47 protein-coding genes and 2 tRNA genes (1 of these 49 running past the window's edge) are annotated in these 57,671 nt (G+C 37.7%); 19 read left to right on the top strand and 30 right to left on the bottom strand.

The window, feature by feature from the left end:
* The 16 genes from ACFSQJ_RS10995 to ACFSQJ_RS10920 all read right to left on the bottom strand — a co-directional run.
* On the bottom strand, positions 1 to 237 hold the 5' portion of the coding sequence (locus ACFSQJ_RS10995; RefSeq protein WP_377766996.1) for a hypothetical protein. 222 nt of this gene lie to the left of the window's left edge; only the first 237 of its 459 coding nucleotides appear in the window; the start codon lies at positions 235 to 237; its stop codon lies off the left edge, out of view.
* Between the two features lie 49 nt (positions 238 to 286).
* Positions 287 to 1,999, bottom strand: coding sequence for a serine hydrolase domain-containing protein (locus ACFSQJ_RS10990; protein WP_377766995.1), 1,713 nt, complete (start codon positions 1,997 to 1,999; stop codon positions 287 to 289).
* A complete protein-coding gene (locus tag ACFSQJ_RS10985) occupies positions 1,996 to 3,129 on the bottom strand; it encodes a nuclear transport factor 2 family protein (RefSeq protein ID WP_377766994.1) in 1,134 nt (377 codons plus the stop codon). Before ACFSQJ_RS10985 ends, ACFSQJ_RS10990 begins: the two co-directional genes overlap by 4 nt.
* A 96-nt stretch (positions 3,130 to 3,225) precedes the next feature.
* Positions 3,226 to 4,008 (bottom strand): helix-turn-helix domain-containing protein, encoded by a 783-nt coding sequence (locus ACFSQJ_RS10980; RefSeq protein WP_377766993.1) that lies wholly within the window; start codon positions 4,006 to 4,008, stop codon positions 3,226 to 3,228.
* A 749-nt stretch (positions 4,009 to 4,757) separates the two neighbouring features.
* Positions 4,758 to 5,405 carry a hypothetical protein gene (locus ACFSQJ_RS10975; protein WP_377766992.1) on the bottom strand — a complete coding sequence of 216 codons (648 nt, stop codon included), beginning with the start codon at positions 5,403 to 5,405 and terminating at the stop codon, positions 4,758 to 4,760.
* Between the two features lie 31 nt (positions 5,406 to 5,436).
* Positions 5,437 to 5,955, bottom strand: a complete 519-nt coding sequence (locus ACFSQJ_RS10970) for a hypothetical protein (RefSeq protein ID WP_377766991.1) — start codon at positions 5,953 to 5,955, stop codon at positions 5,437 to 5,439.
* Positions 5,952 to 6,770 carry a CPBP family intramembrane glutamic endopeptidase gene (locus tag ACFSQJ_RS10965; protein WP_377766990.1) on the bottom strand — a complete coding sequence of 273 codons (819 nt, stop codon included), beginning with the start codon at positions 6,768 to 6,770 and terminating at the stop codon, positions 5,952 to 5,954. Before ACFSQJ_RS10965 ends, ACFSQJ_RS10970 begins: the two co-directional genes overlap by 4 nt.
* A gap of 2 nt (positions 6,771 to 6,772) precedes the next feature.
* On the bottom strand, positions 6,773 to 9,322 hold the full coding sequence (locus tag ACFSQJ_RS10960) for a M1 family aminopeptidase (RefSeq protein WP_377766989.1): 2,550 nt from the start codon (positions 9,320 to 9,322) through the stop codon (positions 6,773 to 6,775).
* A 35-nt stretch (positions 9,323 to 9,357) separates the two neighbouring features.
* On the bottom strand, positions 9,358 to 9,813 hold the full coding sequence (locus ACFSQJ_RS10955) for a GNAT family N-acetyltransferase (RefSeq protein WP_377766988.1): 456 nt from the start codon (positions 9,811 to 9,813) through the stop codon (positions 9,358 to 9,360).
* Positions 9,814 to 9,816: 3 nt separating this feature from the next.
* Positions 9,817 to 12,450, bottom strand: a complete 2,634-nt coding sequence (locus tag ACFSQJ_RS10950) for a DUF5916 domain-containing protein (RefSeq protein ID WP_377766987.1) — start codon at positions 12,448 to 12,450, stop codon at positions 9,817 to 9,819.
* 47 nt (positions 12,451 to 12,497) lie between these two features.
* Entirely contained in the window at positions 12,498 to 12,854 is a 357-nt protein-coding gene (locus tag ACFSQJ_RS10945) for a nuclear transport factor 2 family protein (RefSeq protein WP_377766986.1), read from the bottom strand.
* A complete protein-coding gene (locus ACFSQJ_RS10940; protein ID WP_377766985.1) occupies positions 12,851 to 13,327 on the bottom strand; it encodes a hypothetical protein in 477 nt (158 codons plus the stop codon). Before ACFSQJ_RS10940 ends, ACFSQJ_RS10945 begins: the two co-directional genes overlap by 4 nt.
* Positions 13,324 to 13,611 (bottom strand): DUF1272 domain-containing protein, encoded by a 288-nt coding sequence (locus ACFSQJ_RS10935; RefSeq protein WP_377766984.1) that lies wholly within the window; start codon positions 13,609 to 13,611, stop codon positions 13,324 to 13,326. The genes ACFSQJ_RS10940 and ACFSQJ_RS10935 overlap by 4 nt, the downstream gene beginning before the upstream one ends.
* Positions 13,598 to 15,400 (bottom strand): S41 family peptidase, encoded by a 1,803-nt coding sequence (locus ACFSQJ_RS10930; RefSeq protein WP_377766983.1) that lies wholly within the window; start codon positions 15,398 to 15,400, stop codon positions 13,598 to 13,600. The genes ACFSQJ_RS10935 and ACFSQJ_RS10930 overlap by 14 nt, the downstream gene beginning before the upstream one ends.
* A 30-nt stretch (positions 15,401 to 15,430) precedes the next feature.
* Positions 15,431 to 16,228: a hypothetical protein gene (locus tag ACFSQJ_RS10925; protein WP_377766982.1), complete on the bottom strand. Its 798-nt coding sequence runs from the start codon at positions 16,226 to 16,228 to the stop codon at positions 15,431 to 15,433.
* Positions 16,225 to 16,743, bottom strand: coding sequence for a DinB family protein (locus tag ACFSQJ_RS10920; protein ID WP_377766981.1), 519 nt, complete (start codon positions 16,741 to 16,743; stop codon positions 16,225 to 16,227). Before ACFSQJ_RS10920 ends, ACFSQJ_RS10925 begins: the two co-directional genes overlap by 4 nt.
* Before the next feature lie 117 nt (positions 16,744 to 16,860).
* On the opposite strand from ACFSQJ_RS10920, the gene ACFSQJ_RS10915 reads away from it, so the two are divergent.
* Complete coding sequence (locus ACFSQJ_RS10915) at positions 16,861 to 17,304, top strand: Lrp/AsnC family transcriptional regulator (protein ID WP_377766980.1); 444 nt, start codon at positions 16,861 to 16,863, stop codon at positions 17,302 to 17,304.
* A 277-nt stretch (positions 17,305 to 17,581) separates the two neighbouring features.
* Here the strand turns inward: ACFSQJ_RS10915 and ACFSQJ_RS10910 are convergent, their stop codons facing one another.
* The 3 genes from ACFSQJ_RS10910 to mce all read right to left on the bottom strand — a co-directional run bounded on the left by ACFSQJ_RS10910 (position 17,582) and on the right by mce (position 18,556).
* The gene (locus ACFSQJ_RS10910) at positions 17,582 to 17,860 is read right to left on the bottom strand and encodes a hypothetical protein (protein ID WP_377766979.1); all 279 of its coding nucleotides are present in this window, start codon (positions 17,858 to 17,860) and stop codon (positions 17,582 to 17,584) included.
* A gap of 155 nt (positions 17,861 to 18,015) precedes the next feature.
* A tRNA-Ile gene (locus ACFSQJ_RS10905) sits at positions 18,016 to 18,089 on the bottom strand.
* Positions 18,090 to 18,142: 53 nt separating this feature from the next.
* Complete coding sequence (gene mce, locus ACFSQJ_RS10900; protein ID WP_377766978.1) at positions 18,143 to 18,556, bottom strand: methylmalonyl-CoA epimerase; 414 nt, start codon at positions 18,554 to 18,556, stop codon at positions 18,143 to 18,145.
* Between the two features lie 40 nt (positions 18,557 to 18,596).
* Between mce and rbfA the strand changes: the two genes are divergently transcribed.
* The gene (gene rbfA, locus ACFSQJ_RS10895; RefSeq protein WP_377766977.1) at positions 18,597 to 18,989 is read left to right on the top strand and encodes a 30S ribosome-binding factor RbfA; all 393 of its coding nucleotides are present in this window, start codon (positions 18,597 to 18,599) and stop codon (positions 18,987 to 18,989) included.
* A 3-nt stretch (positions 18,990 to 18,992) separates the two neighbouring features.
* A complete protein-coding gene (locus ACFSQJ_RS10890; RefSeq protein WP_377766976.1) occupies positions 18,993 to 20,201 on the top strand; it encodes an ABC transporter permease in 1,209 nt (402 codons plus the stop codon).
* Between the two features lie 71 nt (positions 20,202 to 20,272).
* Here the strand turns inward: ACFSQJ_RS10890 and dusB are convergent, their stop codons facing one another.
* Both dusB and ACFSQJ_RS10880 read right to left on the bottom strand, forming a co-directional pair.
* Positions 20,273 to 21,271 carry a tRNA dihydrouridine synthase DusB gene (gene dusB / locus ACFSQJ_RS10885; RefSeq protein WP_377766975.1) on the bottom strand — a complete coding sequence of 333 codons (999 nt, stop codon included), beginning with the start codon at positions 21,269 to 21,271 and terminating at the stop codon, positions 20,273 to 20,275.
* 41 nt (positions 21,272 to 21,312) lie between these two features.
* Positions 21,313 to 22,533 carry a M28 family peptidase gene (locus ACFSQJ_RS10880; RefSeq protein WP_377766974.1) on the bottom strand — a complete coding sequence of 407 codons (1,221 nt, stop codon included), beginning with the start codon at positions 22,531 to 22,533 and terminating at the stop codon, positions 21,313 to 21,315.
* A gap of 124 nt (positions 22,534 to 22,657) precedes the next feature.
* Here ACFSQJ_RS10880 and ACFSQJ_RS10875 point away from each other — a divergent pair, with 124 nt between their 5' ends.
* Genes ACFSQJ_RS10875 through ACFSQJ_RS10855 form a run of 5 tightly spaced genes read left to right on the top strand, consistent with a single transcriptional unit; the run spans position 22,658 to position 26,330 of the window.
* Complete coding sequence (locus tag ACFSQJ_RS10875) at positions 22,658 to 23,779, top strand: TolB family protein (RefSeq protein ID WP_377766973.1); 1,122 nt, start codon at positions 22,658 to 22,660, stop codon at positions 23,777 to 23,779.
* Positions 23,767 to 24,537, top strand: coding sequence for a prolipoprotein diacylglyceryl transferase family protein (locus ACFSQJ_RS10870; protein WP_377766972.1), 771 nt, complete (start codon positions 23,767 to 23,769; stop codon positions 24,535 to 24,537). Before ACFSQJ_RS10875 ends, ACFSQJ_RS10870 begins: the two co-directional genes overlap by 13 nt.
* Entirely contained in the window at positions 24,509 to 25,903 is a 1,395-nt protein-coding gene (locus tag ACFSQJ_RS10865; protein WP_377766971.1) for a radical SAM protein, read from the top strand. Before ACFSQJ_RS10870 ends, ACFSQJ_RS10865 begins: the two co-directional genes overlap by 29 nt.
* On the top strand, positions 25,900 to 26,103 hold the full coding sequence (locus tag ACFSQJ_RS10860; protein ID WP_377766970.1) for a hypothetical protein: 204 nt from the start codon (positions 25,900 to 25,902) through the stop codon (positions 26,101 to 26,103). The genes ACFSQJ_RS10865 and ACFSQJ_RS10860 overlap by 4 nt, the downstream gene beginning before the upstream one ends.
* An 11-nt stretch (positions 26,104 to 26,114) precedes the next feature.
* Entirely contained in the window at positions 26,115 to 26,330 is a 216-nt protein-coding gene (locus ACFSQJ_RS10855; RefSeq protein WP_377766969.1) for a hypothetical protein, read from the top strand.
* Positions 26,331 to 26,340: 10 nt separating this feature from the next.
* Here the strand turns inward: ACFSQJ_RS10855 and ACFSQJ_RS10850 are convergent, their stop codons facing one another.
* Positions 26,341 to 28,758: an outer membrane beta-barrel protein gene (locus ACFSQJ_RS10850; protein WP_377766968.1), complete on the bottom strand. Its 2,418-nt coding sequence runs from the start codon at positions 28,756 to 28,758 to the stop codon at positions 26,341 to 26,343.
* 99 nt (positions 28,759 to 28,857) lie between these two features.
* Here ACFSQJ_RS10850 and lepA point away from each other — a divergent pair, with 99 nt between their 5' ends.
* Positions 28,858 to 30,654, top strand: a complete 1,797-nt coding sequence (gene lepA, locus ACFSQJ_RS10845; RefSeq protein ID WP_377766967.1) for a translation elongation factor 4 — start codon at positions 28,858 to 28,860, stop codon at positions 30,652 to 30,654.
* 6 nt (positions 30,655 to 30,660) lie between these two features.
* Here the strand turns inward: lepA and ACFSQJ_RS10840 are convergent, their stop codons facing one another.
* Entirely contained in the window at positions 30,661 to 32,496 is a 1,836-nt protein-coding gene (locus tag ACFSQJ_RS10840; protein ID WP_377766966.1) for a cation:proton antiporter, read from the bottom strand.
* Between the two features lie 48 nt (positions 32,497 to 32,544).
* Positions 32,545 to 34,749 carry an amino acid permease gene (locus tag ACFSQJ_RS10835; RefSeq protein WP_377766965.1) on the bottom strand — a complete coding sequence of 735 codons (2,205 nt, stop codon included), beginning with the start codon at positions 34,747 to 34,749 and terminating at the stop codon, positions 32,545 to 32,547.
* Positions 34,750 to 34,882: 133 nt separating this feature from the next.
* Between ACFSQJ_RS10835 and ACFSQJ_RS10830 the strand changes: the two genes are divergently transcribed.
* The 7 genes from ACFSQJ_RS10830 (at position 34,883) to ACFSQJ_RS10800 (ending at position 43,797) form a co-directional block, all read left to right on the top strand.
* On the top strand, positions 34,883 to 35,743 hold the full coding sequence (locus tag ACFSQJ_RS10830; protein WP_377766964.1) for an MBL fold metallo-hydrolase: 861 nt from the start codon (positions 34,883 to 34,885) through the stop codon (positions 35,741 to 35,743).
* A 23-nt stretch (positions 35,744 to 35,766) separates the two neighbouring features.
* Positions 35,767 to 37,416, top strand: a complete 1,650-nt coding sequence (locus ACFSQJ_RS10825) for a S8 family peptidase (protein ID WP_377766963.1) — start codon at positions 35,767 to 35,769, stop codon at positions 37,414 to 37,416.
* A gap of 1 nt (position 37,417) precedes the next feature.
* Positions 37,418 to 39,274 (top strand): M1 family metallopeptidase, encoded by a 1,857-nt coding sequence (locus ACFSQJ_RS10820; RefSeq protein WP_377766962.1) that lies wholly within the window; start codon positions 37,418 to 37,420, stop codon positions 39,272 to 39,274.
* A 120-nt stretch (positions 39,275 to 39,394) separates the two neighbouring features.
* Positions 39,395 to 40,192 (top strand): ribonuclease P protein component, encoded by a 798-nt coding sequence (rnpA, locus tag ACFSQJ_RS10815; RefSeq protein WP_377766961.1) that lies wholly within the window; start codon positions 39,395 to 39,397, stop codon positions 40,190 to 40,192.
* A complete protein-coding gene (locus tag ACFSQJ_RS10810; protein WP_377766960.1) occupies positions 40,176 to 41,804 on the top strand; it encodes a S41 family peptidase in 1,629 nt (542 codons plus the stop codon). Before rnpA ends, ACFSQJ_RS10810 begins: the two co-directional genes overlap by 17 nt.
* A gap of 151 nt (positions 41,805 to 41,955) precedes the next feature.
* The gene (gene dcm, locus ACFSQJ_RS10805) at positions 41,956 to 43,182 is read left to right on the top strand and encodes a DNA (cytosine-5-)-methyltransferase (RefSeq protein ID WP_377766959.1); all 1,227 of its coding nucleotides are present in this window, start codon (positions 41,956 to 41,958) and stop codon (positions 43,180 to 43,182) included.
* Complete coding sequence (locus ACFSQJ_RS10800) at positions 43,183 to 43,797, top strand: hypothetical protein (RefSeq protein ID WP_377766958.1); 615 nt, start codon at positions 43,183 to 43,185, stop codon at positions 43,795 to 43,797.
* Positions 43,798 to 43,802: 5 nt separating this feature from the next.
* Here ACFSQJ_RS10800 and ACFSQJ_RS10795 read toward each other — a convergent pair whose 3' ends face one another.
* Together ACFSQJ_RS10795 and rpiB are read right to left on the bottom strand one after the other, a co-directional pair.
* Complete coding sequence (locus ACFSQJ_RS10795) at positions 43,803 to 44,243, bottom strand: GNAT family N-acetyltransferase (RefSeq protein ID WP_377766957.1); 441 nt, start codon at positions 44,241 to 44,243, stop codon at positions 43,803 to 43,805.
* Between the two features lie 16 nt (positions 44,244 to 44,259).
* Positions 44,260 to 44,691, bottom strand: coding sequence for a ribose 5-phosphate isomerase B (gene rpiB, locus ACFSQJ_RS10790; RefSeq protein ID WP_377766956.1), 432 nt, complete (start codon positions 44,689 to 44,691; stop codon positions 44,260 to 44,262).
* 594 nt (positions 44,692 to 45,285) lie between these two features.
* On the opposite strand from rpiB, the gene rnr reads away from it, so the two are divergent.
* Genes rnr through ACFSQJ_RS10775 form a run of 3 tightly spaced genes read left to right on the top strand, consistent with a single transcriptional unit; the run spans position 45,286 to position 48,899 of the window.
* Complete coding sequence (rnr, locus tag ACFSQJ_RS10785; protein WP_377766955.1) at positions 45,286 to 47,475, top strand: ribonuclease R; 2,190 nt, start codon at positions 45,286 to 45,288, stop codon at positions 47,473 to 47,475.
* Between the two features lie 54 nt (positions 47,476 to 47,529).
* Positions 47,530 to 48,219, top strand: a complete 690-nt coding sequence (locus ACFSQJ_RS10780; RefSeq protein ID WP_377766954.1) for a head GIN domain-containing protein — start codon at positions 47,530 to 47,532, stop codon at positions 48,217 to 48,219.
* An 8-nt stretch (positions 48,220 to 48,227) separates the two neighbouring features.
* Positions 48,228 to 48,899: a LysE family translocator gene (locus tag ACFSQJ_RS10775; protein WP_377766953.1), complete on the top strand. Its 672-nt coding sequence runs from the start codon at positions 48,228 to 48,230 to the stop codon at positions 48,897 to 48,899.
* A 20-nt stretch (positions 48,900 to 48,919) separates the two neighbouring features.
* Here the strand turns inward: ACFSQJ_RS10775 and ACFSQJ_RS10770 are convergent.
* The 4 genes from ACFSQJ_RS10770 to ACFSQJ_RS10755 all read right to left on the bottom strand — a co-directional run.
* Positions 48,920 to 48,990, bottom strand: a tRNA-Cys gene (locus ACFSQJ_RS10770).
* A 236-nt stretch (positions 48,991 to 49,226) separates the two neighbouring features.
* The gene (gene folB, locus ACFSQJ_RS10765; RefSeq protein ID WP_377766952.1) at positions 49,227 to 49,583 is read right to left on the bottom strand and encodes a dihydroneopterin aldolase; all 357 of its coding nucleotides are present in this window, start codon (positions 49,581 to 49,583) and stop codon (positions 49,227 to 49,229) included.
* 38 nt (positions 49,584 to 49,621) lie between these two features.
* Complete coding sequence (locus ACFSQJ_RS10760; protein ID WP_377766951.1) at positions 49,622 to 50,587, bottom strand: PorP/SprF family type IX secretion system membrane protein; 966 nt, start codon at positions 50,585 to 50,587, stop codon at positions 49,622 to 49,624.
* A 17-nt stretch (positions 50,588 to 50,604) separates the two neighbouring features.
* Positions 50,605 to 57,671 (bottom strand): T9SS type B sorting domain-containing protein (locus ACFSQJ_RS10755; RefSeq protein WP_377766950.1); only part of this gene is annotated, 7,067 nt, incomplete at its 5' end.

Genomic DNA, 57,671 nt, shown 5'->3' with positions numbered 1-57,671 from the left:
ATTTAAAATCGCTAACCATATTGGTGAACTTAAATGTTCAATTTTTCTTGTTTTTCCCACAGATTGCCAACCAATTTTAATATCCGCACCTTCTCTAATTGCCTTAATAACATTTTCCTTGGAACCTAAAAGGGTTTCTCCATTTTTAGCATTCTTATAAAGCAGCTGTACTTCAAGAGAGCGACTTTCTTTTTTACAAGAAGTACAGATTGAGAAGGCTATGCAAACCCAAAGCAAGCAAGTTTGAAAATTACTAGGTGACCGATTGGCTTTCATTTTCTTAAACTCAACTACTTGTAGGTTTTACTATAGTGTGTTTCAAATTATACAAATGGTCATCATATCTGGTAAAACCTGTTATTGTATTATTTTGATTCCTTTCAAAATGAATATATCCTGAATGTTCTGAGGTAAATATATCTTCCGCAATGCCCTGCAAACGGAAAATTTCCGCTCCTTTTACCAATACTTGTAATTCGTTCTCTACAGCAACAATTTGAAAAAATTCGTCCACATCTTCATTATAATAGTTGTTTTCAAACTGTTTCAAATCGGACTGTTTGTATGTATGCTCAATATATTTTTGATAGGGCATTGGTTCTTGGTCATTAATGGTCACTACAAATGAATTGAACGAATTCTTGTCGAATAAAAACTTCACCCGTGCTGTATGCTCATAGATTAACACATTCGGAGCTATAGCAACTAATGGAACTGGATTGGCCCCGGGGCGCTTATAAACCAAACGATTATCTTCTAATGAAATCTCCCTTAAATAACCATTTAAAGTACTATAATACTTACTAATGAACTTTTTCTTTTGATTGTTCGTGAGTGTTAATGGCTCCATTTCATGACCGCTGTTGGCACTTATGCCCTGCCTTGCCTGAGTAATCTCTTCATTTAAAAAAAGAGGCACTATTTGATCTAGTAATTGCCAGACATTGGTATTCGCATTATTACTAAGTAAGATTATAGAGGTGTCATGATTTAAAAATTTATAGAATAGTGACCGAAATCCCGCCCAACTTCCGCTATGAGCAACTCTTGGCAAACCGTCAATGTCATAATGATTTTCGTAAAACAGTCCGCCTGCATAACTTATCTCTTCTCCATTATTTAATTTGCCAGGAGTAATCATTCTTTTTATAAATTGTTCACCACCAACTTTTCCAGTTTTTAAATTATCGCTCCAACGCACAAAATCCTGCAAGTTGGTATGCAATCCCCCGTCGCCGACAACAGTAGCATTATAGTTATGATTTTCTGTAAAAGATTCTCCATTTAACTCATAGCCGATAGCAACATTTTTGATGATGGTATCTCTCTTTTCCTTAAAAAATGTATGCTCCATGCCTAAAGGCTTAAACAGATGATTTTTAGCATATTCTGCAAGCGATTGGCCGCTTACTTTTTCTACTATGCTGGCTAAAAGTGCATAGTTTGTATTGCTATAATAATAGCGTGTTCCAGTAGGAAAGTTTAATCCTTTATGTCTTGCCAATATTTTAATAGCATCTTCATTGTTAAAGCTATCGCCCCAGAAGGTATTTTTAGAATGTAAGGTTGCTAAATAACTGCGAACACCGCTGGTATGATGAATTAAATTTTTAATGGTGATATCCCCTTGAGGATAATTAGGGATTTCTGGTAAATACTTCTGAATTGGATCATTGATCTCTAACTTACCCTCTTGCTCAAGCAGAAAGATACATGCTGCCGTAAACTGTTTGGAGTTAGAAGCAACATCAAATATCGTTTCTGTAGTAACCGGAATGTTATACGACATATTTGCCAAGCCATATCCTTTTTGAAATAGTGTCTTGCCATTTTTTGCAACAGCTATCGCACAACCCGGTTGTTCTTTAAAAGTGCTAAAAATAGAATCGATTTGTTGCTCAAGTTCTTGACTAACTTTTGTTTGTCCATAAATCATCATCGGTGAAACCATAATGATTGCTATGATGCTGATGTATCTTTTAAAATTTTTTTTCATCATTTTATCAATTTCGAAGCGATTAATTTTTTACTGATTTCGATACTTTTTCTGGTAACCATCTCTGAAGAGAGTGAATTCTGCCCTGTTACCAAACGACCATCGACTTCCATATGCGGAGTGCCAATTTTTGAGTGATAAAAATTCCCTCCCCTTTCTTTTAAAAGTGTTTCTATAATAAAAGGGTATTGGGCGTAGTGCGGCAATTGTTTGCTCTCGTGGGAGTCGGGCACACCGTTTACCCTTTTGTTTTTAATAAGATATTGTCCATCTTTAGTTTTTAAGTTTACAATACCCGCCGTGCCATGGCAAACCGCAGCGATTACGCCGTTATTTTCATAGATTTTCATAGCGATATCTTGGAGTTCAATATTTTGGGGAATATCAAATATAGGGGCACTACCTCCGGTAAATTGAAGAACAACATAGTCATCAGGGCTTATTTCTTCTGGTTTTTGGGTATGTGAAATGGCATATATAAAATCAGTGTCATACAAATATTGTAGCTGCAGGCTATCTGCGGGATTTATATAAGCCAGTGGGATTTTTCCGCCTTTAGGGCTAACTACATCTACATGGTACCCTGCCTTTTTATATTCATCGTAAGCCACAACCACTTCTGAAAAACTATTACCTGCCGGCAGTTCAGAATCTCCTTGTTTTGATACGTTCGAAACAACTAAAAGCACCTTTTCACCATTCTTATCGGTATTTTCGCTGCCCGCGGTCTTGCTAATGATTTTCCAGCCGTCATCCAGTTTTTTTAATAATAAATAGTCGATAAATCTAAGGTTTGCTTCGGGTAGTAACACCTCCAATTTGGCTGTTGCAATGCCTCCAAATCGGTCAATATTTAAAATATTGGTTATCCTTCCGTTGAATTGACCCGCTTTTGACCCATCAATGCGATTCGCATATTCTTCAACTTTCATTATGAATAAAGGCTTGTCTTTATGGTCTAAAAACATGTTGGCCCCAGGTAAAAATGCAGATAAAACTTTTTCGGATTGGTTGTATGCAGTGCCTAGGACATAACTGTCAATTACGTTATGTATTGCTACTTCTTCGGTTTGAGAGAATATGCAACTAACGTATCCAAAAAACACAAGATAGCGTAGTTTCTTTGTAATCATATAATTTGATGATTTCAATTCATTAATTTCTGGTCAAAAAAAGAAAACAGCAAAGGATAATCCTACCAGAATCATGATTCTGGTAATCAATTAGCATTAATTTAAGGATTCACGGTATTCTTTGGCAGTAAGACCAACAAACGCTTTGAAGCTGGCATTAAAAGAAGACGTACTATTGAAACCGCTATCGTATGCAATGGCCGAAATTTTGTGGTGATTCTTATCTGTAGAAGCGAGCATGATTTTGGCCTCCTCAACCCTGAGACAGGCGATATACTTAGAATAATTATACCCTTTTATCTGATTGATGGACTGAGAAAGTGATTTTCTTTTAACCTCTAACCGTTCACTAAGTTTTGATAAGGTAAGTTTCGGGTCAAGATATAGCTTTTCGCTTTCCATAATGGTGTCGAGCTTTTCAATCAACCTTGAGGCCTCAGCTTCCGAAATGCTTGAATTTGCATATTTAATAGGTAAATCGGCAGCAATTGCTTTCTTATTTCGGCGAAACACCCAGAGTAAAATGGTAATATAAAAAACGAATGAAAAAGTTAATGCCCCAACAATATATGATGTATACTCTCCAAAGTCGTAAGCTAAATACACCAAGAAAACACCTACGGAAATATTCAATAACCAAATTTCTTCATCTGCGATTTCCCGGCTATTGTTAAAAAACTTTTTAACAATAGGAATCATATGAACACTTGCGGCGATAATACAGAAAAACCACAGTTTGTAAAAAAGATTTATAAAAGGGGCCCAAATATTATGATATTCATAGTACGGATAGCGAATGCCCAAGAATAGAATCAGCACAAGAAACGGCAATATATACCACCACCATGTTTTTTTCAGCCGATGCTCTTTTTTAGTCATCGAAACTACATAGAGATAATAAAAAGGACCAATAAAAATACATGCAGATAGACCAATTTGGACGAAAAGCTGAAAAAGATGGGGGTTAAAATATAGAAATACAGATTTTATGGTGCGTATACTAAGCATCAAAATCAGTGCTCCCAAAAAGTAATCGCTAAGTCGTTTTTCTTTTTTAAAATAAAGAAAGTATAAACTCAAAAGAAGTCCATTAAAAGCGCCAAGGGCACTAAAAATTAAAATACTTTGCTGTTCAAGATTCACGACTTAAATATAAACAATAATGACGTTGATGTATCTTTCAATTGTGTAGCTGACCATTAGCAGGTGTTTTTCCAAAATAGTTCAAAATACGCGCAATTCAATACAACCGTGCTGAAAGCGATGGCGATAAAGTTTCTATTGGAAGGAGGGATGGAGATTCGTTAAAAGAGAAATGTATTTTGGCATCTGTGTAACTGGACCAATAAAAATGAAAAAGCCTGAAAACGGTTTATTTTTAGGTATTTGTAAATCAATAAATTTGATTGCTCACCAAAATTACATTGGATTTTAAATGAACTTATTAGTAATTATAGATTATTGTAGCAACCATATTGCAAAATATCCTAATTGTATCTAAATATACATTTGAAATTAACTTTTTATTGAGTTTATCTACCTTTCGGCAAGGTTTAATAATTATAATTTTCGAAATTTAGAACGCCATTTGAACTTTTCAATTTCTCTGGACTATTCACTAATAGGTTTTATATACAATCATCTGAGGTATCGTATACTTCGCTATTTATTACTGTGACTTCAGCATCTGTAGTTATTTGCAAATGGAACCTATCAATTCTTAGCGGGTTGCAGGTGTTGATTAGCTTTGTAACTAAAAGCTCATAGCCAAATTGAGTTTCACGAATTCCACCGATTTCTACATTTTCAGTGCTAAATTTATACCCTTTTGAAAATGCTATAAGAATCGCATCGGCGTTTGAGTCTACCGACCCTAAGAATCTAATAATTTCATCAGTTTTTGTTGCTACTGTCGTAGTCTCTTCAAGAGTGTACTTCACAAAATAGAAACAAAAATCAGGTAAGCAATCAATGGCGAAGCCATCACTTGGGTTAGTAAATTTATCAAATCGAATAATACATTCTTCCTGTTCAAGAGCTCCTTGACATTTTACCCCTGAACTAAGTAAAACTTCTGCACGATTGTCAATAAAATATATCAGTTCCCAGTAATCTACAGAACTATCGGGCTTTAAATCTTCAAACGGAAAACGATTAGAGATTGCTTCAAAATCATCGAGATTTAAATCTATCCTGTTAATATTATTTTCTTTATCACAGAAAATAAATGACAAACCAACTATAATTGCAAACAATAAAGAATTCAATCTTTTCATATTAATCTGTGCCAAGAATTGAGTATAAGATTTATTGAACAACCCATCTTGTCCTAAGTTTCATTATCTCCATTTTTTTTAATTCTTCTTTCACTTGTTCGTCTGTAAATCCCGAGTTCTTTAAAGCTTCTACCATCTTTTCATTTTGAGTGAATTTTTGTCTCATTACACCAGTAGTACCAAGTATTGCTACCCACGAGTCGGGTTTGTCTGACGCCAAAAAGACAGAGGGAGGGTTTTCAAACCCAGGTCCTTGCTGAAAAATACCATGTATTTGGGCAAACACATGACCATTCAATACCGTTATAAAACCAGCATCTGTCCAATGCCACATATCGGTTCTCTCATTTGTTTTTGGGTTCATAATTGGGAGCATCCAACCAACTCTAACGGACCTCCCATTTTGTACATGTTCAAGTAATTTTTTCAAATTCCCTTTTAATACTTTGCCATTTTTATCAGCTTCATAAACAATTGATGAATTATGTTGCGCTAAACATAAAGTAGACACCAATAGCATTATTACAAATAATAGTTTCTTTGCTTTCATATGTTTTTGATTTTGCAAGTTTCTTTTTTAAGATTGCGATTCAGAACAATTATGATAGTCACCAGTATAAATAGGTTTAGTAATGTATATGGCAAAGTTTCTTCCAACCCAAAAATAGAGTAGACATTATCCCAGGAAATCATTTCAGGATTTCGGCTTAAGTACACTCGAGTAAGATATCCAAATAGGTTGCAGATAAAATGTACCAGAATTGATAATAGTAAATTCTTTGTTCTATAATACAGCCATCCTGAAAAAATTCCAATAAAAAATGCGCCTATAAATTGCCAAGGATTAAGGTGCGCCATACCAAATAGAATACTAGAAATTATAATTGCCAAAATTGGTTTCATTCTAAATAAAAGTCCTCTTAATATAACCCCTCGAAAAATATACTCTTCTAAGAAAGGAGCACATATGACCATTAATAGAAATGACCAGATACTATATTCGTCCATCATTTCTAGTATTTGATTTTTAACACTATCTGGCATTGGTACAACAGTGCTAAGCTGAGAAGTGATTAGCATCGTTAAAAAAGCACCTATAGAAACCAATGGAACCGACCAAAAATTAAATTTTAGATTTTCAAAGTTCGAGACACCAATGTTTAATTTCTTCCAAATAATAAAACACAATAATGCAACAGGTATTAGTGCTATTATATAAGTTAAAAGTCTTAAAAGCTCTCTATCTATTTTTAAATATGGTTTTATCATTGTTTGCATGATTACCGCAATAATAACCAGCACACTCATAACTATTGTTATAATAATGGAATGCCATAGATTTGGAAATTTAACTTTCGTTTTCATAATCAATTTTTAATAGTGCTCTCAAATGCTTTCTTTAATTGTTCAATTGCGGTCAATGCGTTTTCATCACCCTTAAATCTTTGGTTTAGTTCGTCAAACACTTTTATTCCTCTTGAGTCGCCCAGAACCGATATCAATTGAGTGTTATAAAAAATATCGTTGATATTATTATTAGCTAATGCATCTTTGTAGTTTTTGTACACTAAATCATATCCCTGCTCAACTCTTTCCAAGGCGACTAAGGTATTTGCAGCTGCCAACCTATGGTCCCAAATCGGAGTGCCTAAATTCCAATGAGGTTTTTCGGAATCTACTAAAGTACTTAGTACAAAATCATAGGCACGGTGATCTTGTAGTTCTTTAAGACCATACATTGAGCTAATAAGACTTTGATTTTTCCAAGAGGGTTTTTGGGGCAATTGCATTAAGGCATCATATGCTCGAGCATCTTTGCTTTTTCCCAAGGCAATAGCAGACATAAACACTACTCTGTCGCTATAATCTGAAAGCCCCTTTAGATATATGGGCACATATTTCTTATCTCTGGTATTGCCAAGAAAATTAATAGTCCAGGCTTTTGCCCATGATTCTTCTCTTTCAACTAATTGTAATAAGACCTTTTCAGTTTCACTATCCAAAGAAATCATTCCATTAACATCTGATGGAAAAAGTCGTGCAAGTTGACCTGTAGTTATTACCCGCATTCTCCAATACTTTTCATTAACAGCCCTATCTAATAGTGCATTTTTGATTTTTGATTGGGTTTGTTGCCCGGTACTATCTTTTAATGCCATATTGGCCAACCTTCGCATGACCGTAACTCTATGTAATCCATCTTTGCTGTTTATGAGTTCAGCCAGAAGTTGATCCGTACTCTTTTTCAAGGGTTCAATTTCCTTTATCCAAGTATCTTCAAAATCAATATTGATAAGTTTTGGTGCTTGACTTAGTGAAAAGACATATGAGTTTTTTGATTTGGGCTCTATCAGAATATCTTTAATCCCATCATCAATTTCAACAAGCATTTTACCTTTAAAAAATGGTATTTTTCTACCATGAACAATAGAATCAACTTTTTGATTCTGGTGAATGTTAAGCGTAAATTCTTGGCTCGCCTCATCGTAATCATAGTCTATTTTAAATTTCGGATGACCTACTTCAAAAACCCATTGTTTGAAGAACCAATCCATAGGCTTATTGGAAACCTTGTTCACAGATTCAATTAGCTTTGCTGTTGTTACTAGTTTATTGCCATGGTCTTTGACATAGGTCTTGATGACCTCTTTCCATTTCTCCTCTCCCAGTTCTTTCCGCAACATGTGCAATACTCTTGCCCCTTTTGCATAAGGAGCATTGCTATTTACAAAACTGTCTAAATCTGGTATAGAATCCTGAACAACGCGAGTGTTGGTTCCAGAATTCCAATCACCTAAATAAGCAAACAAGTCAGGAGAAAGTAGATAGGTAAGAAATTCCGTTTCCCCATTAGCATGTTTGGTATAAAGGCCAGAGAAGTATCTTGAAAATCCTTTGCTCAACCAAATGTCATTCCAAGTTTTTGGTTTTAAGTAATTGCCGAACCATTGTGCTGCCAGAGCCTCACCTTGGGTCAAATCCCATCCATATAAAAAGTCTTCATGTGTCGTTTTATCATCTACCATGTTTTCGGTGATGATTGAAGTTGCCAAAGCTGGTTTCCAGCCCGCAAAATCCTGAACAAATATCTGAGAGTATGTTTCATAAGGGTATTTTGTGCCTGTATATTCAGAAAAGTATTTCATCATATCTGGCAGACTAATAACACTTTCTTTTGTACCAGTCTTTTCATCAGGATAACCATAATTGTTCAGTATTACATCTTCATAGGATTGTTGATAATTATGGTAATCACCAACTACAAAAAAAGTTTGATAAGCGGCATATGGTATATCCTCTTTGTAGGTTACTTCAACACCATCAGGATGTTTTATTGTGTTCACTAAACGCCCATTCGAAAGCACTCCAGAAAAGCCTTTTATGGTTATCTCGGTTGTTCTTAAATCTGAAGGGTCATTATTACAAGGAAACCAATATTTACTGGATTCTGCTTCACCAAAAGCCCAAGCCTGATTACGCCGTTCTTTCTCGGTCTTAGTTGGTTTAAAGTAACGAACTCCTTTGCCAAAACTTCCCCAAATATTGGCTGGGTCTGATTGATTTTTATGATAGGCTTTATAAGTAATTTTTACGACTGCTTCTTTACCTGCTTCTAATGGTCTATCTGGTTTTATTTGTAATTTGTACTCTTTTCTATCAAGTTCATGTTTAACTGTATTTTCATTTAACTCTACTGAGAGAATATCCATTTCTGCAGCGCTTAAACTAAATTCAGATAAATCAGAGTTAATAGAAAGAAATAAAGTAGTTTCTCCTGTTACATATTGTTCTGGATGAACTTCGATATTTAAAATCTGGTGTGTGACATCTATCTTTCCAGAATCATTATCTCCGTCATATGTTTGACCACAGGATAATAATAAAAGAAAGCTCAAAACAATAAATAACTGTTTCATAATAGTGAGAATTTTCGTTTTTACAGATTTAGATATCATATCTTCAAGAAAAATCGTTCTTTGGACTTGGAAGTCGCTCCAATTCTTCGGTAAAATTTTATGGCTCTTGTATTAAAATCTGGAGTTTGCCATTGTATCATTTCACAACCTGCTTTTGCTCCTTCCTGTTTTATTCTTTTAACCAGTTTTTCTCCGAATCTCAAACCCCTTGCAAGTTCCTTGATAAAAAGACAATCCATGTAGATGTATTCGCAAGCATCCCAAGTGGCATATTGTTTCATATAGGTGGCATACCCCAAGAGTTTCTTTTCATTTTCAACCACAAGGCAATACAGTTTGGGACTTGATCCAAACAAGTCTTTCTCTAGTTTCGCTGATTTTCCTTGTTTTTGATATTCCGAATTTTCAAAAATTGCGTGAAGGTTACAGAGCTCTACTAGTTGGGGCATATCTTGACTGCTTGCAAATCGTATTTTGCCTTTTATTTTCATGTTTTATCTTATAAATCTATAAGTGAGTTTTACTAAAAAAATATTGTTGACATCCCTTATGTTATTTCTCAAATTTGTTGTTAAGGCATTACTGAAATCCCCAAAATTCGATGCATCCTGGCTCCAGACCAAGTAGAGCTCAGAACCTGGAATATATTCCCAACGCAATACCATATTTGACCGCCATTGGATAAAAGCAAAGTCTGGTTGAAAAAAACTATAATCTGTAGTACCATCAGTATTTTCATCTATGAGGTAAGCACCGGAGTCAAATTCAATTTGCTCTTGGGTAAAAGCAGCTACCGTTTCATTTAAATTGTTGCCAAGTGGGTCATTGACAAACTTAAAATCATTATAGGTGCCCTGTGAGATGAACGGTTGCCCCCAATATTGTATACTTAAAGTAGGCGTTAATATATAATCTATACGTAAGGGAAAATTGAGCGTCTCCTGATTTACGGTTCCTAAAACATATCTGTTATCATCCGAAAAACTTGCTGTAATTACATACTGCAACTTATCCCTGGATTTTGTGTACGAGGGAAACAGCGAAACCGTTAAGGCATTGGTGGGCTGGTAAGTGATTGACCCTCCCAGTGAAAAACGGTTTAGGGCACTTTCATCCATTCGTCGAATAGAAAAATTAGCGCCAAAACGAAGCTTCTTCCGGCTATCCGACGCTAAACTTCCTCCCAAGGCAAATTCAAAAGGCAATCTGAATCGAGGGCCACCGCGTAACAAGAAATTATTGTAATTGACAGGCTTAAAATCCACAAAACCATTCAGCCAAGTGTTGTCCTTAAGATTCAACCAGGTATTGCTATTAAAAATCAATTCATTAAGATTACCTCCAAAATCAAATGCAGCAAAGTGACTGTAATTTGCCCTCCAAGAACGCATGGACTTCAGTGGTTTTGTGGTTCGATAACCCAACCAGCCATAATATCGAAAATCATCTGCTCTCAACTGAAACCCAATGTCATTGAGCTCCAATTCAGGAGAACGCCACGTAATACCTGTTTGAAAAAGCAGATTCCCTGCTCCTTTACCAATTTGAACATTTCCACCAGTTCCTATTAGTGAAGTGGCATCGGGATCTATATTTATGTGGTCAGTACCTTCTCGTTGAAACAAGTGGGTAATAGACCGTTGCGTTCGATTTATGGCATTTTCAGTTCCTAATACAGAGCTAAAGATTAAATTCCCTTTCATATAATACGTTCTGTTTTTCCAGTTATGCGTAATGTCAATGCCTCCGGTATAGGCTGACTTATGCAGAAAATCAAGGTTGTCGGTCAGACTGCGATTGGTTGCCGTGAAGATTCCTCCGATAAAGGTGTTGTTGTTATTAAAATCTTTCTGCACTCGGGTAACCAGATAGTTCGTAAATGGTTCAACAGTTTCTTCCCTTTCTGAAGTACCGTCTGTAATTATTGCGACTTCCTTGGTAGTGGCCGCTTCCAAAACTCCTAGAGACCATCCATCCCTAGTTTTACCACTGAATTTTGCCGCACCAAGTATTGTCGAAATATTGGGCTGTTTGCTAAACTCACCATCTTGTAAGCTGGGAAATCCTTGGGGTGCCCTCCCAATTCGCCTAGAATAAAAAAGATTATCAAAACCAAAAGTACGCCCTCCGTTTACAGAACTCGAAAACGCATAATCAAAGATATTTTTGTTCTCAATAAAGAATGGACGACGTTCTAGGAAGAAAATTTGGAAACCATCCAACGCTATGGCCGATGGGTCTGCCTCTACTTGTCCAAAATCGGGATTTATAGTAAAGTCCAAAGTCAAGTCGTTTGTCACCCCTAATTTACCGTCAAGACCAGCATTTAATTTTGTTTCGCTGTCTTTTATTAGTGGATTGTTACTTTTTCTTCCCAACTCATTTTGAGAAACCACAGCATAAGGCTGAATCTCTAACTGTCTCTGGGGTTTTAGATTTTTTAATCCATGGAGCTCTCCAAAACTACTGACCCATCCGGGTGCATTCTGAGGTGTTCGCTGCCAAACGGAACGCTCTTCTTTTCTGAAAAACCTTCTTGTAGATTGGATTCCCCAAATTTGTTCTTCGGCTTTTCCAAAACGTATTTGACTAAGGGGTATTCGAATCTCGGCTGTCCATCCCTCATCATCTATGTTTGTCTTTGCATACCAAATGGGGTTCCAGGTATTGTCCCAATTCTGACCATCGTTGGTTATATATTCATCTCCCTGGACACCAGAAACGGACAAAGTAAAAGAGTAGGCCGTTCGCAAGTCTCCTAAGCTTCCAACATTTATCTCAACCCAATCCCCATCAAAACCATCTCTCCTCGAAAGCCTACTAACTATTTTACCGGGTTCCTCATCATAGCATCGAAACGCAACGTAAAGGCTTTTGTCATCATATAGAATTTTTAGTTTGGTTGGGTGCGATGGGGGCGTGTTCTCATCTGGACTCCATTCTACATAATTCCCACTCCAATCTACCAGATTCCAGGCTAAATCATTGATGATACCATCAATTTTCGGTCTATCCTCTGAAACCAAATAAGTTGTATTGTATATGCGTTTTGGAATGGTGTCTTGTGCAGCCGATATTTTAAAAATAAGACTGAATATCCCCAGTGCAAAAAACATTTTTTTTTGCATATAATTGATTTTTAACGTTTTACGATTTTTTAATTAACCCTTACTATCTAATCTGTTTTAGTTTTTACTTTTCGATATGCATTTTTTTCAACGATATCTTCATTTCTAAACTTGAACACATCACAGCCTACAATACATTCATTTTTATTTGTGATATATTCCCACTCCCAAAATCCAAAGTCTCCAAAGATTTGAATATTACTCACTTTAGAAGACCTAGAATTGTCAAATTGTATCATATTTTTTATTGCCTTTTCGACTTCTTTTTTTCCTATAAACCGCTCAGTAAGTCCATTTGTTACCGATGGTCTGTAGACACAATCTTCGGTGAAAAAATGTAATACCTTGCCTACATCGCCATGAGACCAAGCTTTGGTGAAAGCCAGTAAACGTTCTTTTGTCATACTTTTTCGCATAATGTATCGGAGGTATAAGCCAAATAATCGGGATTGTTGGGTTTAGACAAAATATGCTCAATCCAGGATGATCTTTCGTGCGCAAAAACTTCCAACTCCCAGACACAGAGCAGGGAATTTGTATTGTAAGGCGAATCGGTAATAATCTCAGCAGAGTCAAAACTTGTAAAAAACACTTTTGTCTCTATCATTTCGCCTCCTGTCCACCAGTTCAGTAAAATCCAAACTCCTTCTCTTGCCTCATGCACTATAAGAAATGCATGTTTGTAAGTGGGCAGTGTAGAGTTTTCAATTCTCTTTAGCCATACCGGTAGATGGTTTTTACTATTTTTCAAAATTCCATTGCTTTCAAATTCACTCCTATTGGTTATAATATATACCTTAATCGTCCAGTCATTTATGTTCATACACGTATCAAACGTGATTTTTCTCGATTTATAGGTCTGGAATACAGCACTCATCGTTCTTCTGGTTTTAAGGTTAGGTATTTCTTTTTCATTTCATTTATTAATGAACTTTCCTTTTTGATTAGGACTTTTTCAGCAGACACAGGATAACGTTCCACCATTTTTTTCGGCCTGATTGGTCTGGGCTGAAAGTTACCCCCACAACTTGGGCATACATTTTCAAATAAAGTCACACAATCTGCACAATAGGTACATTCAAAAGAGCAAATCATTGCTTCTGTGCTTGTATTTGGCAACTTTCTGCCACACTGTTCACAATTTGGTCTAATTTCCAGCATAGTCTGTTTCTATTAATTCGCTTGCTTTTTTCATCACAACATCATGGTCATTTTTAAACTGTTCTATTGATTCCCTTATCACATAGTCTGGGATTATACCAGTATTTGGGAGCCTTTGCTTAGAAAAAGCTCCCATAATCGGAAAATCAATTTCAATTCCGCTGTTTGGTAGGGTCAAAAAGAGTATTGGCCCGCCATTAATTTCATTACGATTACCTCCAGTTTCTTCACCGATACTCCTTCCAATTTTATATTGTCGAAAATCTCGAGCCGTGTAAAATGCCAATGAACTATTTATTGAACCTGTAAGTAAAATCACATTTCCTTTAAAGACTGCCTCTTTAGATAAGAGCGGCAGTCGTTTTTTTATATCTTCATAGAAAACATAATAGATACCCTCTTTTGATTCTTCTTTTAAATTATAATACCAAGGATTTTCTTCCCAAGTTTTTACATAGGGCTTAAGTGAGTTCGGAAAATGTAAAAACCGGGTCCTTCCTTCCCTAGGAAATAACTTCACCGATGTACGGTCAAATGGCAGGTATGAAAACAACTCGTCTTTCATCTCATCTATACCTCCTTCGTTCTTTCGAATATCAATGATTAGGTTTTTTACATTTTTATTCTTAAGACTCAAAAAGGCATTGCTAAGAAATTTTTTATAGTCAATTGTCATTGATTTCCACCCCATCAAGTTGTAAGAATTAAGTGTAAGTATTCCGATATTATCTTTCACTTCAAACCTCCACATATCATCACTTGTTTGGGGAAAATTTGGATACTTATTTTTAAGTATTTCAGCACGTTCTTCACGATGAATCCCATTTACAACAACTTCCTTTTCGGTTCCGTTAACAATTATTCTCAGTTTATATTTGTTGTCATTAGTTATGTATTTAAGGGGGTAAAAAACATCAAATGCATTGTATCTAAAATCAAAGCCATCTATTTCTAGTTTGCGAATTCTATTCTTGTCGGTAGCTCCATCTGCAGCGACATACGGAAGTAAAGATGAAAGAATTTTCGAGACAGGAGCATCATTAATCCTTAGTACCTCAACACCTCTTTTTAAATCTTGCCCATTAGAGGCACTCATATCAATAATCATTCTCCCATCGAACCATTTAAAGGTAAACGGCAGTTTATCAGATTGTTCGTGAATTACCGTGTTGACATATTTGTTCTGATTGTAAAAAGATACCATGGTATGGTCGCATTGTATAGATGCAGTTACCTTTGACATTACCAAATAAGCTTCTCCGACAGACAACGAATCTTTAAACGCAAGCTTCAATTCTTCCAATAAACCCATTATCTCTGCTTCCGTACGGTATCGATACGTTCCAGGATGCACGTTCAACACCATTTCTTCCAAAAGTTTATAGTCTTCCAACAACTCTTTTGAGGAAATGTCTTTTATAGAAGTGATGTCAACAGGTGTTTCTTTGTTCCAAATATCTTTTACCGATAAACTGGCATTATTGAATTGCAGATCTCGATTTTGTATTCCTTCCCATTTTACATCTGTGCCACTATCAAGCACGTATTTATATTCTAATATTTCATCAGATTTTGAAAAGTCAATTTCAATACTGTTATTTTCAAGAAAAATAGTTTTGTCCCAAGAAAGAGGTTCTTGACTTCCTCTAATACCTAATCGGTAGCCTTTAACATCTGGGGCTTTTTTTAATAAGAAGCTCACTCGACTTTCTTGGGATGAACATTGTAATACTGCTCCACAGAGTAAAATGGCTATTAATAAACTATCTAATCGTAACAAAATTTTCATGATCATGAATATTTTTGAATGGGGAAATCATTATTCAATTGAATTACGTAAAGACAATATCCTAGCACGTTTCTTATCAAGATTTAAGATTCCCATGGTTTGATGAAAATTTGTTTTTAGTTTGTCCTTGTACGCCTCCCATTTTTTAAAGGCGCTTCCATCTCCCTTTAAATCTACCGTAGGTGTTTGGTCTATGACGAAGGGTTCGACACCCGAAATTTTCCAAAATTGGTACCCCATAGGAAAAAATGTACCCATAGAAATTTCAGCGGGATTCTTATTAAGGTGAGAGTTTCCACACCAAACAAGAAGCTTTTCATTTTTAGGTAACTTCTTAAAAATTTCAAAGAGATTTTGGGCCTGAATTTTCTCACGAGCATTAATTGCCTCGATGGTAGAAGCCCCCTTGTAATCAAAATCTTCATAGGGAACTAAATTCCACCCTAAATCAAGGGCTGTTTGCATCAATTGCATCATATCTGGCTGATGTAGGTATCCAAATTTTGTATCTATGAGAGGAACTTTTCTTGTTCTATTTGCTTCTTGGGCAAAAGGCAAGGTTAGTGCTTCCATTGCCAGAGTTCTTACGCCATGACTATGTGCTTTTGGCAGTGCAAGTTGTCCAACAATTCTAGTTCGCTTGTTTCTCTTTTGCCCAGCATGAACTTCATTTATCATTACGACCTTGGAATTCTCAAAAGCCGAGTCAACAATCTCATGAATTGTATGCAGTTTTTGGAGCTCTTGAGCAATTGCACCAAAATTATTTCCGCAAAGTGTCAAACAAAAGACTATAAGTATGCATCTGAAGTCAACCATTCTATTCATAAATATTTATTGGATACTATTTCCATATGCCAAATTTCGTGACCGGTTATGGTAAATGCTGCGGCTCTTGCAGACATCTTACCTCCATTGGCCATGCCAGTATTCTTAAAATCAGCGTCACTTAAACTGTTTAAAAGTGAAATAGAGCTGTCTCGAACTACGATAAATTCCGCAATGAGTTCTTCTATCGATTTTGAATTCGCCATCGAGGGTGCCATATATATATTTTGGTCGAAACCAGCTAATTCTGTTTTGTCATTACGAGCTATGCGAAAGCACCGATATTGGAATATGCGCTCAGTATCAATTAAATGTTGTAAGATTTCTTTACAGGTCCATTTACCTTCCTCATAGGCATGATTGTGCTTCTCTTTAGGCACGCTCCTAAAAAACCCTACAACACTATCTTTTCCAATTGCAAAACTTTCTCTTAGTTTAATGGTATTACTAAGCTTATTTATGTACCTCCAATAATATTGGTCAAACTCAGTTTTGCTTAAATCATTTTTAGTCATCTATGAAATTGTTTAATTCAAAAATATAGCCTTTTTATTTAAATACGTCTTATATTATTAGGCTTAAATCAAAAAAAAACTATTTTTGTAAATATTTTTTAATAAAAAATATTACTTATGAAAATAGATGAGGTCAATTGGAAGATTTTGAAGATGCTTCAAGAAAACGCCCGCATTGCATTGAAAGATTTGGCAAAAGAAGTTGGGTTATCATCTCCCACAGTGGCGGAGCGAATACAGAAACTAGAAGATGCTGATGTTATCAATTCTTATCAGACTAAAATAAACTTGGATAAGCTGGGTTATTCCCTTGGCGTTTATATTACCATTAAAATTAGATTTGGCCAAACCCAACGTTTTGAAGAATATATTACTACAGTTCCTGAAATAAGTGAATGCCATAAGCTAACAGGTAGAGATTGTATGTTGCTGCGAGGTGTTGTAAGAGACCCAAAGCATCTTGAAGAATTGAATATAAGGCTAGCTGTTTATGGAGAATTGACAACTTCACTAATATTGAATTCAATTATCGACGGCAAAATTTATTCAGGGCATTTTTAGGCGGACTTTTAAAATTTTAAAGACTAACCGCAAATATCTTATTAAGTACTGTTTACATCTTTTTCTTTCTCATGTTTTCCAATTGGATCACTTCTTAAAAAGTAAAATGGGCTGTAATCTTATTTTGAATTCTACTAGTCACCTACAAATGAAAATTATTTACTAGGATAAGTCAGCATTACTATTTGAACTGATATTGGTTTTATGAAAGCTAATCTAAAGGGTTTGGGATAAAACCATGACTAATATATTCCTGCTACCAGTTCCATATCCGTGCTCAACTTATGGTCAAGCACCTTAGCATAAATCTGAGTAGTCCGTATGGATTGATATCCTGCATTTTGCCTATATATTCGATAAGTACTCCATTGGATAAAGTGACCGTGGCAGGAAATGTGTAACAGGACAAATGGAATGTCATTCGCTTATTGAAATGACATAGTTCTGATATCTCCTTTAGATGCTGGCTCATCTTTTGATTGCTTAGAACGGGAAGCAATCGTTTCCCTATCTGCTTCGTTTCCGACATTCCGTATATATCAAGTATTTCTCCCACTATAGGTAAGAAGGGTTGAGGGGCATTTTTGCGAATTAAAAAGTACTCACCGAATCACTCGCCAGAACGGTTGATTTTATATGAAATCAATAAAAATGAAAAAGCCTGAAAACGAATTGTTTTCAGGCTTTTAGGGAATATTTAAAATTTCCCAGTGGTCCCACCTGGGCTCGAACCAGGGACCAACTGATTATGAGTCAGCTACTCTAACCAACTGAGCTATAGGACCTATTTTCTAGGGCAGCAAAATTAGGATATATTTTTCTATACACCAACATTTTCTTAGCCTTCATTTTCATTGATTTCTTGGCAAAGTTCTACCAAGACACCATTTGTGGTTTTAGGATGCAAGAAAGCCACCCATTTATTGTCTGCACCTTTTTTAGGTTCTTCGTTTAAAACGGTAAACCCCTCATTTTTCAATCGTGCTATTTCTTGCTTGATGTTTTCTACCGCAAAAGCGATATGGTGTACACCTTCTCCTTTTCGGTCTATAAATTTCGCTATTGGGCTATCTTCATTAGTAGCTTCCAACAATTCAATCTTATTTGGTCCGGTTTTAAAAAAAGAAGTGCGCACCCCTTCTGTAGCCACCTCCTCAATTTTATAATGTGGCGTTCCAAAAAGCTTTTCAAATAATTGGTTAGAAGCTTCCAAGTCTTTAACCGCTATGCCTATATGTTCTATCTTATCCATTTCACCACTAAGATAGCATTATTACCTTATTTTTGCAGGTATGGAAACACAACGCCAGAAAAAAATAGCAGGTATCATTCAAAAAGATATGGCCGAAGTTCTGCAGAGAGCAGCAACTGATGGCGGACTTAAAGGAACTTTGATTTCGGTTTCAAAGGTTTATATCACTTCTGATCTATCTATTGCCAAAGTTTATGTAAGCATATTTCCTAATAATAAAGCTTCTGAGCTATTGGAGGGCATGAAATCTAACGAGCCTCTTATAAAGCATGAACTGGCACAACGAACCAAAAACCAACTTCGTCGTGTACCAAATTTGACCTTTTATTTAGATGATTCCCTTGATTATATCGATGGTATTGAAAAATCATTAAAAGGAGAAGAGAATCCTATTGAAAATCGAGACCTGCTTGCCAAACGAAAGAAATCTTAAAAATTGGGTTTTCCGTTCTACATCGCCAAGCGGTATTTACGTTCTAAAAGCAGCCAAAATGCGGTAAACATTATCAATTTTATTACTTTTTTGGTCATTGTTATCGGCTCCGCAGCCCTATTTATAGTGCTTTCCGCTTTCGCGGGATTAAAAACATTTAGCCTTCAATTTACAAACGTATTCGACCCTGATATAAAAGCTATACCAACTACTGGTAAATTCTTTTCTATTTCACCTGAAGAGGAAGATGCCTTGTCTAACTTAAACGGTGTAGCAAGTTATTCTAAAGAGCTAGAAGAGCGCGTTTATCTAACCTTTAGAGAAAAGGGCGACTTAGCTTATATTAAAGGGGTCGATGAAAATTATCGTTCCGTAACCGGTATCGACAGCACCCTTTATTTTGGCAATTGGGGCGTAACGGAATACAATGCGGTTATGGGAATTGGCATATACCATTCTCTTGGGGTGCCCATAGACAATTACAGAACCCCCATGCAGGTTCTGGCCCCAAAACCTGGAAAAGGCTCTTTTTCTCCACAATCATTAAACACCAAATTATACAATAGCTTGCCGCTTGTAGTAAGCGGAGTTTACACTATTGAAGAGGGTTTAGACAAAAAATATGTAATTACACAATTACATTTGGTACAAGAGCTCTTGGAAAAAGACAGTACACAGGTGTCGGCACTAAATTTTAAGTTAAGCAGTGGTATGGCATTAGAAGATGCCCGTTCATCTATAAAAAAAGTCCTGGGCGAAAAAGCAATCGTCTTAAGTCGTCGTGAGCTTAACGGTACGCTTTATAAAATGCTCAATACCGAAAACCTTGCTACCTACCTCATCTTCACATTAGTTTTGATTATAGCCTTGTTCAATGTGGTTGGCGCTATTATTATGATGATTTTAGACAAACAACAAAACTCTAAGACCTTATATGCGCTAGGCACTACCATCAAAGAATTGCGGCGCATTTACTTTTTACAAGGTGTCTTGGTGACATCTTTAGGAGGCCTTATCGGAGTTGTGATCGGCGCTGTTCTAATTGGCTCTCAGCTCGCTTTTGAATGGTTGAAGATAACCCCCTCTTTGGCATATCCTGTAGAATTTGATTTGCTAAACGTCTTTGTGGTTTTAGCTACCATTATAGTTTTGGGCTTGATTTCTTCAAAGATCGCATGTAGTAGAATTACTAAAAAGTTAGTCGCGCAATAAAATTCATTGTTTATTTAATCTTTGAACAACACCCCTAATGTCCCTTCAAGGCGACAATTCTATAAATAAACTTAAGTAGTAACAAATTGGTGGTCGCCAAATTTTTCCAACACTTCGTCAAAAGCGGCAAATACATCCGCCGATTCATCACTGGTCACCATTTTCATTCGATACTCTTTGAAATTGGGAATTCCCTTAAAGTAATTCGTATAATGGCGACGAGTTTCAAAAACACCTAGCTTTTCCCCTTTCCAATCAATAGACATTTGTAGGTGTCTTCTAGCCGCTTCTACACGTTCTGCCAATGTTGGGGGCGCTAAGTGCTCACCTGTCTTAAAAAAGTGTTTTACTTGCTTAAAAAACCATGGGTTTCCAATTGTTGCACGGCCGATCATCGCACCATCCAACCCATAACTATCGCGCATTTCTACAGCCCGTTCTGGCGTATTGACATCGCCATTACCAAATACGGGTATATGCATTCTAGGGTTATTTTTTACTGCTGCTATAGGTTTCCAATCTGCGTCGCCTTTATACATTTGTGCTCTGGTACGCCCATGAATAGCAATAGCGGCGCAGCCTACGTCTTGCAGTCGTTCAGCTACCTCGACAATTTTTATAGAATCGTGGTCCCAACCTAATCTTGTTTTTACGGTGACTGGCAGTTTAGTACGTTTTACCATTTCTGCCGTTAGCTGCTCCATTAGGCAGATATCCTTTAAAATTCCGGCACCGGCACCTTTAGAAACTACTTTTTTTACGGGGCACCCAAAATTAATATCAATAATATCAGGATTAGAACGCTCTACAATATCTATGGTTTGCAACATACTATCCATATTGGCGCCAAAAATCTGTATACCAACAGGGCGTTCTTTTTCATAGATATCCAATTTCATCACACTTTTAGCGGCATCACGAATCAAACCTTCGGAAGAGATAAATTCCGTGTAGACCACATCGGCGCCCTGCTCTTTGCACAAAGCGCGAAAAGGAGGGTCGCTCACGTCTTCCATAGGGGCTAGAAGCAATGGAAAATCCGGTAGTTGTATGTTGTCTATCTTGGGCATTTTAGATTCTGATTTTTAAGGGGTTGCAAAAATAAGGAAATTTAAAATTTTACTTCCGCCTCAACTTTTTCCCCATTACGGTTTACCACCACTTTGGCAGTACTTCCTTTGTCAAAAGCAGAAAGCGCTCTCATATAACTCATCATGTCGCTAACTGTGCTGTCACCTAATTGTACTACGATATCCCCTTTTAAAAGCCCAGCCTTAAAAGCTGGTCTATCCTCTGTTATACCATCAATTCGCATCCCTTTTCCATCAAAAAGATAGTCGGGCATCACCCCAAGGCCTACTTTAAAACGGGGTACTTCCTCACTTTCATTTTTAGTAGTTCTGAAAGCCAAATTTTTCTTGTCATCCAGCTCGGCAACGATGCTCAGAATATAATTGCCGATTAGCTCCATACCTTCATAGTTCAACTTTTCAAAATCATCAGAAGGTTTGTGATAGTCTTCGTGTTGCCCAGTGAAGAAATGCAAAGCAGGAATGTTCTGTAAGTAGAACGAGGTATGGTCGCTGGGGCCGACCCCTGATTCGCTCAACACCAATTTGAAGCCTGGATTGGTGGAATTCAAAACTTGGTTCCAAATGGGCGCCGTACCCGTTCCGCTTATGGAAAGGGTCTTTTCTTCGCGCAAGCGACCGACCATATCCATATTGATCATGTAGTTGGCCATAGCTAAATCGATTGTCGGGTTTTTCGAAAAGTAATTACTGCCCAATAATCCCATTTCCTCACCTGAAAATGCGATGAACAAATAATTGCTGCCTACTAAGGTATCTTTCAATTTTTCTGCAAGCTGAAGCATCAAGGCTACACCACTTGCATTGTCATCAGCACCATTATGAATTGCCTCCCCATCCGCATAGAGCGAACCCTGTCCTCCCATTCCCAAATGGTCGTAATGTGCTCCGATAATTACCGTTTTCCCAGCTTGATTATCTATGTGGCCAATGACATTAGTGCCCGTAATGGTGCTATCGCCAGAAATATACTGCACTTCGGAATGCGGATCTGTTTTGGGCTTAAAGGAATAGGTCTGAAAATAAGTGCTAGCGTTTCCTTTTGGTTGCAGTCCTATTTTTTCCATTCGCTTTTGCAGATAACCTGCGGCCATAAGTTCTTGAGCAGTTCCTGTTTCACGACCCAACAGACTATCGGCCGCTAAAAATGAGACATCATCTTTCAAAGAGACCTTTTTAGGCGGTTCCTGTTTACAGGATATAAAAAGGATTAATAGCAGGTAAAAAACAGTTCTATTCATGATATTTGTAAAATAAACAGCCTAAAGATAAAATATAAAAAGACCCTGAAAGTTTTCAGGATTGGTTCAACTTCCTAATTTTAATTCGTTTTAAACTCTTAAAATTGGGGTTTCACTAATAATTATGTATGCAATGAGAATTCCTTTTGTTTTAATACTCCTATTTCTAATCGGAAGCTGCAAGTCAAAGCCCAAGAAAACAGAAGCTGCTCCGGAAAAAGAAAATACAAACTCTTTAATGGCCGGAAGTGATACGCTCATCTATCCTGAGGAAAAATATTTTAAATCTATTCGTCAAATTACGTTCGGAGGTGATAATGCGGAAGCCTATTGGAGTTGGGACGATAAACAAATTATCTTTCAATCGAACAATGAAGATTGGGGAATGGAATGCGACCAGATGTTTTTGATGAATATCGACGAGAATTTCAAGGATAAAAAGCCACCTATGATCAGTACCGGGTTTGGGCGTACCACCTGCGCTTATTTTCTGCCCGATAACAAACATTATGTCTACGGCTCTACGCATTTAGTTGACAAGGAGTGTCCAGAGGTTCCTCTTCGTAAAAACGGGAATTACGTTTGGCCTGTTTATGATTCGTTCGACATATTTGTGGCCGATTTAGAAGGAAATATCACCGCGCAACTTACAGACGAAGTGGGCTATGACGCAGAGGCTACAGTGTCTCCAAAGGGTGATAAAATTGTTTTTACTTCAGATAGAAGTGGCGACTTAGAACTATACACTATGAATTTAGATGGTTCAGATGTAAAACAAATTACAGATGAATTGGGGTATGATGGTGGCGCTTTTTTCTCCCCCGATGGCACTAAATTGATATTTAGGGCTTCCCGACCAAAAACCCCTGAAGAAATCAAAAAATACAAAGATTTATTAGCTGACGGACTTGTAGAGCCCACTGAAATGGAACTATTCATTTGCAATGCCGATGGGTCGGATTTAAAGCAATTAACCTTTTTGGGTAGCGCGAATTGGAGTCCGTTTTTTCATCCTTCAGGAGAAAAAATATTGTTCTCTAGTAACTTTGAGGCCGAAAAGGGATTCCCGTTTAATCTGTACTTTATTGATATTGACGGGAAGAACCTTGAACGTGTCACCCATGGGGAAACCTTTGATGCTTTCCCTGTTTTCTCTAATGATGGCAAATACTTGGCCTTTTCAAGTAACCGCAATAATGGCGGTACCCGCGATACGAATTTGTTCATTGCCGAATGGCAGGAATAGACCTCCCATTTGAACCTATACTATTCGGTGTTAAATTGAACATGCACCTAATATTGGAGTATCTGGCATTCTTCGTAGCATTTCGGTATTATGTAATCCTTAGAAAGAACAGTGCTGATTCCATTTCATCGAACAATAGATTGTCAATTATTATCGGTGCTATTTTCGGTGCACTTTTCTTTTCTAGATTTGTTGCCTTTTTAGAAAATCCGGCCTTACATCTTGAACAGGGTTGGTTAGCCATTCTTAACAACAAAACCATCATGGGTGGACTTTTCGGTGGTTTGTTGGGAGTCGAACTTGCCAAAAAAATTATAGGGGAAAAACAATCTTCAGGTGATTTGTTTACCCTTCCCATTATTTTGGGTATTATCATAGGTCGCGTGGGTTGTTTTTTGGCTGGGGTAAAAGAATTCACTTATGGTACTGTCACTTCTTCCTTTATGGGTATGAATTTAGGAGATGACTTGTACAGGCATCCGATTGCACTTTATGAAATCGTATTTTTGCTCTTCCTTTTTATTGGGATTCGAAGATTTCAAAAGCAAGCCGATTCCTTTAAAAGTGGCACTTCTTTCAAGATTTTTATGCTCTTTTATTTTGGATTCCGGTTTTGTATTGAATTTCTAAAACCAAATACCTTTTTCTTTCTAGGCCTGAGCAGCATTCAACAATTATGCTTAATTTGTTGGTTATACTACTATAAAACCATCATTCAAGCAATCAAATATGCCGGAAAGAAATTACACTTATTATGATTTTACTTTAAGCCTTTGTCCCGATTGTCTTCGAAGGGTTGATGCCAAAATCATTTTCGAAAACGATAAGGTGTATATGTTGAAAAACTGCAAAGAGCACGGTAGATCAAAGGTTTTGATTGCAGATGATATCGATTACTATAAAAACATTCGAGACTATAACAAAGTCTCTGAATACCCCAAAACCTTCAATACAAAGACCCATTATGGCTGCCCTTACGATTGTGGGTTGTGCCCCGACCACGAGCAGCATTCATGTCTTACCGTGGTAGAGGTAACGGACCATTGTAATTTAACATGCCCGACTTGTTATGCGGGCTCTTCACCGACCTATGGAAGGCATCGTACCCTGGACGAAATCAAAAAAATGCTCGATGTCATCGTAAAAAATGAGGGTGAACCCGATGTTGTGCAAATTAGTGGGGGCGAGCCGACAATACACCCACAGTTTTTTGAAATCATGGACTATGCCAAATCCCTACCGATTCGGCATTTAATGGTCAATACCAACGGCATTAAAATCGCCAATGATTTTGCCTTTGCGCAACGATTGGCGACCTACGCTCCTGATTTTGAAATTTACTTACAGTTCGATTCTTTAGATAATCAGGTTTTGCGAACACTACGTGGCGCGGATCTTGCCGATGCTCGCTTAAAAGCCATAGAAAACCTCAACAAACTAAACCTTTCTACCACCTTGGTAGTTACCCTTCAAAAGGGTTTGAATGACCATGAGATGGGAGAAACCATAGATTTTGCTCTGAAGCAAAAGTGTATTCGTGGTGTGACTTTTCAGCCCACTCAAATTGCCGGTCGTTTAGAAAATTTTGAGGTTGATGAAAATCGAATTACACTGACCGAAGTACGAAGAAAAATTTTAGAGCAATCCCCTATTTTCGAATCCGATGATTTAATTCCTGTGCCTTGTAACCCAGATGCCTTGGTCATGGCTTACGCACTGAAATTAGGTGATGAGGTGAGTCCGTTAACGCGGTATATCAATCCAGATGATTTGTTGAACGAAGGTAAGAACACCATAATCTATGAACAAGATGAGCAATTACATGGCAAAATGATTGAATTGTTCAGTACGGGAAATTCCGTTGAGAAAGCTTCGGAAAATCTAAAAAGCATTATGTGCTGCCTACCTGAAATAGATGCGCCGGAATTAGGATACGACAATCTCTTTCGTATTATCATTATGCAATTTATCGATGCCCACAACTTCGATGTCAGGGCGATTAAAAAGAGTTGCGTACATATTGTGAACAAAGACTATAAAATCATTCCTTTTGAGACGATGAATTTGTTTTATCGGGATGATAAGATTGAACGGTTAAAGGAATTGCAAAATGAATCTATATGAGTATATTCTTTTTAGAGCTGTATTTTAATGATTTTTCGGCTATTGGCTTCTTTATGTTTGGGCCTACTATTTTATTTTTATTGATAGGTATAATACTGTTCATTGCAAAACAAAAAAAGCCTGGAAAGATATTCTTAATCATCTCTGGCTGCTGTTTGCTTATAGCAGCCGGATTGTGTGGAATAGGTGAACTAATTTAAACTGTATTACAATGTTTTCGATTTTTTCTTTAGAGGTGGGCAATTTAGACGGTTTGGTCGTCCTCATTTTTTTGGTCATGTTCGGACCCGCCCTTTTATTCCTCATTATAGGCCTTATTTTATTTGCAAAGCAGAAGAAAAAAGCAGGTAAAATATTTTTTATACTTACCGGAGTCTATCTTTTAATCAGCATCGGCGTTTGTGGAATTCTAATGAGCGGGTATTAAGAAATGCCTGTTATTCTTCATTTAAACGATCCCGTTCTTTTTTATCGATACCTCGCTTATTGTCTTGAAGTCTAAAATTCCCAAAATTATAGGTGAAGCCAACTCTGATAAATTGGGTTTCTGGTCTTCTTCGGTAAAAATTGTTCTGATTTAGATATTGTGATGTGTATGTAGGCACATATCTTTCCAAAATATCTTCTGCCGCAATTGATATTACCGCTTTGTTATCCCAAAGACTTTTTCTTAAACCTAAAGTAAGGTTCAACTGTTCATCAGAAATATAAGATCCGAATATGAAGTTGGAGAAATAGGTCAAGGCTAATTCGCCCGAAAAAGACCCGTCTTTAGATAGCGTCAAATAGTTTGCTAAATAAACATATATGCCATCAACGTCAACGGTAAATTCTTGATTACCGCTTTCTTCGGCCAAAAAGGTGTTGTCTTCATAAAAAAGTGATGTATACGCATATATATACCAAGGATTCAAGATTCCTTTACTGAAAGTTAAATCCAAGCCATATGAAACACTTTCAATTGCATTCTGCTTCAACTCCCGCAGTGTTAAATTTGTATTATCTTGAAAAACATAGTCGCCTATGATTCTTCCATTATTTCTATAGTAGACATCAATAAAAAACTCGCTATTGTAAGTATAATTTAGGTTGAAATTGTTTGAAAAACTTGGTATAAGCCCTTGGTTTCCTTCCTCAAAATCATTTTCGTTGATAAAATTTCGAAACGGGTTCAAATCATTGTATCGAGGTCTGTCCACTTTTCTGCCATAATCAAATGCAAAGCTGTTTTTTTCTGAAGCCGTATACAAAACATACAAAGAAGGAAAAGCCTCAAAAAAATCTTGATTATTAGTACGATTTAATGTTTGAGATGTGCCTTCAGCTTCTGTTAACTCTCCTCGAAGACCTAGTTTCATCGACCATTTTTCCCAATTCTTTACAAAGCTTACATATCCCGCATATACCTTTTCATCATACATAAAGTTATCGGATAATGAAGCATCTACTACATCACTATTTCCCGATAAATTGAAATAATCAATTGTATTTTCAGAGTTTATTGAAGAATATTTTAGTCCTGACTCAAAAGAAGCACTACCGATTGGCGTAGCATAATCTACCTGACCTGTATAAATTTGAATGTTCTGGTCAGAATCTGTGGTAAAACCAAAATCTCTTATAAAATTCTGATTGTTGTCGAAATAGCGCGAATCTATCCTTTGTAAAAACTGCCCATCATAATTTGTAAAATGGCTATTAAATGATAACTGTGAGCCCTCTTTATTCAGTTTCTTTACATAAGAAAGGTCAAAGGCCAAATTGGTGTTGTCTGCTCCAACAATATTGTCGGTTACAAAAGTAGAATCTATTTGATTTTGGTTGTTTCTTATTGCTGTATTAAGCGTGCTTTGCCAATCTTGATTTGGATTAAAAGAAATATTAGAGGTAAAGTTTAGACTGTTTTTATCATTAAAATCATAATCTAAAATAAAGGTTCCATTATGCGCTGTTGTTCTTTTAATCTCTTCATTATTAGTATCCCAAACTGAAAAAATTGAATTTGTATCATCAATAAAATTTATTCCTTTTGTTGTCTTTCGCAATTCCTTTTTTGGATTGATAGAATAATTAGCAAACAGATTAAGCTTATCTGTTTTATAGTAGTGGCTTGTGCCCAAACTGAATTTTGGGAATACCGCCTGCGTTAACGAGCCATTTACACTGCCTTTGTAGCCAGGAACAATACTTTTACTGGTTACAATATTTAAAATGGGGCCTCCTTCTGCATCATACCGAGCGGGAGGGTTCGCAATTACTTCGATTGACTTTATTGCGGTTCCCGTTAATCCTTCTAATAAATCCTGGACCTCTTGGCCTGATAACTGTACCTTTCTATCGTTTAAATAAACAGTTGCGTTCTGACCCCTAATCTGAAGGTCGTTTTGATTAACGATTACCCCTGGAGTACTCTTTAAAATGTCCCATGAGTTTCCTTGAGAAACTACTGTGTTTTCTACATTAAATACCAACCTATCCGATAACCTTTGAACTGTTGGTCTGCGGGCAGTTACCACTACTTCATCTAAATTTTCACTTACAGTTGGTACTACTAAAGCCCCTAAAGCAATATCTTTTCTTATATCTAACGCTAAAGGTTTAGAGCCCTTTCCGATATAACTTGCCTGAAGTAAATACAGATCAGGTTGAATTTCGGTAAGCTCAAAAAATCCGTTTTCAAAAGCAGATGTCCCCTTTACGAAAGTGGAGTCAACAGCATTTAAAAGAAGAATGTTGGCAAAAGGAAGTACTTCGTTCTCTGTATTTATAACCTTTCCTGTAATCTTAAAAGTTTGGGAGAAACAACTTCCAATTGCAAAGCATGCCAATAAAATGGGAAGTAACGGGTTCTTCATTTGAGGTTCGGGTCGAGTATCAAATCTAAGAAAATATTTCCGACTAGAAATCGATAATTCGCTATCCTGCTAGGCAAAAGAACTATATTTGCATTTGGTATGAAAAAGATTAGAAATTTTTGCATTATTGCACATATAGACCATGGTAAAAGCACTTTAGCAGATAGATTGCTGGACTTTACAGGCTCTGTTACCGAACGCGAAAAACAGGACCAACTGCTAGATAGTATGGATTTGGAACGTGAACGTGGTATTACCATAAAAAGTCACGCTATTCAAATGGAATACACCTACAAAGGGGAAGACTATATTCTAAATCTTATCGATACTCCAGGTCATGTTGATTTCTCTTATGAGGTTTCAAGGTCGATTGCCGCATGCGAAGGAGCACTATTGGTCGTTGACGCGGCACAAAGCATTCAAGCACAAACCATTAGCAATTTATATTTGGCTTTAGAGAATGATTTGGAAATTATTCCTGTCCTCAATAAAGTAGACTTACCAAGTGCAAACCCCGAGGAGGTTACTGATGATATTGTAGATCTTTTAGGTTGTGATGCCGAAGAGATCATTCCGGCCAGTGCTAAAACAGGTATTGGAATCGAGGAAATTTTAAGTGCTATTATAGAACGAGTTCCTGCTCCGACCGGAAACCTTGATGAATCATTACAGGCCTTGGTTTTTGATTCAGTCTACAATCCTTTTAGGGGTGTTGAAACTTATTTTAGGGTTATTAACGGAGAAATCACCAAGGGTCAAAAAATAAAGTTTGTTGCAACCGATAAAGACTACTTTGCCGACGAGGTCGGAACCCTAAAACTGGAACAACATCCGAAGAAAAGTATAAAAGCTGGTGATGTTGGCTACTTGATTACGGGTATTAAAGATGCCCGTGAAGTAAAGGTAGGCGATACCATTACAGATGCAGCAAGCCCAACAAAAAATGCCATTGCGGGCTTTGAAGACGTAAAACCAATGGTTTTTGCGGGCATTTATCCCGTAGACACTGATGAATTTGAAGAACTAAGAGCTTCAATGGAGAAGCTCCAATTAAATGACGCCTCTTTGGTTTTCGCCCCAGAAAGTAGCGCAGCTTTAGGCTTTGGTTTTCGCTGTGGCTTTTTAGGGATGTTGCACATGGAAATTATTCAGGAACGTTTGGAGCGTGAGTTTAACATGACCGTTATTACCACGGTGCCAAACGTAAGTTATCATGCGTTTACCCGAAAAAATCCAGATGAAATTATCATCGTTAATAATCCTACGGACTTACCGGATCCTTCTGGCATAGACCGGGTAGAAGAGCCTTATATAAAGGCCACGATTATCACAAAATCTGATTTTGTAGGTAATGTAATGTCACTTTGTATCGAAAAGAGAGGACAGATAACCAATCAGACTTATCTGACTACACAAAGGGTCGAGCTAACGTTTGACATGCCTTTGGCTGAAATTGTTTTTGACTTCTATGATAGGTTAAAAACAGTTTCTAAGGGTTATGCTTCATTTGATTACGCCCCCATTGGTATGCGGGTATCTAAATTGGTTCGTGTTGATATTCTATTAAATGCCCAGCCAGTTGATGCGCTTTCAGCATTAATTCACGCAGATAGCGCCGTTACGATTGGCAAAAAAATGTGTGCGAAATTAAAAGAGCTGATTCCAAGGCAGCAATTTGATATTCCGATACAAGCTGCTATTGGGGCCAAAATTATTTCAAGGGAAACTACCAAGGCACTTCGAAAAGACGTTACCGCAAAGTGTTATGGTGGTGATATCTCTAGAAAGCGTAAGCTACTTGAAAAGCAGAAAAAAGGTAAAAAACGTATGCGCCAAGTGGGTAATGTAGAAGTGCCTCAAGAAGCGTTTATGGCGGTGCTGAAGTTGAACGACTAGCATTTATTAGTTTTCTTCCTCAAAATCAAAGACCTTGCCTAGGTATACCAATTTGTAACCTTCTTTAATATCCGTAAACTCTTTGCTGAACGCAGATATAATCTTAAGGTCGTTTTGTGGTGTTTTAAGAAATAGGGGGATAATATCATTATCGGCTTTCGTGATTTCTATTAGGCCATTATAATGCTCTTGATCTTTTAGCTCTATTTCGTTTATTGACGGATATTTTCTTGCTGCATCCGTTAGTTTTATAAAATCGTCGGTATGCGAGAACAAGCCCTCTTCCGGATTGTTTTCAGGGTCATTCATCTCGTCCGTATTCACTATTCTAAAAGCTCCATTTTCACCGAATTGCTTTTTAAACTTATCAATGGCAAATTTGTTGATATCAGAATTTCCCGTTAATGCCATGAGATATCCCATATCGTTCAACTCGATATTATCGGTCAACGAATCAGAAAAAATATTGGCGGCCATTGCCTCTATACCCAATTTTTTTGCCTTTTCGACATTGGTCTGGTTATTATCGATAAGTACTACATGGCGTTTGTTCTTCTTTAAATAATTGGCAATCAAGCGAGATACTTTAGACGCTCCTATAATTAAGATACCTTCAGATTTGGTCAAGAACACGCCAACCAATTTAGCAAAAAGACGCGCAGTCGTCGCATTGAGCAATACGGTGCCCAATACAATCATAAATACCAATGGCGTAATATACTCTGCTCCCGGCTCACCTTTAGCTAGAAGTTTGGAGCCAAAAAGTGATGCGATTCCTGCTGCAACAATACCCCTAGGCCCTACCCAGCCAATAAATAATTTTTCGTTCAGTTTTAAATTGGAACCTTGGGTACTAAGAAATACTCCTATGGGTCTAATTAGAAAAACAACGAGAACAAATAAGGCCGCCGTTCTCCAATTCATCAACAGTTCTAAATCACTGATATTGATGTTCGCTGCTAGTAAAATAAATAAGATAGAAATCAATAAGACACTCAAAGATTCTTTAAAGTATAACAACTCTTTAAGGTTAGGTAGGTTCATATTACCAAGGACCATCCCCATTACCACTACGGCTAAAAGCCCAGATTCATGCGCAAACAAGTCAGACTCCACAAAAACCAACAATACAACAGATAGCGACACCACATTCATTAGATAATGTGGAATTAAGTTCTTTTTTATAGCAAAAGCCAAAGCATGCGCAAAAGTGAAACCAAAGGTTGTGCCGAACAATAAGATTTTACCAAATTCTATCAACGCGGTCTGGGTATAACCACTTCCTTCGCCCACACTGATAAACTCAAAGACCAATACAGCTACCAGTGCCCCTATGGGGTCGATTAAAATACCCTCCCACTTTAGTACCGTTGACACGTCTTTTTTAAGCGGAATATTTCTTAAAATAGGGGTAATTACAGTAGGGCCCGTAACTATTATAAGCGCAGAAAAAAGAAAAGATATTTGCCAAGAAAGATCAAAAATATAGTGGGCAGCGACGCCAGCGCCAAAAAATGTAACCACCGAACCAACAGTAATCAATTTGGTGATTACCGGGCCAACGTTGGCTATTTCAGCACGTTTTAGGGTGAGTCCGCCTTCGAAAAGAATAATGCTTATTGCCAAGGATACAAAATAATAGAGGCCTTCCCCGGGAAACAATCCTTTCTCACCGTTCCAAATAGGCTCTATAAGCTTTGCTCCATTTTCAGTATATAATGTGGCAATAGGCCCAACTAATAATCCAATTAAGATTAATGGCAAAATAGCAGGCAATTTTAGTCGCCAAGCTACCCATTGAGCAATGATGCCTAAAATAATAATTCCTGCAAGCTCTATCATTGGTTTTGAATTTTAGTAAAAATAAGGATTATACATTTGCTTTGAGGGCTAATTATCCCTCATGGTAAGTCTTAAGACAGAACATGCCGATTTTTCGGTATATTTATCCTTGCCAGTTCCGAACAAAATATCTACCCAATTATCTTTTTGAGGGGTACCGAGAATAAGTAGGTCAAAACTCGCTGATGCTTTTGAAATGGCGTTAATAGGATCATCGTCTTTTTGAATAACAACCATACTCTGCCGCTCTACTTTTTGAAGCAGTTTTTTGGAGTTTTCTTCCATATTTTCAATGGCTTCTTTGTCCGTTTTTTCTGAAACAACATGTAACAAAGTTAAAGACGCATTGTAAAAAGAACATATTCTATCGGCCACTGCAATAAAATTTTTGTCTCTCCTGCCTGGTCTCAATGCAAGCAACACTTTACCTATATAACGAACACCGTCATCCTTAAAAAGTGCAAAATCAGAATTAATATGTGTCAAAAGCCACCCGATGGGATTGCTCACCAAAATACCGCTATGCGCTCGTCCGTTCCAGCCCATAACAAGCCAGTCGCAATGTGTTTGATTGCTAAGCTCGTGTATGGTGTCTGAAATTTCATGGGTAACCGCAGCTTCAAAATCTACATCGATGTTTTGTGATGTTGCCAGTCTGGTCACCCGCCGTTCTAAAGAGGCTATCCTTGGGTTTTCTTCGACCATGGCGTCCAAAAAAGTTTGGTTGGGGACTTCAGTTACATTTACGACCTGTATTTTTTCGCGCTTGTTGATGGCAGCGGCAATTTCTACAAGCATTTCCGGTGAACGTTCATTTCCTAAAAGCGGAACGACAACACCGGCATTTGAAGCTAGTTTTCCATCTAAATTCTGAAGACTTACCGATTGATTATTTCTATAGGTGATTTTAGCGTCTCTTTTTTTCTTGTAGAGCAGATACAAGGCTGGGCGATGTCCATATTTTCTAAGGATCCCTGTTCTTGTTGCGTTTTTTCCGAAAAAGAAATAGATGATAAACCCTAAAATAAAAATTCCTAGAATGGCAAGCATCGGGCCTATACCTAAAAAAACAAGTAGGGCTATCCCGCTAAAAATTCCAAATAGCTGAACAAAGGGGTAAAAAGGCGAACGGTAAGGCGGTTTGTACCATTGTGCCGAGGTTTCCCTAAGAACGATTACACAGGCATTTACCAAAATAAACATCATAACCATAAAAGCACTTGCCAATTTGGCTATCTTTTCTACATCTAAAAATAAGATGACCATTGCCATTAAAAAACAGGTCATGATAATGGTCACAACAGGAGTTAAATACTTACTGTGAATCTTGGCCATAAAGTCTGGCAATAGTTTATCTATAGCCATTGCAAATGGAAATCTTGATGCTGCCAAAACGCCTGAGTTTGCCATTGAAATTAGGGTAATGACTCCTATTAGCGCTGCAGTATACCCTATAACATTGCCCCCTAAAAGTTTTGATATTGTGTAGATGGGCTTTATATCAGATTTAAGTTCGTTTAAAGGCAGGTTTCCCACCAAAGCAAAAGCTACTGATACATAAATAATGGTCATAATGAACAATGAAAGAATCATCGCCCTGGGCAGATTTGTGCCGGGATTCTTTATCTCACCTGCTATGGCGGCAACCTTTGTGACGCCTGCGTAAGAGATATATACAAAAGCTACTGTTGAAAACAAGCCCATTTTTCCTTTTAATAAAAAGGGGTCTAATAATTCAGAAGAAGTTCGAGGAAGTCCGAATAAAAGAATAAGCCCCAAAGCAGTAAGACTAATGCTAACAATAAAAACCTGAACCTTACCCACTTTTTTTACCCCTAGAATGTTCAAGAACAAAATGAGCACTAAAAAAAGAACAGCAATGTATTTTGTAAGTCCCGGGTCAATATTAATTAGTATGGAAAGATATGCGCCGAAGCCTACCAAAGCGAATGCACTCTTAAAAAGTAATGACAGCCAAAGACCAAAGCCGGCAATAGTGCCAAATAAAGGGCCGAAAGCTCTTTCTATATAAACATAGGTGCCGCCCGAAGAAGGCATCGCCGTGGCCAATTCTGATTTTGATAAAGCGGCAGGAAGAATACAGATTGCGGCTATTAGATAAGCTACCCAAACTGAAGACCCTGTTTTTGCCGCCGCTAAGCCCGGCAAAACAAAAATACCACTGCCCAACATGCCTCCTATACTAATGGCAATTACAGAAGTTAGGGATAAGCTGCGTTCTAATTTTTTCAAATAGGTTTGGTCTAGGGCCTAAAAATAGCTTTTTTGAATTAAAAATCATTTCTGTTAAAATACATCCAATAATTGGGTGTTTTAAAGGCAATTACACCTCGTTTTCTTATTTTGTCCGTCATTTTGTTTTTTGATGACTATATATCCCGTTGAAACCGGAAATTTTAAGCTTGATGGCGGTGCCATGTTCGGTGTGGTGCCAAAATCTATTTGGTCGAGAACCAATCCTGCCGATAGCAATAATATGATCGATATTGCCGCCCGTAGTCTTCTTATCGAAGATGGTGATAGATTGATTCTTATTGATACCGGAATGGGAGATAAGCAATCGGAAAAGTTTTTTGGCTATTATTATCAATGGGGTGATCATTCCATAGACAGTTCGCTTGAAAAAATAGGTTTTCATAGAGACGATATTACTGATGTTTTTATGACCCATTTGCATTTTGACCACTGTGGCGGAAGCATTCAATGGAATAAAGACAGAACTGGATACGAACCTGCCTTTAAAAATGCGGTGTTTTGGACAAATGAAAATCATTGGAAATGGGCGATCGAACCAAATGCTAGGGAAAAGGCTTCATTTTTAAAAGAGAATCTTCTCCCCATGCAAGAAAGTGGGCAGCTTCAGTTTGTAAAGAGGGGCGCAAATGCTTTTTTAGAAAAATCGGAATTAGGTTTTGATATTCTCTTTATTGACGGGCATACAGAAAAACAAATGATACCTCATATCAATTACAAAGGAAAAACTGTTGTATTTATGGCAGATTTAATGCCTACTGTTGGTCATATTCCACTTCCGTACGTAACTGGTTATGACACCCGCCCGCTATTAAGTATGGATGAAAAAGGCCTGTTTCTTGAGCAAGCAGTAAAAAATAAATTTGTTCTATTTTTTGAACATGATGCTCACAATGAGCTCTGTACACTAAAAAACACCGAAAAAGGAGCACGGCTAAACGAGTTATTTTTATTTAAAGACCTGTTAGGTTAATATTACAATTCAAAATACATTTTATGATGACTACATATTCAAAATCACTTTTTGCACTTGTTTCAGGAAGTCTTTTTCTTGCAGGTTGCGGAGCAACTTCTTTGGTTTCGACCCCTGTCGAAAATATCGATACGGTTCCCTTAAAGATTGCAGATCTATCTGACGCTCAGAAAAAAAATTGGGGCCACACAGACTTGATTACAGATACCATTCCTGGTATGAGTGTTGATAAAGCTTACAATGAATTGATAGGCAATAAGAGGGGGCAAACTGTAATTGTTGCTGTTTTAGATTCTGGAATCGACCTTGACCACGAGGATTTGGATGATGTGCTTTGGACAAATAAGGGGGAGAAGCCAGGCAATGGAAAGGACGATGACAATAATGGATATGTAGACGATATACACGGGTATAATTTTCTCGGTGAGGCTTATAATGAGCAATTGGAATATGTAAGAATGCTGCGCTTAGGAGTAGGAGATGCCTCAGAAAGGGCAAAAGCGCAAATAAAGTTGGATAAAGAATATCCGAAGGCGCTTCAAAACAAACAACAATATGAGCAGATTCTTCAAGCCGTTAAAAATGCAGATAAAGAGGTTAAATCTGCATTGGGAAAGGATTCTTACACAAAAAAAGAGCTCTTGGCCATGAAGCCTTCAACTGAACAAATGCAACAAAATGTGGGCATACTTTCTCAAATGTATCAGTATGCAGATAGCATCGATGAAGTACTAAAAGAATTGACAGAGGGTGTAACTTACTTTACAGAACAAGCCAATTACAACCTCAACAAAGAATTTAATGGGAGGGAAATTGTTGGTGATGATCCTTATGATTTTAACGATAGAAATTATGGTAACGGTAATCCAGACAACCGTGTTGAAGATGAAAGTCACGGAACCCATGTAGCGGGTATTATCGCAGCAGAGCGCAATAATGGAAAAGGCGTTAACGGTGTCGCCAAGAATGTAAAATTAATGAGTATTCGTGCAGTACCAAACGGGGATGAGTATGATAAAGATATTGCCTTAGGTATTCGTTATGCGGTTGACAATGGTGCAAAAATTATCAACTGTAGTTTTGGAAAGTCATTTTCGCCTAACGCAGAGTGGGTATATGATGCTATTAAATATGCTGCTTCAAAAGATGTATTAATTGTACATGCTGCAGGTAACGATGGTGCAAATTTAGATGATTCGAACAATCCTAATTTTCCGAATGATCACAAGTATGCCGGTGTAGAAATAAGCGATAACGTTATTACCGTTGGGGCGCTTGCGCCGGCCTATGGTTCTAAAATGGTGGCCTCGTTTTCCAATTATGGTAATGCCAATGTAGATGTATTCGCTCCTGGTGATGATATCTATTCTACTATGCCAAATAATAAATATGACTTTCAAGGCGGAACCTCAATGGCCGCACCTGCGGTTGCTGGCATCGCTGCCCTTATCCGCTCATATTATCCAAACTTATCGGCTTCTCAGGTAAAAAATGTATTAATGCAATCTGGTCTGCGGTCAAAGGCTTCCGTAATTGTTGCCGGAGACCCGTCAAAAAGTAAATCGTTCTCGGAAATTTCAAAATCCGGAAAAATGGTCAATGCATACAATGCACTGCTTTTAGCTGAAAACATTTCAAAAGGAAAACTAACTTTAGATTCTAACGCAGAATAATATGGTCAAACTAGCTAAGAAAATTGTCTTTATCCTTTTATGTGGATTAACATCGCTTATTGCCCAAAACAATACCGGGTATTGGCAGCAACATGTTGATTATACCATGGATGTTGAGATGGACGTTGAAAATTATCAATATACTGGAACTCAAAAATTAGTTTACACAAATAACTCGCCTGATGAATTAAGCCGTGTATACTTTCACCTGTACTTTAACGCTTTTCAGCCTGGTAGCGAGATGGACATGCGCTTGCAAAATATTGCCGACCCTGATGGCAGAATGGTCACCGCGGACAAAAAGAGTAGAATTGCTGCTTTATCTCCTTCGGAAATAGGGTATTTGCATGCTACCTCTTTGCTGCAAGATGGCGAAGTTGTAGATTTTAGCGAAGAAGGTACTGTGCTAGTTGTTGATTTGGCAAAACCTATTCCTTCCGGAGGTAAAACTACTTTTGACATGGAGTTCAAAGGCCAAGTGCCCGTTCAAATACGTAGGTCTGGTCGCAACAACAGAGATGGTGTTGCGCTTTCTATGAGTCAATGGTATCCAAAATTGGCAGAATATGATTTCGAAGGTTGGCATGCAGATGCTTACATTGCCCGAGAATTTCATGGGGTATGGGGTGATTTCGATGTGAAACTTACAATTGATAAAAGTTATACTGTTGGTGGTACGGGCTATTTGCAAAACCCAAATGAAATCGGTCACGGCTACGAAACCCCGGGAACTAAAGTAAAAACAAAAGGGAAAAACCTGACTTGGCACTTTAAAGCACCTATGGTGCATGATTTTATGTGGGCTGCTGACCCAGAATATGTGCATGACACCTTGCAAATGGAAAACGGTCCAACACTGCATTTTTTATATAAAAACAATGAAAAGTTCAAGGAAACGTGGGAAAAAGTACAACCGCTTACGGCCAAGGCCATGAACTTCTTTAATAAAAACATTGGAGAATATCCATATAAGCAATACTCTGTAATACAAGGTGGTGATGGCGGCATGGAATATGCCATGTCAACACTTATTACCGGTGGAGACAAACCCGGCAGTGTCGTTGGTACCATGATTCATGAATTGGCCCACTCTTGGTTCCAGCATGTTTTGGCTACCAACGAAGCCAAGCATGAATGGATGGATGAAGGTTTTACCTCTTTTATCTCTGCCCTTTGTAGCAATGAAATATTGGGAAAAAACAAAGAAAATCCTTTTGAAGGATCTTATAAAGGATATTATTATTTAGTAAATTCTGGCAAAGAACAACCACAAAGCACCCATGCAGACAGGTACAACGAAAATACGCCTTACGGAATAGCGGCATATAGTAAAGGGGCTATCTTTTTATCTCAACTTGGTTACGTTATTGGTCAAGATAAATTAATGGAAACAGTTCGTAAATATTATGAGGATTTTAAGTTCAAGCATCCTGTTCCTAATGATATTAAAAGAACTGCTGAAAAAGTATCCGGAATAGAGCTTGATTGGTATTTAACAGATTGGACGCAAACCACAAATACCATCGATTATGGAATAAAAGAGGTGGTGGCTGACGAAGGAAAAACCAAAATCGTTCTTGAGCGTATCGGACTAATGCCAATGCCCTTGGATATTTTAGTGGTAGATTCTAACGGAAATCAAGAAACCTATTATGTTCCTTTGCGTATGATGCGTGGTGAAAAAGAAAATCCGTATCCCTCTTTAAAAAGAACCGTTCTTGACGATTGGGCATGGGCCAGTAATACATACGAAATGATTATTGATAAGCCCATTGAAAATATTGTAGGCGTAGTCGTAGACCCATCAAAACTGATGGCCGATGTAGATCAAAATAATAATATCTTTCAGGCTAACTAATCAAGATATAATTTTAATATGGAATCCGTTTGGGTGCTTGTTCTCAAACGGATTTTCTAATTTTAGACTATTTTCCAAAGTTATTGTTTGTCCCCTTGAGGGGGCCTTAGGGGTGTTAAAATGAGAAATGACATAATACCTTTTAATCCTAAACTAAAAGAATACGCGAGGGTATTGCGAAAAAATAGCACCCTTTCGGAGGTTTTGCTTTGGGAAAAAATAAAGAACCGTAATTTTAAGGTTCAATTCCATAGACAAGTTCCTCTATTAGAATATATTGTTGACTTTTACTGTCATGAACTTAGGCTAGCTATTGAAATTGATGGTAGTTCGCACCAATACCAATATGAGTATGATTCGAAAAGACAGGGCGAATTAGAAAAAAGAGGTGTCGTGTTCATCCGGTTTTCTGATTTTGATGTCAAAAAAAATATGTTTAATGTATTATTGTCATTAGAAGAAATTATTAATCAGCATTCAAAAGAAAACATTCAAAAGACATCTCTAAAGTCCCCTCAAGGGGACAATCTTATTGACTCTTCCTTTTCAAAAAAAGAAAAACTTAAAAGCAAAAAGCTGATTGAACAACTTTTTGTCGAAGGAAAAAGTATAAACAACTTCCCCCTAAAGCTCATCTACCTTAAAACTGACTTTGAAGATAACAGCCATATAAAAACAGGCGTTATCGCCCCAAAAAAAAGCTTTAAAAAAGCAGTACAAAGAAATCGCATTAAGCGATTGCTGCGAGAGGCATATCGCTTAAACAAGCATCTCGTTTTTAACAACATTGAGGGAGATTTTGCGTTCATGATTTTATATCTTGGAAAAGAAACGCCCACGTATGACTTTGTCGATACGAAAATGAAAGGGCTTTTGAAAAAATTTAAAGAAACCGTACTTCATGAAAAATCTTTATAAAAAACAATTGTTGATTCCGGTTTTTGCCGTTGTTTTTTTAGTTGTAGGAACTAGTTTTAAAAGCGACTTTTTTGAAATAGCTAAACAAATTGAAATTTTCACCACGCTGTTCAAAGAATTGAACATGAATTATGTAGATGAAACCAACCCCGGTGAATTAATGGATTCTGCCATTAAGAATATGCTGGAAGAGCTTGATCCCTACACCAAATTCTTAAATGAACAAGATGTTGAAGAATACAAAATTAATAATGCCGGTGAATATTCAGGTATCGGTGCCCTTGTTCGTTCCTATAAGGACAAATTAGTCGTTGTAGAGCCTTATAAAGATTACCCTGCAGATAAGGCCGGACTTAAAGCTGGAGACGAGATTATCAAAATTGGAGAAATTGCCGTGGCCGATTTTGAAGATAATGCAAGCGAGTTATTAAAAGGGGCCAACAATAGCAGTGTAGCTATCACTTTTAAAAGACAAGGTGCAACTCAAACAACAACTATTACCCGTGAGGGTGTAGAGGTCGACGCTGTACCCTACTACAATATGGTAGATGATAAAACCGGTTACATCGTTTTGGCCAAATTCAATAGAAAAGCCTCTAGCCAAACCAAATCGGCTCTACAAGATTTAAAAGGCCAGGGAGCGACTCGACTAATTTTAGATTTAAGAGGTAATCCTGGTGGCTTGTTATCTGAAGCTATAAATGTTACCAATCTATTTGTGCCTAAAGGAGAATTGATTGTGACCACCAAGTCAAAGGTCAAAAAATTCAATCAAACCTATAAAACCAAAAATAAGGCTGAAGACTTAGATATTCCGTTAGTAGTATTGGTAAATGGAAGAAGCGCTTCAGCTAGTGAAATTGTATCTGGCAGTTTACAAGACTTAGATAGGGCTGTTGTTATGGGGGCTCGTAGTTTTGGTAAAGGCCTTGTTCAAAGGCCACTAAGACTTACATATGGAACACAGTTAAAAGTTACCATTTCTCGCTATTACACCCCTTCGGGAAGGTGTATTCAGTCTTTGGATTATTGGAATAGGGATGAAGAAGGCAAAGCGGTGAGAACAACAGAATTCAATCAATTTAAAACAAGAAATGGAAGAGTGGTTGAAGACGGTGGTGGCGTAATGCCCGATGTTGAAATAGCATCATCAAAATCAAATGCCTTAACAGATGCCTTGTTAGGAAATAATATCATTTTTGATTTTGCTACGGATTTCTACTATAAAAATGAGTTCAACAGCGTAGCTGATTTTAAGTTCTCGGAAAGCCATTATAACGAGTTCAAGAGCTTCGCAAATAGCAAAGATTTTTCATTTAAGACCAAGACAGAAAAGCTTTTGGAAGAAAGTCTGAATTCTGATGATTCCCTTTTGGGCTCAGATGTTCAAGAGAAATATAAAGACTTACTACTTGCTGTAAACCGAGGGAAAATTTCAGCTCTGGACACCTATAAAAAAGAAATCACCAAAAAATTAGAAGACGAAATTATTAAGCGTTATTTCTATAGAGATGGTCTTTATGATTACAATCTAAAAAATGATGATGCTATTCTTTCTGCAGCAGCACTTTTAGAGTCTTCTAAAAAGTACAGTTCCTTCCTTGAAAGGTAGTTTTAATTCTCGAATTGCAAGTCGTCCTTTATTTGAAAAATTATTTGTAGGGTTTTACTCAGCTTTTTTTATAATACTATCTATCACAAGCAGGCTCTCTTCTTCTAGAGCCCGCTTTTTTTGTAGTATTTCAAATCCTTATTTTTGACAGATGCAGAAACTAAAAGTTTGCGAACTTTTTGCCGGTGTTGGGGGTTTTCGATTAGGCCTAGAAAAAACCGGTGGTTTTGAGGTAGTTTGGAGCAATCAATGGGAGCCTTCAACCAAAACCCAACATGCTTCGTTGGTCTACGAAGCCAGGTTTGGTTCAAAAAACCATTCTAATCAAAATATCGAAAAAGTACTTTCTAAAGATATTCCTGATCACGATGTTTTAGTGGGTGGATTTCCTTGTCAAGACTATTCCGTTGCTACCACCTTAAAAAACTCAAAAGGCTTGCTTGGTAAAAAAGGGGTTTTATGGTGGTCTATTCATCGTATACTTTCAGAGAAAAAAAATAAACCAAAATACCTGATTCTCGAAAATGTAGATCGTTTACTAAAATCACCATCTTCTCAACGGGGCAGGGATTTTGCCATTATGTTAAAAAGTCTGTCCGACTTAGGTTATGCCGTTGAATGGCGTGTAATCAATGCCGCCGAATACGGTATGCCGCAGCGCAGAAGGCGTGTTTTTATTGTGGGCATTCATAAATCTTCGTCTTTACTTTCAAAATATAATACTTTAAGTTCAGCAAGTGTCCTATTGGAAAAAGGCATTTTTGCCAACGTTTTTCCTGTATCCCAAAGCACCACAGAACTTAACCATCTAAGTCTTGAAGGTGATATTCTAAACATTTCTGAAAACTTCAATAAAGGTGAAAAATTATCTCCTTTTTTTAATAGCGGTGTTTGTATAGATGGTAAAGTTTCTACTATAAAAACCATTCCGAGCTATGATGGTAATTTTACCCTGCTTTCAGATATTTTACAAAATGGTGAAGTATCAAAAGACTATTTTATTTCTGAAACAGAACTACCTAAATGGAAATATTTAAAAGGAGGGAAAAAAGAATTAAGAACAACTAAAGAAGGTTTTTCCTATAATTACTCAGAAGGGTCAATGGTTTTTCCTGATGCGTTGGATAAAGCCTCTAGAACAATAATTACAGGAGAGGGCGGCAAGTCGCCTTCGCGGTTTAAACATGTAATACAAACAAATAAAGGCCTGCGCAGGCTTACTCCTTTAGAACTGGAGCGACTTAACACGTTTCCTGACAATCACACCAAGCTTGAAGGTGTTTCAGATACCAAAAGAGCATTTTTTATGGGTAATGCCTTAGTAGTCGGTGTCGTTGAGCGTATTGCAAATTCGCTCATTGAAAAAATCGATGCCTAAATGGGTTTGAAGAGTAATTTTAAAGAGGACCTTAAGAAAGAAAAGCTTTTGTCCGTTTTTTTAGACTCTTGTTACAACTCTAAATTACGAAATTACTCATTTGAACGAGTGACCAATTTAAGTGAGCAGTTTAAAGGTGTTGACGTATTGTTTAAACACCATAAAAAAGAAATCACTTACTACATAGATGAAAAAGCTCAATTAGACTATATAAATGATGATTTACCAACATTCGCCTTTGAGATTTCATACTTAAAAAATGGAAAAGCTAAAGAAGGGTGGTTATTTGATGAGAATAAAAAAACAGACTTTTATTCCTTGATCACCGCAATTTATTTTGATGAACCTGATTCTTATACATCTTGTAAAATAACTTTAGTAAACAGAAAAAAGCTCATATCCTTTTTACAGACAAAAGGTGTTAATCAAATTTCTATTCTTCAACAATTAAATAGCGTGCGAAGTCGGCATGGAAAGCATAGCATGAAAGAATTAGATGAGCGAAAAGAAGGTTATCTTTTTGTTTCAAAAGAGAATAAGTCAGAACAACCTATTAATCTAATTCTTCGGTTAGAATTTTTAATACAACACAAACTAGCGCGCAGACTAGTATAAAGTGTTTATTGTTTAATCATTTTTATATGCGGAATTCCATCCTCTAAGTATTCTTCTCCTATTATTAGAAAACCTAAATCATTATAAAACTTTTTCAGATAAACTTGCGCGGAAAGTTCAACCTTATCGGTATGTAATTTTTCTTTTATAGCTTTGATTGAAGTTAACATGATTTCTTTTCCAAAACCATATTTACGTTCTTCTTTTTTTACTGCAACCCGCCCGATACTCGCATTTTCAAAATAATCGCCTGGTTTAAATATTCTTGTATAGGCAACTATTTTATTGTTTTTAATTCCTAAAACATGCAAGGCTTTTTGGTCTTTATCATCTATGTCTTGATAAATACAGTCTTGTTCAACCACAAAAATTTCACTTCGTAATTGTAAAAATTCATAAAGTTGATTTAGATTTAATTCATTGAAAGATTTGATAAATACCTTCATCTCTATCTTCAACTATTTACGAACAAGGTATTTTCTCAACTCTACGCTCATGACGACCGCCTTCGAAAGTTGTTTCTAGAAAAGTATTTACCATCTCCAATGCTTGCGGTAGGGCTATAAAACGTGCAGGGAGACTTAGAATGTTAGCATCGTTATGTTCTCTAGCCAACTTGGTAATTTCTTTTGACCAACAAAGAGCGCTACGTATTGCTTGATGCTTATTCGCAGTCATGTTTGCCCCATTTCCGCTTCCGCATACAACAATACCGAAATCGACATTGCCTTTTTCAACATCCTCTGCAACTGGGTGAACAAAATCTGGGTAATCTACACTATCTGTTCCATCCGTTCCATAATTGGCGACGGCTATACCTTTAGATTTTAGCATTCCTACTATAGCAAGCTTATATTCCGTACCGGCGTGATCATTTCCTATCGCTATTTTCATGGTTTGTTCTTTAAGATATTTAGGTCTAGCACAAAGGTACAATACTTTTAAATTTGCATTGTTTATAAAGTTTATGAAATAAATACAATACGCTTTAAATCAAACTTTTATCAAAATCATGGTTTTGTTGACAAACAGAAGAGAACTATTTATTAATAGTTTTTCTTTCTAAAGGGATTTTTACCAATGCAATCTTAATTTAAATTTCCAACTAAAATTCAATTAGAAAATAATCAACTATTGTTCAACATAAAACTAAACTAATCAACATTAAAATTAAATTTAGTTATTAGTATTTCTATGTTAAAAACAGTTGTTAACTAATGTTATTAAACTATTCAACTAATTGATTTTTAAATCAATTGAACAACTACAACTTGTCAATAAACTTTAATACTTGTTAAGAGCAAGTAAAATTTGTTTTTTTTATTACACCTTTTAACAAGCAATCATAACAATCATATTTATTTAAATTTTAAGAAAAAGAAAATAATGATATTATAATATGTTTATAACGTCTAAATGAAACGATTCTCTGCGTAATTTAAGATTCACGAATTATAATTTGTAATTTTCACCAAATAACAAAATTGAATGTCAAAGAAGAGAAAGAGAGCTAAAAGCCAGCGAAAGAACGAGATTACAAAAGGCATTTTTACAATACTTGAAAAAGAACCTTCAAAAAGTTTTAATTATAAACAAATAGCGGCAAAACTAAGCATAGACGATACCGAAGGAAGAAACGACCTTATAAAAAGACTTGGTCAATTAAAGCAGAAAGAACGTATTGTTGAGGTAGAGCGTGGCAGGTATCAGAAAAAACCATCTGTACATACTTTAATACAAGGTAAGGTCGATTTAACATCTAGCGGTAACGCCTATATTTTGGTTGAGGAAATGGATGATGACATCTTTGTTCCGAAGCATAAGTTGAATAGAGCACTACATGGTGATACAGTTGAGGTATTCTTAAAAAAGAAGGGTAGCGGTAAAAAATTGGAAGGTGAAATTTCAAATGTTTTAGAACGAAAAAAGGCCACTTATGTTGGCATATTGGACAAACAAAAAACCTTTGCTTTTGTTCGACCTACAGATTCTAAAATGTATACCGATATTTTTGTTCCCCTTGAAGATATAAAGAAAGCAAATGATGGTGATAAAGTTTTGGTAGCCATAGGAAATTGGCCTAAAGATGCGGACTCACCTTACGGCAAAGTAATAGAAATTCTTGGAAAACCTGGGGAACATAATACCGAGATACATTCAATCTTAGCTGAATATGGCCTGCCTTATGAGTTTCCATACGAAGTGGAGCAGTTTGCTAAAACATTAGATACGAGTATAAAACCAGAGGAAATAGCTAAAAGAAGAGATATGAGAGATATCTTAACTTTTACCATTGATCCAAAAGATGCTAAAGATTTTGACGACGCTCTGTCTTTTAGCAAACTAGAGAACGGCAACTTTGAAATCGGTGTTCATATAGCGGATGTTTCGCATTATGTGCAACCTGATACCATACTAGAGGAAGAAGCTTATAATCGTGCAACTTCGGTTTATTTGGTAGATAGGGTGGTGCCCATGTTGCCAGAAATTTTGTCTAATAATGCGTGTTCGTTGCGACCAAACGAAGAAAAATATACATTTTCTGCGATTTTTGAACTAGATGATAAGGCAGTTTTAAAAAATCAGTGGTTTGGTAGAACGGTCATCAATTCTAATGAGCGTTTTGCATATGAAGAAGCGCAACACATTATAGAAACATCGGCAAATAGAATACCCGATGAAATATCAATTCGTGAAACGGGCTATATTGTTGGTGAAGATGTAGTTGAGGCAGTTTTAATTTTTGATAAACTTGCTAAAATTATGCGTTCGAAACGCATGGATTCTGGGGCGATTTCTTTTGACAAAATAGAAGTGCGTTTTAATTTGGATGAAAATAGTAATCCTGAGGGGGTCTATTTTAAAGAGTCTAAAGATGCAAATAAACTAATAGAAGAGTTTATGTTGCTCGCGAATAGAAAGGTAGCGGAGCATATTGGAAAACAAAATCCAAAGAAAACATTTGTTTATAGAATTCATGATGAGCCTAATGAAGAAAAATTAATGGCTTTAAATGGGGTCATTTCAAGATTCGGTCATAGTGTTAATTTAAGGGATAAAAAGAGCATAAGCAGTTCTTTAAATCAATTACTTCACGATGTAAAGGGTAAAAAAGAGCAGAATTTAGTAGATACCTTGACTATAAGAAGTATGAGCAAGGCGGTTTACACCACTGATAACATTGGCCATTATGGTCTTGCCTTTGACTATTACAGTCACTTTACATCACCAATACGAAGGTACCCCGATGTAATGGTACATCGACTATTACAACATTATTTAGATGGCGGAAAATCTGCGAACGAGGCAGTTTATGAAGAAAAGTGCAAACATTCTTCTAGTATGGAAATTTTAGCTTCAAGCGCAGAAAGAGATTCTATTAAATATATGCAGATTAAGTTTATGCAAGACCACAGCGACAAAGAGTTTCTTGGGGTAATTTCTGGGGTTACCGAATGGGGTATTTATGTAGAAATTATTGAGAATAAATGTGAAGGAATGGTTCGTATTCGTGACATTAAAGATGATTACTATAATTTTGATAAAAAGCAGTACGCAATAGTTGGCGAGCGTTCAAAAAAAGTATACCAATTAGGCGATGAAGTGTTTGTAATGGTAAAGAATTCAGACCTTATTAAAAGACATCTAGATTTTTCGTTAATCGGTAAGAAAAACTAATACTTTTTTGTAAAAAAATTTGTTTATGTTATTGAATACCAATCAGAAACATATATGAAAACTATTAGATTCATCTTATTTTTTTCTTTCTTTTCTTTTTGCTCCTTGTTGTTCGCTCAAGAAGAGAAAATCACCCAAGAACTCACAGCTTTTAAACAACTCAAGGCTTTTGACGGTATTTCTATAAAACTTATTAAGTCAGATGTAAATCGAGCGGTTATATCAGGCGTAAATACTAAGAAAGTTGCTATTGTCAATAAGAGCGGAGTTTTAAAAATACGAATGGAAATAGATAAAATTTTCAGTGGTTTTAGAACTTTTATAGATCTTTATTATACAGAAGAACTTTTAGTTATAGATGTCAACGAAGATGCCTTAATTACTTCAGAAGAAACGATTACACAAGAAGTACTTGAATTAAAGGCACAAGAAGGTGGAGAAATAAATCTTAATTGTCAAACAGAACAATTATTGATTAAATCGGTAACAGGCGGAGATATTATTACCACAGGTTTTTCAGATAACCAAGATGTTAAGATAAACACCGGCGGCACCTATGACGGAAAAGCCTTTAAAACAAGTTTTACGACCATAACCGTAAGCGCAGGGGGTAACGCCGAAATATATGCAACAAAATATGTGAAAGCAGACGTTAAAGGTGGTGGAAAAGTAAAAGTTTATGGTGATCCAGAAAAAATGGATGAGAAAACTGTTTTTGGAGGCACTATAGAGCGACTGGAATAAAAAAGTAAATGATAGAAGATATACAGGCGGCGATTCCTTTAGGCTTTTTATTAAGCTTTATGATTGGTCCTGTGTTTTTCGTACTCTTAGAAACTAGTGCAACTAAGGGTTTTAGAGCAGGATTGGCTCTGGATATTGGTGTTATTCTAGCTGATATTCTTTTTCTTTTCATCGCTTATTTTAGTAGCTTTCAATTACTTGAAAACCTTAGCAACCAGCCAGGACTTTATGTTTTTGGTGGTATGATATTATTGGTTTACGGAATAGTGATTTTTGTCAAGAAACCCCCAAAGGAAGAAAAGGCAAAAAGTACGAAGGGAACGTATCTAAACTTAATGGTTAAGGGTTTTCTGCTAAACTTTATCAATATAGGCGTATTGGTTTTTTGGCTTGGGGTTTTAATAATCGTAGGACCGAGCCTAGATAATGAGCCGAATAGAATTTTTATCTTTTTTGGAACGATGCTTGCAGCTTATTTTATTTCGGATTTATTTAAGATAGTACTTGCTAAACAACTGCGCAAAAAGCTGACCAAAGACAGAATTAAATTGATTAAAAAAGGCCTTGGGGCAGTGCTGGCCATATGTGGCTTGGTATTGATAATAAAGGGATTTCTACCCAAAGAGCAATTTAATATCCACGACGGTATTGAACGTATTAAAGAACAAAAAACCCAGTAAACTTTTACTGGGTTTTTTTGAGGCATCGAGCGGATTCGAACCGCTGTACAAGCTTTTGCAGAGCTGTGCCTAGCCACTCGGCCACGATGCCGTAAGGCGCAAAATTATAAAATAAAATGGAGTTAAATGATTATTAAACGAATCATTTTCTACAAAGTAATAACTAATATTAAACTGAGGGAATTTTTCTACTTTGAGGCATCGAGTGGACTCGAACCACTATAAAGACCCTTGCGGGGTCCCGCCTATCCATTTCGACCACAATGCCATTTGTGAACTACAAATCTAGAAATTTAAATGCACGACTCGAAACAATAGCGATACCGTTTATCTAGAATATTTCATTTTTATCGAAACACTTTCGACATCACCACCAATAGGGGGGTTTATTTTAGATACCGAAACCTCTGCATGTGAAATGGTTTCGATTTCAGAAAAAATACGATTTAAAATGCGTTTGGCAACGTGTTCAAGAAGTTTTGACTTAATCGCCATCTCTTCTTTCACAATATTATTTAGATGAACATAATCAACGGTATCGCCTAAACTATCGGATATTGAGGGCTTTGAAAGGCCAGCAGAAACGCTTAAATCTACACGGTAATCACTACCGATAATACTTTCTTCTTTTAAACATCCATGCCACGCATGAACCCTGATATTGTTTAATTTAATTTCACCCATTGGTTGTAGTAAAAGGGCAAATTTAAGGCAATATTATTTTAGTAGGTACAACGGCAGTTACTAATTCCTTGAAAGAGATCTAGCCCTACGGTTACTACATGGGTACCAGAACTATAACCTATAATCTCGTTAGTTATTAGCTGATATGAATAACCAAAATAAAAATTATTCTTCTTTAATCCTGCAAGCGGTGCAAGATACAGTGGCGTTAAGGGCTGATCAACATCATTTAAAAAACGATACGTTAAACCCAGGTAGTAATAATCTTCATAATTATGAAAACGAACCTTTGTATTTAAATCGGTGACCGAACGACCATCACTTTCGAACCATTGAAAAAATATGGATGGCTCAACCTCTACTTTACTGTTTTTATTCTTAGAAAAACTATAACCAACGTAGGAATAATAATTACGCAAGGTATTTGGTTCAAAAGTCTCATTAGGATTGAGTGAAAAACCCTCAAGATCTTTAGGTAAAATATTGGAGGCATTTAAACTTAAGAAAAATTTATCTTTTCGATACAGCACACCAATGTCAAAGTTGTGATTGACAGTAGCCCTATCATCTGTAAGTGTTTGTCCATTAACTGGAGGTAAATTTTGAATATCCAGCCTAAACTGATTAAAATTATAGGAAATACCGAGCGATAAAAACTCGTCATCATAACGGTCTAGGGTTAAGTGATGGGCAAAAGATATTCTGGCACCACGTTGTATGGTATTACCATTACTATCGTTATACATGAGCATTCCAACACCAGAGCGATTACCTATTCTGGCGTCGGCCGCTAAAGTCTGTGTGTCAGGCGCGTTTTCTATACCTACCCATTGAGTTAACCCATTTAACCGAATTTTGATATGGTCACCAACACCCGCATAGGTCGGAGACATTAAAAATGGATTGTCAGCAATATATTGTGAGAGCTGAGGAATAGTCAGCTCCTGTGCTTTTGCGCCGAAGGCTACCAGCATTAATAGAATTAAGATTTGGGTCTTTTTCATGGCTTTGGGTTAATACATTATCTGTATAGGGTAAAATGGCCAACAAACTCTCTTTCGTCATTTGCTCCATTAAGTTTAATCACATACCAATAATCACCTGTTGGTAATTCATGGCCCTGGTATTTTCCGTCCCAACCTGTATGGTCTTGGCCCATTTCACCGAGCTTTCTACCATAACGATCGTAAAGTATAATTAGTATCTCCGGAAAGCCTTCTAAGTTGTCCGGCATCCAAGTATCATTAGTGCCATCACCATCTGGGGTAAAGAAATTTGGTATCTCAATATCAATAAACTCCATTTCTATTTGAGCAATGGCCTCACAACCATTGGCATCAACAACCCGCACCGTATAGGTGTCGGTTCTATTAATGTAATAGACATTATTGTTTCCATTATCATTACCATCAAAATAGTAGGTATAATCTTCTAAACCTCCTGTGACGACGGCAGTAATTTCGTTAACATTGTTTTGTTCTAAAACCAAGGTCAAAGGCTCAAAGTTTTGAATTTCAAACTCAACTATATTGATACACCCATTAGCATGCGCTATAGTTAGCGTATGTAGGCCAGGCGCCATGTTTGTAAAATTGGGCTCCAATTGCATTGGATTGGAATCCAATCCATATAACACATCTGAGCCTATGGATGGGTCTTCTAATACTACATTGATATAATTATCGGGAGTATCGCCCGTACATTCATAAATAGGAGTTACCGTGGCATTTAAGTTCACACCAGACTCGATTTCTATTATGATGTTTTGTTCGCATCCTTGAGCATCTCTTACGAAAATTACATACGTTCCAGCCGCCAAATCAGTAAACAAAGTTTGATCTTGAACAAAATCTGTATCTGCGTTTGAATTAAAGGCCGCACTATATGGCGCCGTTCCACCAGAAATTTCTATTTCTATGGACCCATCTTCATCACCCTCACAGATTTCATTCATTATCGATACTGTATCGATAACTAGAGGCTGGGGCTCTTCAATAGTGAATTGGAAGGCTATAAAACAACCGTTTCTATCTTGGGCAATAACATCATATACACCTGCAGCCAAATCATCGAATGTATTTACATCATCAAACTGATTTAAGTTTGGAGTAATGGCGTAGAGTATTTCACCGGTTCCTCCAGAAACTTCAACCGTAATGGTACCGTCTTCAAGACCAGAACAAGTAACATCTGTTGACTCTTCCCTATCTATTTGAAGGGGAGCAGGGTCAATAATTAGTATTTCTGGAGAGGTTTCTTCACAATCTTGACTAACAACCCTAACAAAATAACTGTTAGCAGGTAGACCACTGAAAGTGTTTGACGCCTGAGGACCTGCAATTAAATTGCTTAGTCCGGCATCGGCGTAGAGTTCATAGCTATAATTTCCTAGTCCTCCGGTTACATTTGCAATTATAGTTGCTGAGGCTTCACCGGTACAGTTAATAAATGCCGCACTATCATCAATCTCTATTGTTAAAGGCGGAATAGGATCAACTGTTATTTGATTTGATAAAGGCACCTCACAATCGTTCACATCTCGAACAACGAATTGGTATGAACCGGGCATGATGTTTGAAAAAACATGTGAATTTCCATTGTTGAAGGCTTCCCATGAACTAGTCGTTTCATCATAATAGAAATACGGGGCCGTTCCTTCAGTTGCCGTTAAAATCAGCTCTGCATCATTGGTACAAGTTAGTTCTGCAGATTGAACAAGGTTAGGCTGTATTTCAGTAGGCTGTTGTATTTCAACTTGGTTTGTTGTAACATCACAATTCCAACCATCGACAACGGTTATGCTATAAACACCAGCTCCAAGTCCGTTAAAATCAGCACTAGTTTGAGCTCCAGAACTAAATATAGGTGTGGTGTCGCCGAAAGCCGCATACTGATTTAGTCGATATTCGTAAGAACCGCTACCATCTGTTACAGAAATTGCAGAAACCGTGGCATTGGTATCACCATAGCAAGCCAGCATTAGCGGCGTTGCCGTAATGTCGGCCGAAACCGGCGTTGCAGGAACCAATGTTTCATTATAAGTTCTTATACAATTGTTGTTATCCGTTACAGTAATGTCAAATGTTCCTGCAGATAGCCCTGTAAAAGTATGTACAAGAATATCGTTGATAGCATAGGTTTGACCAGTAGTTGTATTGGTCATTGCAACATCGTAAGGTTCATAGCCCCCAACAATATTTATCGCAATTGCGCCTTGATCATTGGTACAGGTTACTGGCGCTAGAACACTAGGTGTTGCCAATAGTTCTGCATCAGGCGAAACAATGGTAACAATATTCGAATCGTCTGAACAGAAAGTGCTCGTGGCATCGGTTTCTCTTACATTTACGTAATAGTTACCGCCATTAAGACCTCCTATTAAAAGGGTTGGTGTATTATCGCTACCGGTTTGAATACTATTTCCTGCTTGATCAAAAACCTCATAATCATATCCTCCAGAATAACCGGTAATTGTAATTGTCAAGGCTCCCGAGTTATCATTATAACAGGTTACAGGTGTTGTTGCTACTGCGCTTACCTCAATTAAGTCATAAGGGGCTATGGTATGTATAGTGTCTACATAGCAACCTGTGGTATTGTTTGTTGTTCTGAATGTATAACTGCCTGGTGCACTTATTTCAAACGTAGCTGTTGTAGCCGTATTTGTTATAAGGTTACCCGTTGGGTTTCCTATTGGCAACAATTCAAAGGTATAGTTATGCCCTGTTGGATTGCTTTCATTTACCGTCAAGACCACATTTTCATCAGAAATACATGTAATTGGGGTAGACGTAACTCCCACGGTAAATGTATTCAATGGTTGAATGTTTTGTGTGGGTACAACGAATAAACATCCTCTAGCATCTCTTATGACAATGTCATAATTACCAGAAGAGGTCGTAGTATATGTAAATACATTTCCCCCAGTTGGAACAAAAGACCCGCCATTGACACTATAAAAGTAATCAGCGGTACCGGTACCAGCAGTTATTGTCACTTCAATAGAAGCAGCCGAAATGCCATTGTTCGGATTACAAGAAAGCTCAACAATATCAGTAACTGCGGCATCCAATGCCAAAGGCACATTTATTGTAATGCGATCTGTGGCAACGCAATTTCTGTTTGAAGTCACTGTAATATCATAAGTTCCACCAGGCAAACCAGTAAACAGACCATTGTTCTGGGTAAAGGTGTTTGTACCATCAGTTATTTCAAAAACATATGGTGGATTGTCATTCACGCCCGAAGAAGCAGGAACAAGATTTACCGATATGGTACCGTCAGTCGAACCAAAACAACTCACATCTGTTTTAGTTGTTGTCAATAAAGTTACTGGTGTAGGCTCTTCCAACGAAACTGGCGCATCGGCAAAACAGTTCGGAGTGCCAAGGGTGTTGTCGGTTACCCGCACAATATAGTCGCCAAAGGCAACACCTGTGAATTGATTACCAACAGGAACTAAACCGGTGTCACTGAAATCTGTTCTCAACAATTGAACATTTGACGAACCAGAACCTCCTAAAATGGTAAAATCTATTATTCCGTCGTTAACACCACATGTAGGCTGGGTGTTAGGTGTAGCGGTTAACTGCAATTCAGGTTCAATGGTAATATTTTCTATTTCCCCGCATCCGTTGGCATCGAGTACCTGTACGGTATGGTTTCCGGAGCTAAGGTTGTTGAATGTGTGTACGAACCCTGATATTGACTGGAACGCTCCACCGTCGACGCTCAAGGCGTACGGTGTTATACCGGTATTTGTTGCATCGAGGGACACGTTTATGGCGAAGCTTCCTTGGTCGGCACATTCATCTACTATTGCCAGGGAGATGTCGGGAGTTGTATCGGTACCGATGGTTACGGCCAATGGCACGCTTATGATACAACTGTTTGCATCCCTTACATAAATGTCCCAGGCGGTTGCGGTCAGCGGATCCAGTTCTATGGTGTTGTCGAAGGGGAACGATGCTGGTACGCCGGTTCCGCTCTGTGACGCTCCATAGGTATATGGTGCCGTTCCGCCCGATGCCTGTACGGTAACGATGGCATTGGCCTGGTTACAGTTGGCGTTTACGTTGTCGATAAGTTGCAGTGCCAATGGCTGTGGCGCCATGATGGTCACCGGATTGGTCTCGGTAATACATAATGGGTCTGCGGTTTCCGTGATGCTTACGGTATATGTTCCCGCACCAAGTGTGGTGGACACGGTAAAGGTATAGGGGTCGCTTGTCGCGTTATCGGAATCGTTGGTCCCCGCGATATCGTTTCCTGCGCTGTCGAGTACGACATAATCAAAAGTTCCCGTATAGCCCGTTATTGTCACGTCTATGGTTCCGTCCGTTCCGTCGCTACAGGTAGCATTGGAGGTTACGGTGGCCACGGCATCGATAAGGTCGTACGGTGCCACTACATGTTCTACGATAACGGAACAATTGGTCGTTGTGTCGGTCACTTGATAGACATAGGTACCGGGAGCCGTAATGATGATATTGGTCGGATCTGCGACGATGTTTCCGCTAGGCAATTGTGTAAACACATAGTTGCCCGAACCGTTCGAGGCATTGATCTGTATGATTTCCTCCCCGTTGTCACAATCGATATCCTGTAGCTCGGCGATAACCGCGGTCACTTCCTCTTCCACAGGTATGGCGACACTTTCGGTATCTGTACATCCGTTATCGTCACGCACGGTCACGGTGACGTTGGGGCTTCCGTAGGTGATTGTAAATGTGTTGTCGCTACTGAACGCACCTCCGTTAAAACTGTATTGGTATGGTCCGGTACCTGAAGGGTTGCCCAGGCCATCGTTGTTTATGGTCACGGTCACGGTACTTACCGCATCGTCACATGTAAACGGCGACGCACTTGCCGCGATATCGAGTGCCGAAGGCTCATCGACGGTTATGGGCAGGGTGGCCTGGCAACCTTTATCGGAGATAACGGTGACGTTATAGGTTCCTTGTACAAGACCTGTAAAGATGTTCGATGTCTGAGTGGTCGTACCGCCGTCCAAGCTGTATAGATATGGTGTATCAATATTGCCCGCATTAAGGTTAACGGTAATGGTACCGTCATTTCCTCCGAAACAGTTCACATCGGTTTTGGCAAGGGTAAATATTGGGTCCATCGGTGCCGGCAATGTAATGGTCACGGGCACGGTACAGTTTGTATTGTCGTCCTCTACCTCGAAGGTATAGGCGATGCTATGGGTAAGCCCGTTGAAGACCCCGGTGGTGTTCGAGGCGCCTGCAGGGCTGATCTGTGTAAAGGTATACACGCCCGACCCGCCATTGGCGGTAACGGTCACTACCCCCGAGTTCGCGGGATTACAGTTATCGTCGGCCGTTACGTTGGCGATAATCTCCAAAGGAGGGAATATGGTAATATTTTCTATTTCCCCGCATCCGTTGGCATCGAGTACCTGTACGGTATGGTTTCCGGAGCTTAAACCTGAAACTGTTACAATATCGCCAATATTTGTCCACGATGTTGCTTGCGGCGCACCCCCATCAACGCTAATTCTATAAGGTGAAATACCAAGAGCATCTAATCTTACATCAAGACTAAAATTACCATCGGTAGTAGCACATGTATTTGCGATACTGGTTGTAATTTCAGGAGAAGCATCTACGCTTATGGTTACATCTAACGGAGTGGACACACAACCGTTCGAATCTTGTGCATAAATATCCCAGTTTAAACTTATAGCTGGGTCTAAGGTAAAGGTTTGTCCTTCTGGAAAAACTGTAGGAATAGGATCGCCATCTATCACATAAGCATAAGAGTATGAAGGTGTTCCCCCTGAAGCTCTAACAGAGACTTCGGCATCTGAAAAACAATTTCCGGCAATTTGACTTATTAGTGAAACCGTAGTTGCCGAAGGTTCGGTAATTCTAAATGTAGCGGTCGTTGTACATGAAGGCGCAGATGCTTCCCTAACGACCAACACATAATCTCCTGGCGGTATTTGGTTTACGGTTGCTGTCTGTGGTCCGCCAGCGGGCCCAGGACCAACAACACCAGTATACGTTCCAGGGCCTGTAACAGGTGTATTTGTAAGTGAATTTAAAATTTCCCAATTAATGGAAGTGACAGAAGTGTCATAATTGTCCACAGTAAATGTCATTATACCATCATCTTCGGCCACACAAGTGATATCAGTTGTTGTATCAACAACTAGTGAGATTGAGGATACAGGAGGGATGGCTACCTCAAGGAAACTGACACATCCGTTTGTAGTATCTTCAGCTTTTATAATATAGGTTTGTCCAGGGTTGAGACCGGTGAAAGTTGCCACTTCGGTATCTGGGGGAGTAGCTACCTCGGTTGTAGGACCAGCCCCGCCGTCATAAACCTCAAAGTCATAGTTTCCAGAACCGCCCGACGCCGTAATTTCTACTGTACCGCCCGTCACACAATCTGATGGCGCAGGGCTTGCCGTTAAAGTCAAGAATGGATTAGAACTTACTCTTACAGAACCTAAGTCACTTTCACAACCATTGGCATCAATTATTCTTACATAGTAATCGCCGAAATCAAGGTTACTAAAAGTATGTGTTGTACTTGCCGATACAGCGGTATCAACTATAGCATTTGTGCTATCATAAAGCGTATAAGTAAAGTTTGGCACACCTCCTTGGGTAATTGTGACGTCAACACTACCTAAAACTGAAGCCCCCGTTGCAGGATTACAGGTTACATCCGTTGCAGTCATATTAGATAATATCTGCAAAGGTTCACCTACAGTAGCGTTGGCCGTAAATTCGCAGCCTCTGCTATCCCTAACAATATAGGTATATGTACCAGCAGCGAGCCCTGAATAAGTTCTTGTAGCTGTAAAAGCGCTCCCATCAAAGCTTACAGTATATGGTGCAACACCAAAATTCTCATCAACATCAATAAATACAGAACCGTCAGCGAAACCAAAACAAGCTGCGTCGGTTACGACTGCGGTCGCTTGAGGATTAACGGTTGGTGAGACGATGATTTCGTTTGTTTCGACGTTACAGTTGTTGTTGTCGGTTATAAGGAACTGGTAAGTACCTGCGGTTGCGGCCCCGTTGTAGGTAAAGCTGTTTCCTGTTATTG

It is taken from the genome of Croceitalea marina, assembly GCF_042684265.1.
Lineage (GTDB): Bacteria > Bacteroidota > Bacteroidia > Flavobacteriales > Flavobacteriaceae > Croceitalea > Croceitalea marina.
This window is presented reverse-complemented; position numbering and strand designations above follow the sequence as displayed.

Bases quoted from the DNA above. Each gene is read 5' to 3' on its own strand.
- ACFSQJ_RS10990 (WP_377766995.1), bottom strand. From the start codon at position 1,999: ATGATGAAAAAAAATTTTAAAAGATACATCAGCATCATAGCAATCATT.
- ACFSQJ_RS10985 (WP_377766994.1), bottom strand. From the start codon at position 3,129: ATGATTACAAAGAAACTACGCTATCTTGTGTTTTTTGGATACGTTAGT.
- ACFSQJ_RS10980 (WP_377766993.1), bottom strand. From the start codon at position 4,008: ATGACTAAAAAAGAGCATCGGCTGAAAAAAACATGGTGGTGGTATATA.
- ACFSQJ_RS10975 (WP_377766992.1), bottom strand. From the start codon at position 5,405: ATGAAAAGATTGAATTCTTTATTGTTTGCAATTATAGTTGGTTTGTCA.
- ACFSQJ_RS10970 (WP_377766991.1), bottom strand. From the start codon at position 5,955: ATGAAAGCAAAGAAACTATTATTTGTAATAATGCTATTGGTGTCTACT.
- ACFSQJ_RS10965 (WP_377766990.1), bottom strand. From the start codon at position 6,770: ATGAAAACGAAAGTTAAATTTCCAAATCTATGGCATTCCATTATTATA.
- ACFSQJ_RS10960 (WP_377766989.1), bottom strand. From the start codon at position 9,322: ATGAAACAGTTATTTATTGTTTTGAGCTTTCTTTTATTATTATCCTGT.
- ACFSQJ_RS10955 (WP_377766988.1), bottom strand. From the start codon at position 9,813: ATGAAAATAAAAGGCAAAATACGATTTGCAAGCAGTCAAGATATGCCC.
- ACFSQJ_RS10950 (WP_377766987.1), bottom strand. From the start codon at position 12,450: ATGCAAAAAAAAATGTTTTTTGCACTGGGGATATTCAGTCTTATTTTT.
- ACFSQJ_RS10945 (WP_377766986.1), bottom strand. From the start codon at position 12,854: ATGACAAAAGAACGTTTACTGGCTTTCACCAAAGCTTGGTCTCATGGC.
- ACFSQJ_RS10940 (WP_377766985.1), bottom strand. From the start codon at position 13,327: ATGAGTGCTGTATTCCAGACCTATAAATCGAGAAAAATCACGTTTGAT.
- ACFSQJ_RS10935 (WP_377766984.1), bottom strand. From the start codon at position 13,611: ATGCTGGAAATTAGACCAAATTGTGAACAGTGTGGCAGAAAGTTGCCA.
- ACFSQJ_RS10930 (WP_377766983.1), bottom strand. From the start codon at position 15,400: ATGAAAATTTTGTTACGATTAGATAGTTTATTAATAGCCATTTTACTC.
- ACFSQJ_RS10925 (WP_377766982.1), bottom strand. From the start codon at position 16,228: ATGAATAGAATGGTTGACTTCAGATGCATACTTATAGTCTTTTGTTTG.
- ACFSQJ_RS10920 (WP_377766981.1), bottom strand. From the start codon at position 16,743: ATGACTAAAAATGATTTAAGCAAAACTGAGTTTGACCAATATTATTGG.
- ACFSQJ_RS10915 (WP_377766980.1), top strand. From the start codon at position 16,861: ATGAAAATAGATGAGGTCAATTGGAAGATTTTGAAGATGCTTCAAGAA.
- mce (WP_377766978.1), bottom strand. From the start codon at position 18,556: ATGGATAAGATAGAACATATAGGCATAGCGGTTAAAGACTTGGAAGCT.
- rbfA (WP_377766977.1), top strand. From the start codon at position 18,597: ATGGAAACACAACGCCAGAAAAAAATAGCAGGTATCATTCAAAAAGAT.
- dusB (WP_377766975.1), bottom strand. From the start codon at position 21,271: ATGCCCAAGATAGACAACATACAACTACCGGATTTTCCATTGCTTCTA.
- ACFSQJ_RS10880 (WP_377766974.1), bottom strand. From the start codon at position 22,533: ATGAATAGAACTGTTTTTTACCTGCTATTAATCCTTTTTATATCCTGT.
- ACFSQJ_RS10875 (WP_377766973.1), top strand. From the start codon at position 22,658: ATGTATGCAATGAGAATTCCTTTTGTTTTAATACTCCTATTTCTAATC.
- ACFSQJ_RS10870 (WP_377766972.1), top strand. From the start codon at position 23,767: ATGGCAGGAATAGACCTCCCATTTGAACCTATACTATTCGGTGTTAAA.
- ACFSQJ_RS10865 (WP_377766971.1), top strand. From the start codon at position 24,509: ATGCCGGAAAGAAATTACACTTATTATGATTTTACTTTAAGCCTTTGT.
- ACFSQJ_RS10860 (WP_377766970.1), top strand. From the start codon at position 25,900: ATGAGTATATTCTTTTTAGAGCTGTATTTTAATGATTTTTCGGCTATT.
- ACFSQJ_RS10855 (WP_377766969.1), top strand. From the start codon at position 26,115: ATGTTTTCGATTTTTTCTTTAGAGGTGGGCAATTTAGACGGTTTGGTC.
- ACFSQJ_RS10850 (WP_377766968.1), bottom strand. From the start codon at position 28,758: ATGAAGAACCCGTTACTTCCCATTTTATTGGCATGCTTTGCAATTGGA.
- lepA (WP_377766967.1), top strand. From the start codon at position 28,858: ATGAAAAAGATTAGAAATTTTTGCATTATTGCACATATAGACCATGGT.
- ACFSQJ_RS10840 (WP_377766966.1), bottom strand. From the start codon at position 32,496: ATGATAGAGCTTGCAGGAATTATTATTTTAGGCATCATTGCTCAATGG.
- ACFSQJ_RS10830 (WP_377766964.1), top strand. From the start codon at position 34,883: ATGACTATATATCCCGTTGAAACCGGAAATTTTAAGCTTGATGGCGGT.
- ACFSQJ_RS10825 (WP_377766963.1), top strand. From the start codon at position 35,767: ATGATGACTACATATTCAAAATCACTTTTTGCACTTGTTTCAGGAAGT.
- ACFSQJ_RS10820 (WP_377766962.1), top strand. From the start codon at position 37,418: ATGGTCAAACTAGCTAAGAAAATTGTCTTTATCCTTTTATGTGGATTA.
- rnpA (WP_377766961.1), top strand. From the start codon at position 39,395: ATGAGAAATGACATAATACCTTTTAATCCTAAACTAAAAGAATACGCG.
- ACFSQJ_RS10810 (WP_377766960.1), top strand. From the start codon at position 40,176: ATGAAAAATCTTTATAAAAAACAATTGTTGATTCCGGTTTTTGCCGTT.
- dcm (WP_377766959.1), top strand. From the start codon at position 41,956: ATGCAGAAACTAAAAGTTTGCGAACTTTTTGCCGGTGTTGGGGGTTTT.
- ACFSQJ_RS10800 (WP_377766958.1), top strand. From the start codon at position 43,183: ATGGGTTTGAAGAGTAATTTTAAAGAGGACCTTAAGAAAGAAAAGCTT.
- ACFSQJ_RS10795 (WP_377766957.1), bottom strand. From the start codon at position 44,243: ATGAAGGTATTTATCAAATCTTTCAATGAATTAAATCTAAATCAACTT.
- rpiB (WP_377766956.1), bottom strand. From the start codon at position 44,691: ATGAAAATAGCGATAGGAAATGATCACGCCGGTACGGAATATAAGCTT.
- rnr (WP_377766955.1), top strand. From the start codon at position 45,286: ATGTCAAAGAAGAGAAAGAGAGCTAAAAGCCAGCGAAAGAACGAGATT.
- ACFSQJ_RS10780 (WP_377766954.1), top strand. From the start codon at position 47,530: ATGAAAACTATTAGATTCATCTTATTTTTTTCTTTCTTTTCTTTTTGC.
- ACFSQJ_RS10775 (WP_377766953.1), top strand. From the start codon at position 48,228: ATGATAGAAGATATACAGGCGGCGATTCCTTTAGGCTTTTTATTAAGC.
- folB (WP_377766952.1), bottom strand. From the start codon at position 49,583: ATGGGTGAAATTAAATTAAACAATATCAGGGTTCATGCGTGGCATGGA.
- ACFSQJ_RS10760 (WP_377766951.1), bottom strand. From the start codon at position 50,587: ATGAAAAAGACCCAAATCTTAATTCTATTAATGCTGGTAGCCTTCGGC.